Below are 55,906 nucleotides of genomic sequence, written 5' to 3' on the forward strand. Positions count from 1 at the left end.
CCGCGGCGGGCACGGTGGTCGCCGGGATCGGCTTCGGCGCCTCGGCGCTGGCCAGTTTCGGCACCCTCGCAAGGATTTCCGCCCCCGCCGAACGGGGTGAGCTGTTCGCCGTCGCGTACGTGATCTCCTACCTCGCGTTCAGCCTGCCCGCCGTCGTCGCGGGCCTGGCGGCCACCGCGTTCGGCCTGCGCCTCACCGCGCTGGTCTACGCGGCGGTGCTCGTCGCGCTGGCGGGCACGGCGCTGGTCATCCAGATGGTGAGACGGCGCGCCCACGCCTCGTAACCTGGACGGTGATCTTTTTTCGCAGTTCGTCTGGAGTGCCGATGTCCGCTGTCACCGAACGGCCGCCCGCCGGGAGGTTCCTGTCCCCGTCCCCGACCTCGTGCGCGGCACCCGTGCCCGAGCCGGAGGAGCCGGTGCGGGTGGTGCCGCTGGCGGTCGCCGCGGTGCTCGGGGTGGGGCTGAGCGCGTACGTCTGGGCGTCCTACGGCGCGCGGTTCGGCGCGCTGCTGGTGATCGGCCTGCTGCTGGGGGTGGCGTTGTTCCACTCGCGGTTCGGGTTCACCTCGGCGTGGCGGCAGCTGATCGCGGTGGGCAACGGCACCGGCCTCCGGGCGCACGCGCTGCTCCTCGGCACGGCGGCGACGCTGATCGCGTTGATCGCGGGTACCGGCACCGGGTTGTTCGGTGCCACGCCGAAGATCACCGCCGGGCCGATCGGGCTCGCGTTGTTCGCCGGGGCCGCGTTGTTCGCGGTGGGCATGCAGCTGGGCGGCGCGTGCGCGTCCGGCACCCTGTTCGCGGTGGGCGCCGGGCAGTCGACGATCCTGCTGACGCTCGGCGGGTTCATCGCCGGGTCGGTGTTCTACACGTGGGCGTACCCGGTGTTCACCGGCTGGCCGCAGGTGTCCGGCTTCCTGCTCGCCGACCACGTCGGCTGGTGGGGTTCGTGGGCCGTCACGATCGCGGTGCTGGTGGCTGTGGTCGCCGTGACGCGGGTGGTGCAGGCGCGGCGCACCCCGCCGCCGGTGGGCGTGGTGCCGACGGCGCGGGGCTTCGCGCGGGTCTTCCGCGGGTCGTGGCCGCTGCTGGCCGGTGCGGTCGTGCTCGCCGTGCTGGCCGCGGCGGTGGTGCTGGTGTCGGGCGGCACGTGGGGTGTGACGTTCGCGTTCGCCTTGTGGGGCGCGAAGCTGTTGCAGCTGTTCGGATTGCACCCGGAGACGTGGGAGTTCTGGCAGAGCGCGAGCAACGCCAAGTCGCTGGCGGGTCCGGTGTGGACGGACAAGACGAGCCTGACGGACATCGGGATCATCCTCGGCGCGGCGGTCGCGGCCGCCGCGGCGGGTGCGTGGAAGATCCGCGCGGAGATCCCGTGGCGGACGGCCGTCGCGGCGGTGCTCGGCGGGGTGCTGATGGGCATCGGCGCACGGCTGTCCGGCGGCTGCAACATCGGGGCGTACCTGGCGGGCATCTCGACGGGCAGCCTGCACGGCTGGCTGTGGGGCGTGTTCGCACTCGGCGGCACCTGGGTCGGGCTCAAGCTGCGGCCGTTGTTCGGCCTCGGCAATCCGCGTCCGTCGGACAGTGTTTGCTGAGGGACCTCAGCTCCCCGGGCGCCAGCCCAGCGCAGGGCCCAGCCGGGTCGCCATGTCGGTGAGGATCTGGACGTAGTCCTCGTGCTCGAAGGTGAACGGCAGCGCGAACGCGACCTCGTCGACCTCCCGGAACGCGGCGTGGGCGTGCAGCCGCTCGGCGAGCTCGTCCGACGTGCCCACCAGGTCCGGCGCGAACATCATCCGCGCCGGGCCCTGCGGTGTGCGGGTCCGCGGTGTCCGCCGCTCCGCGTAGGCCCGGTACTTCTCGCGCTGGTCCGCGGTCGCCGAATCCGTCGGGATCACCACCAGCCCCTGGGACACCCTGGCCCGCTCGCCGTCGGGGTGGTGCGCGCGGAACTCGCGGATGTGCGAGAGCTGGATCTCGGCGAAGTCCTCCGACTCCTCGGCCTTCACCACGCTGCTGGTCAGGAAGTTCATCCCGTGCTCGCCCGCCCACCGCGCGGACCGCAGGCTGCCGCCGCCGTACCACAGCCGCCGCCCCAGCCCCGGCGAATGCGGCTGCACGCGGTCCGAGAACACCTCGAACCCCTCGGTGCCGCTGAAGTCCGTGGCGGGCTTGCCCCGCACGAAGTCCAGGAACCGCCGCATGCGCTCGTAGCTGAAGTCCTCCACGTCCGCCGTGTCCGGGTACAGCGCGTCCTTCACGCGCTCGTAGTGCATCGGCGGCCCCACGCTCAGGCCCGGGTTGAGCCGCCCGCCGGAGAGGATGTCGACCGTCGCGAGGTCCTCCGCGAGCCGCAGCGGGTTTTCCCAGCCCAGCGGGATCACGGCGGTGCCGAGCTCGATCCGGCTCGTGCGCTGGGAAGCCGCGGCGAGCACGGCCACCGGTGACGAGATGCCGTACTGCAGGTGCCGGTGCCGCACCCAGGCGCTGTCGAACCCCAGCTGCTCGCCGAGTTCGATGACGCCGAGCGTCGACTCGTGCCCGCGCCGCGGATCGGCCTCGTCGAACAGCCCGATGGTGAGGAACCCGAGCTTGCGCAACGGTTCCGGCATGGCGTCCTCCGTTCCCGGCCATGATCTTCCTGCCGCCATCCTGCCAGGCGCGCGGCGGGACGTTCACCATGCGGACGCGGGGGGTACGCCTGGCGTGTGACCGTCTACGAAGCGAACCGGGGCATCGACGCCGAACCCGATCTCGTGCTGAACACGGCAGGGGATCCCGCCAGGACCGGGGCCTGGCTGACCGACGCGCTGGGCGCACGCGACGTCCGGACCGAGACCGAGCCGCCACGGCTGCGGTTCACGTGGCCGGGTGGCCGCGGCGAACTGCACGTCGAGGCCCGCGGCGCGGGCGCGAGCACCGCCCGGCTGCGGCTGGACGGCGGTGACCAGGCCGCGGCGGACCGGGCGCTCGACGCGCTAGCCGCGGTGGTGGACGACAACTTCACCGCGGGCTGAGGGGGTCGCAGGGCCCGGCGGCGGCCCGGGCGCGCTTGCCGCCGCCGTGGTGGACGGCATCGCCGCGGGCTGGGGGCGGGAGGCGGTCGTGTCCGCGCCGCCGGGCGGGCCGGGCGCGATTGCCGCCGTGGTCGACAACTTCGCGGTGGGCTGAGGGGGTCGCAGGGCTTGGCGGCGGGCCGGGCGCGGTTGCCGCCACCGTGGTCGACGGCATCGCCGCGGGCTGGGGGCTGGGGTCGGTCGTGTCCGCGCCGCCGGGCGGGCCGGGCGCGATTGCCGCCGTGGTGACGACTTCACCGCGGGCTGAGGGCGGGATCGCAGCGTGCCAGGCTGGGCACGCCCGCCGCCGTGGACGACGACATCACCCCGCGCTGAGCACCGGCGTCGGCCGTGTCCGCAGCGCCCACCGCGTCGCGGGCAGTGTGGCCGTGCCGGCGGCCACGAACACCCCCGCGAGGACGAACCAGCCGGGCAGGCCCCAGGTGCCGACGAGCAACGTCAGCGCCGCCGGGCTGATCATCTGCACCGCCGCCTCCGCCGTGGCCGTCATGCCCTGGTAGCGTCCCGTCGCCCCGGGCGGGGTGAGCTCGAGCGTCAGCGCCCAGCGGGCGCCGATGAACCACAGCTCCCCGGCCAGGTGCGCGCCCGCCGCGAGCAGGACGATGCCGGCCGCGGCGAACCCGCTGCCGCCCGACGTCGCCGCGAACAGCACGCACGCGACCGCGAGCGCTCCGCCCGACCACACCGCCCGCACGGCCGAACGCCGCGCGCTCGTGCAGCCCCGGCTCGCCGGGACCTGCAACAGCGCCACGCCCAGCGAGTTGACGATCACGACGACACCCGCGAGGCCCGCGGGCAGCCCGGTGTCGCGCACCAGCCACAGCGGCAGCGCCGTGGACACCAGACCCCAGCACAGCGACAGCAGACCGGTGCTCGCCGCGACGGCGAGGAACGCCGGATCACCGGACAACCGGTACGGGCGCGCCCTGCGGCCCGGGCGCACGGCGGGCACCCGCGTGAGCAGTGCGGCGTAGCCCAGCGACGTGACGGCGTTGACCGCGATCAGCACGTGGAAGGCGGCCGGGGTGTGGAGCGTGAGGCACACGGCTCCGGCCGCGGCACCGAGCGTGTAGCCGAGGTGGCTGGCGACGCGCTGCCGCGCGAGGTGCCCCATCCTCGTCTCCTCGTCGGCGAGCTGGGCGACGTACGCGGTCCGCACGCCCGCCGCAGCCCGATCGACCGTCGTCTGCACGAGGGCGGCCGAGACGAACACCGCGACGTGGGAGGCGAAGACGAACGCCGCCATCGCGAGCCCCTCGACGGCGGTCAGGCCGATCAGCAGAGCCCGGGGCCCGAAGCGGTCGGCGAGCGCGCCGACCGGGGTGGCGGCGAGCAGCCCCGCGCCACCCGCGAGCAGCAGCCCGAGCCCCACCACCGGCGCAGGCAGCCCGGCCACGGTCGTGAAGTAGACCGCCCAGGTCGTGAACCACGCGCCCTCGCCGGCGGTCGTGACGAGGATGCCCAGCGCCAGCACCCGGAACGGGCCGGGTGGCGGGATCTGCTCGCGCCAGTACCGGCGCACCGCGTCCATGTACAGACACCTATCACGTATCCGTGAAACGTGAAAGTCGGTGGTAGCCTGACCGGCGTGACTTCGCCCGGGTGGACCAGCGCCGCGCAGCCCGTGGTCGCCACGGTGACGGCGCTCGCCCGCGAGCTGTCGGACCCGATCCGGCTGACCGTGCTGCAGCTGCTCGCCCACGAGGGACCACACGGCATGACGCAGCTGGCCGACGTCCTCGGCGTCTCGCCCGCACGGCTGGGCAACCACCTCGCGAAGCTCCGGCAGGCCGGGCTCGTCACCGGTGAGCAGTCGGGCCGCCACGTCACGTACCGGCTCGCCGATCCGTCGGTGACCGCCGTGCTCGACGCGATGGCGGACTACGCCGGCGGCTCGCTGCCGCTGCCCGGCCCCGCCGAGGCGCCCGAACGGCTCTGCTACGACCACGCGGCGGGGCGCCTCGGCGTCGCGCTGCTCGACCACCTGCTGGCGCGGCGCGCGCTCCGCCGTGATCCCGGCAGCGACGCGCTCGAACTCGGCCCCGAGGCGGAGCCGGTGTTGCGCGACTACGGCGTCGACGTCGCGGCGCTCGCCGGGACCCGGCGCAAGGTGGCGACGAGCTGCCTCGACCGGACGCTGCGGCGCCCGCACCTCGGCGGCGCGCTGGGCCACGAGATCCTGTCCTGGCTGCGCGCGGAGGAGCTGGTCGACGTCGCCGGGGACGGGCGGACGCTGAAGATCAGGCGGGGCGCGGAGGACCGGCTGGGGGAGCTGGTGCCGGGACTGCTCAGCGGGGGAGGCCGGCGCGCGAGCGGTGGTCGGCGGCGCGGATGACGGCCTCGACGCGGACGCCGAGCGCGGCGCACAGCGACGCGAGCAGTTCCAGCTTCAGCGCGCGGTAACCGCTTTCGTAACCGGAGATCGACGAGGGCGCGATGAGCCCTCCCGTGCGGGAACTCAGGTCCGCCCTCGTCCACCCTCGCCGTACTCGGAGTTCGCGGAGGATGTTTCCCACGGCCGCGGCGAAAGCGACCGGCCGTGCGGAGGCGGGGTCCCTGGGTCTCATGTGGACTCGACGCCGGGCACGCTGCGCCATGACGCGGTTTCCCGGCGCGACCCCGCGGTGTGACCCCCGTCTCAACCAGACCCGTTCGCGTGTCTCTGACCGGCGGTGATCCACCCCCGGCGGAATTCCTCCGAAAAAGGTGGTCGTCCTGCGACATGCCGTGCGCGCGAAGCCTGTCTAGGAGTCAGTGGCAACCGAGCAGAGGGAGCGGAAGCGGGGATGAAGGGCATCGTCCGGGTACCGGTCACCGGAGCGGTGGCGCGGTACCGCGGCTACCGCCGGACCGTGTGCGCCTGCGGGCGCGCGCAACGGCGGCTGCGGGTGTTCGGCGCGCCGTGGTACGACGCCGACGGGGTCCTCCGGACCCGTCGTGCCGTGCGGCGCGACCTGCGGGCCCAGGCGGCGGCCTGGCACCCCGACCCGGCCTGCGACCTGTGCCGGCGCGGGATTCCCGCGCCGCGGAACGCACCAGAAGGGAACACGGGCATGGGGATCTTCCGGAAGCTGCGGGAAGCGGGCGACAAGGTCGAGCAGATCCTACGCGAGGAACTGGGCGAGCCGTTGCCGTCCGACGAGCCGGCCCGCCGCCCCGAGCGGAACCCGGCCGGCGGTCGCTAGTGGCGCCGTACCGGCTGCTCCCCCGGGGCGGGCCGGTCGACCTGTGCAACCGCGCCGCGCTGGCGGCCCTGGTGCGCACCGGTCCCGACTGGTACGCGCGGACGGTCAACTACCTGCGGCTGCCGCGGGCGCGGCTGGACGAGCTCCGGAACTCGTTGCTGGCACTGGGAATGGCGTGTGACGGGGCGGCACTGGGGTGCCCACCGCCGCGGCTGCCCGAACCGCGCCGCTTCGGGCTCGTGCCCGTGCGCGACGAGTTCGGCTTCCCCGTGTGGACCGGCCGGCGGTGCGCGGAGTTCGCGGCAGCGCAGGCAAGGGCGCTCGCGGTGGGGCTGCCGCCGGGCGTCCCCGGTATTCCGGTGCACAAGCTGACCGACGGTGGCTGGCTGGTCAGCCGTGCGGAGTGCGCCTCCGCGCTGGCCGCCTACCGCAGGGCCCGCGCCCGCGGCACGCCTCACCCGCGCTCGTTCGGCGACGACTTCGTGACGTTCCTGACCGCGTGCGCCGGGGCGAGCGGGTTCGTCGTGGGACGCGCGGTGACGGCCCGGCCCGCGCAGGCGCTGCTCGACGTGAGCTGACCGCCCGTCAGGACAGCAGGCCCGCGCGCAGCGCCTTGGCCACCGCCTCGGCCCGGGTGCGGGCGCGGAGACGCCTGCGGGCGGAGAGCATGAGCGCGCGCCCGGTGCCGACCGAGATGTGCAGGCGTGCCGCGGTCTCCTCGACGGTCAGCCCCTCGGCGGCAGCGGCCAGTACGTCCACTTCGGACTGACTCAGCCGGGCGACCGGACTGTCCACAGTGGCCGAAACGGCACGCATCATCGACCCGATCTCGGCTGTCGCGGCGAGCAGGTGCGCCGGCAGCCCGGCGAGACCCTCCAGGCTGAGCACGCCCTGGACGACCGTGGTCAGCCGCGCCCATTCGCCCGGGGTGAGCGTGTCCTGCTCGCCCAGGAGCACGAACAGCGCGGCGGTGGGCAACGTCGCGCGGGCCGCGGAGAGCGGGTCCGGAGTGGACTGGTCGACGATCACGATGGCCGACCGCGGATCCTCGAACAGCTCCCGGATCTCGCCGCGCACGGCGCCACGCCAGACCAGGCGCGGCTCGTCGGCCAGCAGCCGGTGCAGCAGTGCCTGGCGCTCGCGGTCCTCGCCGAGGTAGGCGACCTCCGGGGCGGGGCCGGTCGGAGGCGGCGCGGTGGTGCCGGGCACGTAGTCCTCGTGCACGCTCACGGTCCTGCCTCACCCTCCGTACCGGGTCCGGGGACTCGCACCGGTCCTGCGTCACTCTCCGCAATGTTGATCATAGTCTCCTCCAGCTCCACCGTCCGGGGGGACCTGGTGACGGAAGAGGGCGGAAACTCCCGCGATGATCCGGGTGCCCGTGTCGGGCCGTCGTAACCATCCTGTGCTCCTTCGTCGCGGAACGCGGAAAAGCCGCTGGCAAAACGGAGTAATGTGATCTTGCTGTTATCACGGACCTCCTGCGTGGCGGCACTATCGGGGTTCCCGAAAGCCCCGTTACGAACGTGAAGTTCTCTTCACTCTTTTGGCAGCGGTGACTACGCGCTGCGTGACCGGATCCACCATCAGTAGTACATGTTCACCCGATTGGATTGCTCGGTCTGTAGTTGCATGGGACTCCTCAGTGAGCAGTGGGAAGAGGAGGGGCGGATGAGCGAGGTGCTGGCGGAGAGAGTCGAGGAGCTGCCCGACGAGGAGTTGCTGACGGCCGCGCGAGCCGGGAACAGGGCAGCCTTCACCCAGCTTTACCAGCGGCACCACGCCGACGCGGTGCGGTACGCGCGGCGGTTCGTGCGGACGACGGCGGACGCGGAGGACGTGGCCGCGGACGCCCTGCTGCGCCTGATGCTGGCGCTCGAAGCGGGCCGGGGACCGCTCACGAACGTGCCGGCGTACCTGCGCACGACCGTCCGCCGCCTGGCGATCGACCTGGCCACCCGCAACGCGCGCAGCCTCGCGATCGGGCTGGACTGCACGCCCGCGGACGGGCGCCGCCACCTCGACGAGAAGGAGCGCGACGCGATACTGGAGCTCGCGTTCACCGGGCTGCCGCCCCGCTGGCGCGAAGTGCTCTGGCTGGTCGAGGTCGTCGGCTACCGCCCGCAGGACATCGCCGCCGAGCTGCGCATCGCCCGCCCCGCGGCGTGTTCCCTGCTGTGGCGCGCCCGCACGGCGCTGCGCAAGCGGTACGACGAGCTCAGCGCGTGCGTGCCCGCGGAGGGGTGAGTGCCGGTTCAGGGCAGGGGTTCGCGCACCAGCTCGGGGAAGCTGGACACCAGCCACTCCGCGAGCGCGGGCGGATCACCCTCCGGCCGGGGCAGGACCACGGTCTCCAGCCCGTCCAGTTCGGCGATCCCGGCGAGCAGCGCCTCCAGCTCCTGCCCACGCTCGGGGCCGGAGACGAGCACCGACAGGCTGCACGGCCCGAGGTAGCAGGCCGACTCGTATGCGCCGAGCGGGTCGATCCGGTCCGCGATCGACATCCGCAGGGACTGCCCGTCGTCGGTCCGCCAGCGCGCCACCCACACGTACGGCGCCTGCTCGAGGCTGCCCCGGTAGGTGAGGTCGGCGAGGAACGCGGTGCGGGTGCGGAACGCGGTGAGCGGATCGGCGAGCTGCGCGAGCGTGTGGTCACGGGCGACGACCCAGCGCGCGGCCTCTTCGCCCATCCGCACCAGCTGCCCGGCCGTGACCGCGGCGGGCCGGGTGAGGCACGCGGCGAGCGCCGCGACGTCGAGCGCGAACTCGTCGGGGGTGGCCGCCTGGTCGAACCGCTGGTCGGCGAGCGCCCGCAGGGCCGAGGGCAGGTCGACGCCGTCGAGGCAGGCGTGCACGACCCGGGTCGTGGCTTCGACCTCCCACGGGACTTCGTCTGGCCACTCGGGCCCGTCGGCCTTCGCGCGCCACGCCCGCAGCAGTTCGGTGGGGGAGAAGGCAGCGTCGTCCGCCAGGCCGGCGGGCTGCCGGCACTGTGCCGGGTCGTGCTGCTGGGCCACTGACCACACCTTCCCAGTGCGTCGCTCGTTCCGGCCGTACGGCGGCGCGACGGAGGATACGCAATCTACTCAACGCTGAAAGCTTCTGGGCTGCGGGCCGGGAGCGGAACCCCCGGGTGACACGAACGGGTGTGATCTGACGCACAAAGGCCATTGTGGAGTTTGGCCTGTTCGCGGCAGGGGTAGCCGGAATCGCTGTAGGCGGTCGTTGACGCTCTGTAAAAGGGAGCGGAATTTCCGTCACGCTGAGTCATGCGCTCTGTGCAAAACGGAGTAGTGTGACCGTGCCGTTATCTTCGCTCTGTGGCGTGCGCGCACTATCGGCTCGCCGTAAACGCCTGTTACCTGACCTGCGCCGATTCACTCTACGGGGCGGCAGGAGGTAGCCGGACAGGGCGCCGGGGCCTTTTGCGTCACCTCATCGTCACCCGAACGGGAGGCGCGGTTCGTAGTTGCATGAGCACCGCTGAAGCGTTTGACGAGGAGGGGCACATGAGTGAAGCGCTGGCGGAGACAGTGGACGAACTGCCGGACGAAAGCCTGCTGGCGCAGGCACGGTCCGGCAACCGCGCCGCTCTCACTCAGCTCTACCGGCGCCACCAGCACGAGGTGCTGCGGTACGCGCGCAAGGTCGTGCGGTCGGTCGCGGACGCCGAGGACGTGTCGGCCGACGCGCTGCTGCGGATGATGACGGCGCTGCGCGCGGGCAAGGGGCCGCAGACCAACGTCCCCGCGTACCTGCGCACCACGGTGCGGCGGCTCGCGATCGACCTCATGACGCGCAATTCCCGCACCGTCGCGGTTGGACTGAGCTGTTCCGGGGCGGAAGCCCGGCAGGCGCAGCAGGTGCGCGTCACCGGCGGGGAATCCGAGGCGATCCTCGAACTGGCCTTCACCGCGCTGCCCGCGCGCTGGCGTGAGGTGCTGTGGATGTCGGAGGTGCTGGGCTACCGGCCGCAGGAGATCGCCGCCACGTTCGGCATCGCCGCGCCTGCCGCGTGTTCGCTGCTGTGGCGCGCCCGCACGGCGCTCAAACGGCGCTTCGACGAACTCGGCGCCTGCGTGCCCGCCGACGCCTGAGGCGGTCCCGCGACAGGCTCGTCCGTCCATTCCGGTCTTCTCGGTTGAGGACCGGGAGGGGAACGGATGAAGACGATCGCGGTACTGGCCGCCGCGCTGGCACTGGGCACGGTTCCGGCGTACGCCGCCGAACAGCCTTCGCTCGAAGAGATCGCGGTGCAGGCGCAGACGTACCTCGAGCGGGCACAGGGCGAACTCGCGCGATCGCAGGCCGATCTGGACAACGCGTCGGCGACGGCCGCCGCCGTCGAGCGGCACGCGGCCGACAGCGCCGCCGCTTCCGCCGCCGCGGAACGGGCCGCCGCCGACGCGCACGCCGAGGCGGCCCGGTGGCGGACTAGCCTCGGGGGTTCCGGGCGGGTGGTCTTCGAGGCGCTGCCGTACGGCAAAGCCGGGCTGGCGGGCACCGCGGACTCCCTGCCGCAGCTGCTGTCCGCCGTGTCGATGCTCGACCGGCTCACCGAGGGCACCCGGCGGAGCACCGCCGCCGCGACCGAACGGGCGGAGCAGGCGAGCCGGACCGCGGAGCGCGCGCGGCAGGACGCCGGAACCGTGGCGCGGCAACGGGACCAGGCGCTCGCGCGGCGGTCGGAGGCCCAGCGCCGCCGGGACACCGCCGCGGAGCTGGTGACCGGCGGTGAGCAGTACCTGCAGGAGGTGCTGCGGCGGCTCGTGCTGTCCGTGCAGCAGGAACTCCAGCAGCAGGGCAGCGGGGCGCGACCGGACGGCACCGCCGTGCCGGGGGCGGCCGGCACCGCGGTGCGCTTCGCCTTGGCACAACTGGGAAAACCCTACGTCTGGGGTGCGGAGGGGCCGGCTGCCTACGACTGCTCGGGGCTGGTCCTCGCCGCCTACCACGCGGCAGGCCTCGCCTTGCCGCGCACGAGTGCCGAACAGTCCCAAGTGGGCACCGCGGTCCCGCGCGACCAGGTCCGCGCCGGGGACCTCGTCTTCTACTACCAGCCCGTGAGCCACGTGGCGATCGCGCTCGACGGGCAGCACGCGGTGCACGCGCCGACCGTGGGACGGCCCGTGCAGGTCGCCGCCATCGACGCGATCGGCCCCCTCACGGTGATCCGCCGGATCGGCTGACCCCGCCGCGTCATGTCCACAGTGGGCGACGGGTCTTGAGGCGTAGTGGTTTCTCCAGCGAGGGACGGAAAGACATGTCTTCGATGAGCGACATCGTGGCGGGAGTTCCCCAGCGGGCGCGGGACGGGGGGCCGCGGGTGCTGCGCGTGGCGTACCTCGGCAGGCCGGACGTGGTCGCGCGCGGGGTGGAGTCGATCGTCGCGGCGGACCCTTGGCTGCAGTGGGTCGGCCGGGAGCAGGACGAGGAACCCTTCCACCTGCTGTGCTCGGTGACGGCGCCCGACGTGGTCGTGGTGGAACAGGCCGCCGACCGCGAATGGCGCGTGCTGCGGGCGTTGCGGTACTCCGTGCCGCGGCCTGCCGTCGTGGTGCTGGCCGACCCCGCCGTGGGGCCGGCGCCCGCCGGGGTGGCCGAGGTGCTCGCGCGGCCGGTCGAGCCGGAACTGCTCGCCGCCGCCATCCACGCCGCGTGCGGGCAGGCACCCGTGCCCGCGCCCCGCCGCGCCCCGGCACCGACCCTGCTGACCGCGCCGGAACTGCAGGTGCTCTCGCTCGTCGCCGACGGGCACCGCACGGACTCCATCGCCGCGCTGCTCGGGATTTCGCCCAACACCGTCAAGAAGCGGGCGCACCGGCTGTTCGTCAAGCTCAAGGTGCGCGACCGCGCGCACGCCGTCGCCAAGGCCTACGAGTACGGCCTGCTGCCCGCGGGGCACGCCCCATGCCCCTCGTGACCGCGCGGCCCGGCACCCCACAGGATGGAGAGCCCTTGCCGCACTTCAGCGTGTTCGAACCGGTTTCGAGGGGGGAGCGACCGTGACGCTGCACGACCGGCCGCGGCGCGTGGCGGTGGTGGACCTCGACCCGATCTACCGCGCGGGACTGGCCTGGATCGTGGACAACGCGCCCGACCTGGAGTGGGCCGGGCACACCGCGACGGTCCGTGGCGCGGCCCAGCTGGTCGCGCAGGCCCGGCCCGACCTGGTGCTGCTCGACTCCAGAGTGGACCAGCAGGGCAGGCTCGCGCGGCTGCTCGGCGGGGCCGACCGGGTGCCCGCGGTGCTCGTGGTGGTGGCCGAACGGCACGACGAGCCGGAGTACATCACCGGGGCCCTCGACGCGGGCGCGCGCGGCGTCGTGCCGCGCTCCGCCGGGGCGTGGCACCTGCTCGAATGCGTCCGCGCCGCGTGCGCGGGGCGGCCGGTGCAACGGCCGCGCGTGGTGAGCACCGGCGTGCTTTCGCCGCGCGAGGCCCAGGTGCTGGACCTGCTGGCGGAGGGGCTGGGCAACGCGGCGATCGCCGACGTGCTCCGCCTGTCCGTGGAGACCATCCGGACCCACGTGCGCAGCATCCTGCGCAAGCTGCGGGCCCGGGACCGCACGCACGCCGTTGCCATCGGGTTCCGCAACGGCCTGCTCGTACCGCCCGCGGGGGAACCGGTGCTCCCGCGGCAGGAAAGAGGAGTGGTGAGCGTCGAATGAAGGCCAAGACCCGGGTGGCGGGGATCGTGGGCGCCGGGCTGGCGCTGCTGGGGGCGACCGCGCTACCGGTGAACCGGCCCGCCGGAAACCAGGTACCGCTGGCGTTGTCCGCGCCCCGTCCGGCCACTGTGGACGAACCACGGTGGCAGGACGAGGCGCTGCCTGAACTGCCCGCCCTGCCGGAACTCCCCGCCCTGCCCTCGTTGCCGTCGATCCCGCTGTCGTCGGGCGGGAGCCGGGGAAGCGCTTCCCCGGTGTCGCTGCTGGCGGGGATCCCGTCGGTGGCGCTGACCGCGTACCACCGGGCGGCCGACACACTCGCCCGCACGAACCCCGGGTGCGGGCTGAGCTGGACGGTGCTCGCCGCGATCGGCCGCGTGGAGTCGAACCACGGGCGTTACGGGGGCGCGCAGCCCGCGGCGGACGGCTCGGTGACGCCGCCGATCCGCGGGCTCGCGCTGGACGGCACGGGCGACACCGCGGCCATCGGGGACACCGACGCCGGCGCGGTCGACGGGGACGCCGCGGTGGACCGCGCGGTCGGGCCGATGCAGTTCATCCCGTCCACGTGGCGCGCGTGGGCGTCGGACGGCAACGGGGACGGCCGGGCCGACCCGGACAACCTGTTCGACGCGGCGCTCGCGGCGGGGCGGTACCTGTGCGCGGGTGGCGGGGACCTCAGCGATCCCGCGGCGCTGCGGGCGGCGGTGTTCCGGTACAACCACTCGGATTCCTATGTGGACCTGGTGCTGACCATCGCCGAGGCGTACGGGCGGGGCGCGGTGCCGGTCATCCCGGTCCCGGTGGCACCGCCGGTGGTGCCGGTGGCGGCGCCCGCACCGAAGCCGGTGCCGGTGGCACCCCCGCCGCCTCCGGTGAGCACGGCGCCGAGCCCCACCCCGGCTCCCAGCACCACGCCGAGCACCACACCGAGCACGACTGAGCCGAGTACCACCGAGCCGAGTACCACCGAGCCGAGTACCACCGAGCCGAGCACCACGACCTCGAGCCCGAGCACGTCGTCGAGCCCCAGCACGACGTCCAGCTCCAGCACGACATCCAGTTCGAGCACGACGTCGAGCACCTCGCCGACGCGCCTGTCGTCCGGATCGGGCACCAGCACGACCACGCCAGTACAGTCCCAAGTGGACGATGCGGGAAGTGGACTGCCGGAATGACCACGACGAAGCCGCGGAACACCCGGTTCCGCCTGCGGTGGCTGGGTTTTCTCCTGTTCGCCGTGGGGTTGTTCGCCGTGCTCTGGTACTGGCTGTTCCCGCTCGTGGACTCCTGGCTCTACGGCGGGGGCGCGGCGGTGCGCTAGATCACCGGAAATTCCGGGTCGTCCCGTTACGTCCGGGCGGCCGAACAGGTCTTCCCGGGTGAGGACAACGACCTGTGGCGGAAGGAAACCCAGTGACCGGAACGGAAAGCTCTCCCGAGGAGATCGCCGCACTGCCCGACGGCGGGGTCGCGGTGGTGCTCGGCACCCGGCCGGAGATCGTGAAGCTCGCCGGGATCATCCGGCACCTCGGCCCGAAGGCACGCGTCGTCCACACCGGACAGCACTACGACTCGGCGTTGTCGGACGTGTTCTTCGCCGAGCTGGGGCTGCCCGCACCGGACGTCCGGTTCTCGGTGGGTGGCGCGACGCGGGCCGGGCAGATCGCCTCGGCGCTGGGCTCGCTGGACCTGTTGTTCGCGCAGACCAAGCCCGTCGCGGTGGTCGTGCAGGGTGACACCAACGCGACCGTCGCCGGGGCGCTGGCGGGCAACGCCCGCTCGATCCCCGTGGTGCACGTGGAAGCGGGGTTGCGCAGCTTCGACCGCAACATGCCGGAGGAGCACAACCGGGTGGTCACCGACCACGTGTCCGACCTCCTGTGTGCGGCCACGGACGACAACGTGGGCAACCTCGCCAGGGAGGGGCTGGCGGGCAAGTCGGTGATCCGCACGGGCAACACGGTCGTCGAGGCCGTGCTGTCCCAGCTGCCGCACCCGGCCCGGCGGGAGCGGTTGCTGGCCGACCGGGGGCTGGAGCCCGACCGCTACGCGCTCGCGACCATCCACCGGCCCGAGAACACCGACGATCCGGCCGCGCTGGCCGCGATCCTCACCGAGCTCAACCGGATCCCGTGCCGGGTCGTGCTGCCGCTGCACCCGCGCACCGCGAGTGCCATCGAGCGGTTCGGGCTCACCGCCCACCTCGACGGGCTGGCGGTGACCGACCCGCTGGGGCCGTCGGAGTTCCTCGGCCTCGCCGCGCACGCCGCGTTGCTGATCTCCGATTCCGGTGGCGTGCAGGAGGAGTGCACGGTCCTCAAGCGACCGCTCATCGTCGTGCGGCGCTCAACTGAGCGCCCGGAGGCGATGCGGGACTTCGCGGTGCTGGTCGCGCCGGGCCCGCTGATCAGCAAGACGGCGGGCGAGTGGCTCGACGAACTGCCCGAGCTGCACACCCGCCTCGCCCGCGCCGCCTCGCCCTTCGGTGACGGCCACGCCTCCGCCCGCATCGTCGCGGAGATCGCCAGGCGGTTTGCGTGATACCCGCCGCGGCAGCCGGGAAACGCAGGGAGCAAACGATTTCCGGGCCTTCCCCGTGCCGGGGTGCCGGCGCTCTGGTTCCGCCGCGCCCGTAAGGGAACCGAGCGCGCTCCCGACGCCCCGGCCGGGCTCCCCAGGGGGCTGGAGCCGGGACCCGCCGCGGGTCCCGGCTCCGGGTACTTCCGCCGCCGCGCGGGAAGCCGTTGCCGGCACTGTGTTTTTCATCCTCTTTTTCATCCGCCGTCCTCCTTGTCGTCGTCGCGCGCGCCCGATAAACCTGATCTCGGGTCCGGCGGCAGGGGTGGGCCCGGGGGAAAGGAGCTGGACTTTGCTGGTCGCCGTACTGGGTTCCGGGCTCGTGGGCCGCACACTGGCCACGCGTTTCGCGGAACTGCGGCACAACGTGATCCTCGGCACACGGGACCCGCAGGCGGCACGGGTGCGCCGGTGGGCCACGGCCGCCGGGCCGTACGGCTCCGTCGCGGCGTACCGCGCGGCGGTCGAGGATTCCACGGTGGTGGTGAACGCGACGGCGGGGACGGTTTCGCTCGACGTGCTGCGGGAGGCGGGTGCGCCGGCGCTGGCGGGCAAGGTCCTGCTCGACGTCGCGAACGCCGTGGTGGAGCCGGGGGAGGACCCGCCGACGCTGCGCCCGGTGGGCGACGGCAGCCTCGCCGAGCAGATCCAGCGCGAGTTCCCGCTGACCCGCGTCGTGAAGACCCTCAACACGGTCAGCCCCGCGGTGATGGTGCGGCCGGACCGGCTGGGCGGCGGGCACGTCACGTTCCTCGCGGGCAACGACGGCGGCGCGAAGCGGCTGGCGACGGGCTTCCTGCGCGAGATGGGCTGGCCGCAGGACGCCATCATCGACCTCGGCGACATCACGGGCGCGCGCTCGCTGGAAATGCTGGTGCCCCTGCGGTACCGGCTGGGCCGCACCTTCGGGCACACGAACTTCAACTTCGCGATCGGCACCCGCTGAGCGCGCTCACCCGCCGAGCACGCCGAGTTCCTGCGCCCGCGTCAGCGCTTCCTGGCGGTTCGAGGCGCCCAGTTTCCGGTACGCGCTCTGCAGCTGGGTGCGCACCGTGTTCACCGACACGACGAGCCCGCGGGCGATCTGCGACACCGTGCCCCCGGCGGCGAGCGCGAGCAGCACCGCGTGCTCGCGGTTGGTCAGCTCGACGAGCTCGACGCGCTCGGGGAACACGGGGGCGGCCGCCGCCAGCCGGGCCTGTGCCCGCTCGGTGAGCGGGACCTCGACGAGCCGGGCGATGGCGGCTCTGTCCTCTTCGGACAGAGTGGCCAGCGACAGCACCTCGTCCGGGGCGCGCAGGCGCATGGCGGCCGCCGCGGCGCGGCCCGCCTCCACCTCGTCACCGGAGCGCAGTGCGGCGAGGGCCTTGACCAGCAGCAGCTGCCCGAGATCGCGCCTGGACACCGCCGGGTCGACGGTGGCCTGCGCGGCCAGCGCCCGCGCGACCTCGTACTCGCCGGCGAGCAGGCGCAACCGGGCGGCGGGCAGCGCCAGCCACGGGGCTCCCACACCGGCGTCGGTGATCACCCGCAGCGCGCGGTTCGCCTGCCCGGCGGCCAGCAGCAGGTCCGCCCGCGCCCGCGTCAGCACCTGGCGCGCGGTGCCCTGGTCGGCCAGCGCCGGCGCGTGGCTGAGCCGGATCTCGCCGAGGTGGGCCAGCGTCGCCGCCGGTTCGCCGAAGTGCAGGCCGTGTGCGGCGACCAGTGCGGTGACGAACGGCCACACCTCGATGGGCTTGGTCCCGTCCCCGGTGACCGCCAGGCACTCGGAAAGCGCTTTCTCATCGTAGCGGTCGAGCGCCTCCCAGCCGTCCGCGAGCGTCGAGCCGACCGTCAGCAGGAACGACACCCAGCCCGACGGCGGCGGGTACGAGCGCATGCGTTCCGTCCACCGGCGCGCGGTCTCGCGGTGCCCGAGGTGGCCGAACACCATGGCGAGGTTCGCCGTCGCGTTGATCGCCGCGTACGCGCTCACCGGTTCGGTGCCCGCCTGCTCCACCGCCTGCCGGTACAGCTCGGTGGCCTGCGCGAAGTCGCCCATCAGCGAGCGGGTCAGCCCGCGCTGCATCGGCAGCCAGCCCGGCCGTGGGCTGGGGCCCGCAGCCGGTGCCGGGCCGAGCCGCAGCAGCCGGTCGGTCAGCCGCTGCCCGAACTCCTCCGCCTCGGCGAACCGGCCCTCCGCACGCACGGCGATCATCGCGGCGGTGCCGACGATGGCGACCGTCGCCGGGACCTCCTCGTGTTCGAGGTCCATCGTCGCGGCCAGCCGCCTGCCCAGATCCATGTACCGGCGCAGGAAGGACCGGTGCTCCTCCGCGTCGGGGTAGACCGCGGCGTGGTAGGCCGCGATCCCGCCGATCATGAGCCGCGGCCGGGCGTGCAGCTCCTCCTCCGGCACGTCGGTGAGCACCGTGGTGAGCTGGGCGCCCAGCTCACTGTCCATGGTGAGCCAGAAGTGGTCGAACAACGACTCCAGCGCGTCCCAGTCGCCTTCCGCGGTGATGCGGCGCAGTTCCCCCGGTACGTCAGCGGGTGGCTCGTACGGGGTGGCCTCCCGTTTCCCGGGCACCGCCCTCGGCAACCCGGTCAGCTGCACCACGGTTGCTCCTTTCCTCGGCCCCCCGACAGTGCAAGATCACATCAGCAAGAGTAGGCGCCCGTAAGGGAAAGGTGCCGGGTGCTGTGACCCGTACGGACCTGTTTCCACCGATCGTGTTGGCGCACAAGGATTTGCCACTGTCAGTAGCGCATGGAACCCCCGGATGGCGGCCTCCTGGGAGTGACCGCGGTGTTCCGCCGTGACGGCCTTGCCGGGTTTCGCCGTGCCCCGCAAGGAAATCACCGCCGCGGGGTCAGCGGTGGCTCAGCACGTTGACCACCTTGCCGTTGGGGTCGCGCACGAAGAACCGCCGCACGCCCCATTCCTCGTCCCGCAGGGTGTGCACGATCTCCGCGCCGCTGTCCCGCAGGGCCGCGTACACCGCGTCGACGTCATCCACCTCGACGCTCAGGTCGGGGTGGACGGGCGCGGTCTTGTCGTGGCTCATGACGCTGACCTGCGCCGCCGGGTTGGCGGGCGAGGCCAGCGTCACGATCCAGCCGTGGTTCATGACCTCCTCGAAACCGAGGAGGCCGTAGAACTCCCGGCTCTCGCCGGCGGCCGTGGAGTGGATGTTGGGGACGACGCGGCGGACGGTCATCGGCGGGCTCCTGGTGCGGTGCGGGAACGGGTACCGCACCAGGAAACCACGTCAGCGGGTGAGCAGGTCCCGCAACGCCTTGATGACCTCGGCCGGTGCCTCCTCGGCCATGAAGTGCCCGGCGGTGACCGTGGCGTGGTGGAGGTCGGTGGCCCACGCCCGCCACAGCGCGGTCGCGTCGTAGCCCAGCGCCGCGCCCCAGTCCTGCTGCAGCACGGTCACCGGCATCCGCAGCACGGTGCCGCGCTGCCGGTCCGCCGTGTCGTGCTCCACGTCGATCGTGGCGGACGCGCGGTAGTCGGCGACGATCGAGGGCACGGCTTCGCGGGACGCCTTGAGGTACGCGGCGCGCACGTCCGCCGGGATCGCCTCGGGGCGCTGGACCCACGCGTCGAGGAAGTACCCGAAGAACTCGTCGGGCACCGCGCCGATCATCCGCTCCGGCAGGCCCGGCGGCTGCGCCATCAGGTACAGGTGGAAGCCGACCGCGGCGGTCACGCCCCGCATCACCTGCCACATGTCGAGCGTGGGCAGCACGTCGAGCGACGCGAGGTGGGTGATCACGCCGGGGTGGTCCAGTCCGGCCCTGATCGCGACGAGCGCGCCGCGGTCGTGCCCGGCGAGCGCGAACCGGTCGTGCCCGAGCGCGCGGGCGAGCGCGACGACGTCGGCGGCCATGGTGCGCTTCGAGTACGTCCCGCCGGTGTCGGCAGGCTTGTCGCTGTCGCCGTAACCCCGCAGGTCGGGGCAGATGACGGTGTGGTCGACCGCGAGGTCGGCGGCGACGTGCCGCCACATCAGGTGCGTCTGCGGGAAACCGTGCAGGAGCACGATCGGGGCGCCGGTACCGCCCACGGCCGCGTTGAGCGAGACGCCGTCGGCGACGGGCACCCGCCGGTAGTCGAAGCCGGGGATCTGCATGGGAAACCTTTCCGTGGAACTCGCTGGTGCCCCCACGTTCCCGGGGCGCGCTGAGCGTCCACTGAGCACGCGCTGAGCGCCGCGTACAGTGCCTGGCGAGGAGGGGAGGTGGCGGTGCGGTTCGGCGTGCTCGGCCCGCTGGTGGCGCAGGACGCGCGGGGCCCGGTCGAGCTGAAGGGGCCGCGGCACCGGGCCGTGCTGGCGCGCCTGCTGGTCGCACGCGGCCGGGTGGTGCCTGCCGCGCGGCTCGTCGACGACCTGTGGGAGGACCCGCCGGACGGCGCGCAGGCCGCGCTCCAGACGTTCGTCTCCGCCCTGCGCCGCGCGCTCGAACCCGACCGCGCCCCGCGCGCGCCGGCCCGGCTGCTGGTCACCGAGGGCCCGGGGTACGCACTGCGCGCCGAGCCGGACGCGGTGGATGCGTGGCGCTTCGAGGACGCCGTGTCCGCCACCGCCGACCTGCTGGCGGCGGGCCGTGCTGACGCGGCGCTCGCCCGCGTCGACGAAGCGCTCGCGTTGTGGCGTGGTCCCGCGTACGCCGAAGTGGACGGTTTTCCCTGGGCACGGGCGGAGATCGCGCGCCTCGACGAGCTGCGCCTGCTGGCCGGGGAGCGCCGGGCGGAGGCGCTGCTCGCGCTCGGCCGAGCCGCCGAGGCCGTGCCCGACCTGGAAGGCCACACCGAGGCGCACCCGTGGCGCGAGGAGGGGTGGCGGCTGTTCGCGCTGGCGTTGTACCGCGCGGGGCGGCAGGGGGACGCGCTCGCCGCGCTGCGGCGCGCGCGGAAGGTGCTCGCGGACGAGCTGGGCGTCGATCCCGGTCCCGCGTTGCGCGGGCTGGAGGCCGACGTCCTCGCGCAGGCCCCGCGCCTGACTCCCACCCGGCCGGTACCGGCGCTGGTGGGCCGGGGGGAGGAGCTGGACCGGCTGCTGGACGCGGCGGCGACGGCCGCAACCCGCGGCAGGCTCGGGCTCGTGCTGCTGAGCGGTGAGGCGGGAGCGGGCAAGACGGCACTCGCGGAGGCCGCCGCGGCGCGGTTGTCGGCCCAGGGCTGGACCACGGCGTGGGGCGGCAATCCCGAGCACGAGGGCGTGCCCGCCGGGTGGGCGTGGACGCGGATCCTGGACACCCTCGAGGGACCGGGCCCGGAGTCCGAGGCGGGCGCCGATCCGGTGACGGCCCGCTTCCGGTGGCACCGCGCCGTCGGCGCGCACCTCGCCAGGACAGCGCGTCAGGCGCCCCTGCTGCTGGTGCTCGACGACGTGCACTGGGCGGGGGAGGAGACGCTGGCGCTGCTGGCCGCCGTGGTGACCGAACCGGTTCCGGCCCCGGTGCTGGTCGTCGCCGCCTACCGCACGACGGAGGTTTCGCCGGAGCTGGCGGAGTTCCTGGGCCGTGTCGCGCGCACCGAACCCGTCCGGCTCTACCTCGGCGGCCTGCCGCAGACCGCGGTGCCCGACCTCGTGCGGGCCGCCACCGGGCTGGTCGTCGACGAGGAAACCGCCGCGGTGCTGCACCGGCGCAGTGCCGGAAATCCGTTCTTCCTCCGCGAACTCGCCCGGCTGCTCGACGCCGAGGGCACCGAAGGGCTCGCGGCGGTGCCGCCCGGCGTGCGTGACCTGGTCCGCTACCGCGCCGGGAAACTGCCCGAGGACGTCGGCCGCACGCTCCGGATGGCCGCTGTCGCGGGTACCCGGGTGGACCCCGACGTGCTCTCCGCGGCGGCCGGACAGGACGTGCTCGACGCGCTCGAAACCGCCATGGCACAAGGGTTTCTGACCGAGGAGCTCCGCTTCTCCCACGACCTCGTGCGGGACGCGCTGTACCAGGACGTCTCGCCCGTGCGCCGGGCGAGGTGGCACGCCCGTATCGGCGAGGCGATCGAGCGGCTGCGGCCGGGGGACGTCGAGGCGCTGGCACACCACTTCCTGCTCGCGGGCTCGGACCGCGCGGCCGGGTACGCGCGGGCGGCGGCGGAGCAGGCCGAAGCCCGGTTCGCCCCGCACGAGGCGGTGCGGCTGTGGCGCGCGGCGCTGGACGCACACGACCGGTCCGGCAGCGACGACGTGCGGACCCGCCTGGAGCTGGTGATGGGGCTGGTGCGCGCGTTGCCGTTCACCGGGGAACTCTGGCAGGCCGGCCGCTACCGCGAGGAGGCGGTCACGCTGGCAGAACGCCTCGGCGACCCCGTCTTCACCGCGCGCGTGATCGGCGCGTTCGACGTGCCCGCCATCTGGACCGAGCACGACGACCCGGCGCTCGCGGCCCGCCTCGCCGCCGTGGCGGAGCGGACGCTCGAAGCGTTGCCCCCGGAGGAAACCGCGGCGCGGGGCCGGTTGCTGGCGACGCTCGTGCTCGAACTGCGCAACACCGGGGGAGCGCGGGCGAACGAGGCCGCGCGCGAGGCGGAAGAGATCGCACGGCGGCTCGACGACCCGGCGTTGCTGGCCTTCGCCCTCAACGCGCGGTTCATGCGGTCCTTCGGTACCGCCGGGCTCGCCCCGGAGCGCCGCCGGATCGGGGAGGAACTGCTGGAGCTGGCGATCCGGCACGGGATGGTGACGTTCGAGGTCCTCGCGCGGCTCGTGCTCGTGCAGGCCCACGCCGCGCTCGCCGGGTTCGCCGTGGCGGACGAGCACGCAGCCGTCGCCGACCGGCTCGCGGCCGACTACCGGCTTCCGCTCGTGGCACCGTTCACGCGGTGGTACCGGGCGCTGCGCACGGCCGTCGCCGGTGAACCCGCGGAAGCGGCCTATCGAGACGCGGCCGCCGGGCTGGCCGGCACGGAAATGTCCGGTGTGGACAACGGGATCGGTGCGTTCGCCTTGCTGTGCCACCGGATTTCCCAGGGGCGCCTGCCGGAGGACGGGGAGTTCGGCGGCTACACTCCCTGGTGTCGTCCGCTGGTGCTGCTCGGCGCGGGACGCGAGGACGAGGCGCGGGCGGCGCTCGCGGCCGTGCCGCCGTCACCCCGCGACCTGCTGTACGAAGCGCGGACCTGCCTGCACGCCGTCGCGGCGGTGGAACTGGGCGGTGAGCTGTCCACTTTGTACGAAGAACTGCTCCCGGCCGCGGCGGAACTGGCCGGAGCGGGCAGCGGGATGCTGACGCTCCGGCCGGTCGCGCACTACCTCGGGGACCTCGCCACGGCGCTCGGGCGGCCGGACGAGGCCGCCGCGCACTACCGCCAGGCGGCGGCGGTCGCCGCCCGTGCGGGTGCCCCGCACTGGGCAGCGGCCGCCCGCGCGGGCTACCGCCCGCTCTCCTGACCCTTCAGCACCGCCTCGTCGAGCCCGAACACGCGGATCGCGTTGTCCTGGAAGAACTCCTTGAGCTCCTCGGGGTTCAGCGGCAGCTCGTCCTGCATCCGCACCTCCTCCGGCACGTACTCGTACGGGTAGTCCATCGCGTACATCACGCGGTCCGGGCCGACGACCTCACGGGCGTACATGATGGTGGGCGCCCACGGCATCCCGCTCGTGGTGAGCCAGATGTTGCGGCGGAAGTACTCGCTGACCTTCAGCTCCAGCGGCTTGATCGCCTCGTACCGCTTCGACGCGACCTGCCCGGCGTGCATGTAGTCCAGCCGGTAGAACCAGTACGGCAGCGCCTCGCCGAGGTGCCCGACGACGAGCTTGAGCCGCGGGAACCGGTCGAACACCCCGGAGGTGATGATCCGCAGCAGGTGGGTGGCGGTCTCGACGCCGAACCCGAAGATCGCGCCGTCGATCCCGGCCTCGTACATCGGCCGGATCATGTCGTTCGGCGGCGTGTTGGGGTGCAGGTACACCGGCACGTCGAGCGCCTCGGCCGCTTCGAGCAGCGGGCGGAAGCGGGGTTCGTCGAGGTAGTGGCCCTTGATGTGGGAGTTGCAGATCAGGCCCTTGAGCCCCAGCTTGGTCACCGCCCGCTCCAGCTCGTCCACGGCCGAGGGGATGTCCTCGAAGCCGACGGCGGCGAGGCCGGAGAACCGCGACGGGTACTTCCGCACCGCCTCGGCGATCCGCTCGTTGGCGAGGGTGGCCATCTCGCTGGCGTGCTTGTCCTCCAGCACCTGCGTGCCCGGCGACGTCAGCGCGAGCACCGCGTGGTGGATCCCCGTGGCGTCCATTTCGGACAGCCGGGTCTCGCCGAGGTCCTGCAGGCGGCTGCGGACGAAACGGGGGCGTTCGGCGTCGCTGGTCAGGTAGTGGCCCATGAGGCTGCGGAAGCCGATGTCGTCGGTGTCGGGCAGCAGCTCGCGGTACAGGTCGAACAGCTCGGCGGGGCCGTAGGCCTCTTCCGTCGCGATTCGCAGGTAACTCATCATCGTCCTTTCGCCGGAACGGAAACCACGGGAGTGTCCACAGTGGAGGACAGACGGCGGCGGAACGCGACGAGCGCGGCCGCCGTCACCGCCGCGACGGCCGTCGCCACGACCAGCGCGACGAACACCACGCCGGTGGCGCCGTCCGTCCAGTCGAGCAGCCAGCCGATCAGGTAGGGGCCGAGGATGCCGCCGACGCGGCCGACGCCGAACATCATCCCGGTGCCCGTGCTGCGCAGGTGCGCCGGATACGTCTGGGCGGACAGCGTGTCCAGCGCCGACTGCCCGCCGATGATGCCGAAGCCCGCGAACCCGGTGGCGACCAGCGGGGCCACCGGGCCGCCGCTCACCCCGACCAGCACCACGGCGAGCGTCGCGATCACCATCAGCGCGACGAGCCCCTTGGCGAGGTCGGCCCGCAGCTTGTCGCACACCACCGCGACCGCGATCCCGCCGACGATGCCGGCCAGCTGCAGGATCGCCAGGAACCAGAACGAGGCCGCGAAGGTGTTGCCGCGGTGCTCCATCACCGACGGCAGCCAGCCGGACAGGCCGTAGATGCAGAACAGGATCATGAACGCGCACACCCACAACGCGATGCTCGTCGGCCGGAACCGCCGTCCCACCACGGTGCCGAGCATCTCCCGCGCCGACGCGCGTTCGCGGGGCTGGAGGAACTCCGCGCCCTGGTAGTTCCGGTCCGGCCGGATCTTCGCCAGCGTCCGCGCGACGTCGGCGTGCCGCCCGCGCAGCACCTGGAACTGCACGGACTCCGGCAGCAGCGGGCGCAGCAGCACGGCGAGCAGCAGCGGCGCCGCGCCGATCCAGTACAGCGCGTGCCAGCCCGCCTTCGGCGTGACGTAGATCCCGACGAGCGAGGCGAGCACGCCGCCGAGGCAGTACCCGGCCAGCGCCGCGGCGACGACCCGGTTCGCCGAGCGGGCCGGGGCGAACTCGTTGATGTAGGCGGTACCCAGCGGCATGATCACGCCGAGGAACAGCCCGGTGCAGAAGCGCAGCAGCACGAACGAGGCGAACCCGTTCGCCGCCACGGCGGTCAGCAGGCTGAACAGGCCGGCCCCGGCCAGTGCGGTGAGCAGCACCGGCCGCCGCCCGGCGCGGTCGGCGACCGGGCCGTGCACGAGCGCGCCGACCAGGAACCCGATGAGCCCGGAGGAGACCAGGAAGCCGGTTTCGCTGTGGCTCAGGTGCCACGGGCCCGCGGTGTAGTGGATGACGTACGACGGGTTGAGCGTGTCGTAGCCGTCGAACAACAGGGCGAGCAGGACGGCGACGACGAGCACGAGGTGGAAACGGCCGAACCGGGCGCTGCGCAGCTCCCCGGTGGCGTCGATCGGCTGTGTGGGGGACAAGGGGCACTCCTGCCTCTCGGACACGGCGATGTGACCTGCTCCCGAGCCAAACATGAGATTCGACCCAGCGGAAGATTTTCGATCTAGAATTCCGCTATGGCGAAAACGACGCTGGGCTCGGTGGACAACGCGCTGCAGCTGGTCCGGCTGCTCGCCCAGCACCGCGCGTTGCGGCTGTCGGAGGTGGCGGACCTGCTGGCCGTGGCCCCGTCGACGGCGCACCGGCTGCTGAACTCCTTGCGCGCCCAGGGTTTCGCGGTGCAGGAGACCCGCAACGGGCCGTACCGGCCGGGCCCCGTGCTGCGCGAGATCGGGCTCGCCGCGGTGCACCGGCTGGACGTGCGGCAGGTGGCCAGGCCCGTGCTGGAGCAGCTGTGGACGCAGACGGGGGAGACGGTCAGCCTTGGCGTGCTCGAAGGGCGCGAGATCCGGTTCGTGGACGGGATCGAAAGCACGCGCACGGTCCGGGTCGGCAACCGGACCGGGGTGTGCATCCCGGCGCACTGCACGGCGGCGGGCAAGGCGATCATGGCGGTGCTGCCGGAGGCCGAGTTCGAGCGCCGGTTCGCCGGGCGGGGCCTGGAACGGCGGACGGAGGCGTCGATCCAGAGCTGGCCGGACCTGACCAGGGAACTCGCCGCGATCCGGAAGGCGGGGTTCGCGTTGAACGTCGAGGAGGGCGAGTCCGGCGTGTGCGCGGTGGGCGCCGCGGTGCGGGACGCGACGGGCGTGCCGGTGGCGTCGGTGAACGTCGTGCTGCCGTCGAGCCGCATGCCGACGAAGCGGGTCGGGCGGGCGCTGGCGGGCAAGGTCGTGGCGGCGGCGGGTGCGGTGTCGGCCGCGTTGCGGTCCGGGGGGTGAGCTGGTCCCGGAGCCGGCGGGCGCGCATGCTGGTGGTGTGGAACGTGCCCGGGAAACGGAGCAGACCGAGATCGACGAGGAGGTCGCCGCCTCCGAGGCGACGCTGGACGCCGGCCACCGCGAGCAGCGGGTCGGCGAACGGGAGCGCGCGGTCTCGGCGAGGGAACACCGCGTGGACAAGCGGGAGCGCCGGGCCGGTGCGCGGGAGCGCGAGGCGGACCGGCGGGAACTCAAAGCCGCCGAACGGGAGCGGGCCGTCGACCGGCGGGACGACGAGGCCGACCAGCGCGACCGCGAGGTCGAGGAACGCGAGCGGGACGCCGACCAGCGGGAGATCCGGGCGCAGCAGGCGGACTGGCCCCCGCCGGACTGAGCACCCTGTGGCGGGGCGCACTCAACCTTTCGCGCACCTGACCCGTCTGATCCGGGTATGGGGCACCGCACGGCACGGGGGGACGAGGAGTTCGCCGAGTTCGTCCTGGCGAGCTCGGCCCGGCTCACCCATGCCGCCTACCTGCTGACCAGCGACCGGCACCACGCCGAGGACGCCGTCCAGACCGTGCTCGCGCGGACGTACGCGGCCTGGAAGCGGGTCCGCCACAAGGACGCCTACGGCTACGCGCGGCGGGTCCTCGTCAACCACCTCATCGACAACTGGCGGCGCCCCATCCGCGAGCTGCCCACCGACGACGTGCCCGAGGTCCGGGCCCCGGACCGGCCCGAGAGCCTGGCGCTGGACCGCCGGTGGCTCGCGGAGCTGCTGGACGGGCTCACCGGCCGGGAGCGGGCGGTGATCGTGCTGCGGCACTACTTCGACCTGCCGGAAGCCGACGTCGCCGCCGAGCTGGGCGTGTCGCTGGGCACGGTGAAGAGCACGAACTCGCGGGCGCTGGCCAAGCTGCGGGTGGCCGCTGGAGACGAGGCACGGGAAAGCTGCGGAGGGGTGCCGCGATGACCGGGATCGACGACCTGCGTGCCGCGCTGCGCGAGCAGCCCGAGGACGCCTACGCCCCGCCCGACCTGCCGCGGATCCTCGCCGAGGGCCGCCGGCTGCGCCGCCGTCGGCAGCTGCTGCAGTGCGGTGCGGTGGTCGCCGTGGTGGCGGTGGTCGCGCTGGTGCTGGGGCTCACCGCGCAGTTGCGGGGCGGGAGCCCGCAGGCGCCGGTGGCGGCCCAGCCGACCGCCGCCGAACGCGAAGAGCGGCCACCGCTCGGCCGGGTCGTGGGCACCGGGCTCAGTGATTCCGTGGGCGAGGTGGTGCTGTACATGGTGGCGATCGACGTGCCCGAGCTGCCGGAGGTCCACTTCGGACTGATGGCGGGTCATCGCACCCCCGGGGGCGTGCTCACCGCGGACCTGCTGGCGAACGAAACCGCGGGAGCCGCGCTTAAGCCCGGGTTCCGCGTGCTCGACGGTGGCAGCGAGCAGGAACCGCGGCTGCCGGTGTTCGGCTACTACGTCGGCCCGGCCAGCAGGATCACCACCACCGTGGGGGCGCGCACCGTGCAGGCGCGGCAGGCGCTGTGGAGCCAGGACCCCAGCGTCGTGATCTTCTGGTTCCCGCCCGCCGACGTGCCGTCCGACACCGTGCTGACACCGCCGCGGGCCTACGACGCGACGGGGGCGCAGCTGCCCCGCTGAGGTGGCGGCAGCACTCAGCGCACGGGATCGGCCACCGCCACCAGCCCGCGGATCTCGCAGCCGCCGATCTCGTCCCGGTAGGTCACGCGTGGCTCGCCTTCGAGGCGGAACCCGTCGAGCGCGAACAACCGCGTGAGCAGGACGTCGGTCTCCAGCATCGCGATGTGCGCGCCGGGGCAGCGGTGCGGACCGTCCCCGAAGGACAGTCCGGCGGGGTTCGGGACCGTGCGCTCCGGGCACAGGGTGAGTGGCTCGTCACCGACCGCGGCCGGGTCGGCGTTCGCCTCGTCGACGAGCACCTCCACCCGGCTGCCCGCCGGTACGGTGACCTCGCCCAGCACCAGTGGTGCCGTGGTGCGCCGGGCGAGGCGCGCGATCATCGGCTCCAGGCGCAGGATCTCGTGCAGGATCGCCAGGCGTTCGGGCTCGGCGGCGGCCCGGTACCGGGCGTGGAGCGCGGGATCCCCGGTGAGGTGCCAGGCCGCCACGCAGACGAACTCCCGCGTGGTGACCATGCCCGCGGCGGCGAAGGTCAGGCACTCGCCGAGGACCTCCGCGGCGATGCAGCCCTGGCCGAGCAGGTGGGTGATGAGGTCGTCACGCGGTTCGCGGCGGCGGGCGCGGATGGCCGGCCGCACGTCGGCGAGGTAGATGCGCAGCCAGTTGACGTTCTGCCGGACCAGCCAGTACAGCCCGTGCGGGCTCGTCAGGCCGGGCTTGCCGAACTTCTCCGGGAAGAACCGTTCCAGCCGCCGCCGGATGCCCGGTCTGCTCTCGGTGAGGCCGAGCACCGCGCTGACCACGTCGATCACGACCGCGAAGCTCAGGTCGGACAGCTCGACGCGGCCGGTGGCCCGCAGTTTCGCCAGCTCCCGCTCGACCACCGCGACCACCATCCCGCGGTAGTGCTCGTCGACGCGGCGGGGCGTGAAGAACCTCGCGGTCTGCCGCCGGTCCTCGCGGTGCTCGGGCCCGTCGCGGTAGAGCACGGGGCGCCGGATGCGCTGGGGCAGCTTGCTGGTGGTCTCCACGCCGAGCCCCGCCTGCACCGTTTCGGTGCTGCGCAACAGCTGCCGCGCCGCCTCGTACCCCCGGACCTGCCACGTCCCGTCGCCGAGGCCGGTGACCGGGCAGCCCGTGGCGGGGCCGCCGCGGTCGAGTTTGCGTGAGCTCATCGGCCCAGGTTGGGCGATCCCAGCCGGGACCGGGAACCGCCGAACGGGTCACCCCCGGGTGCTTTCCCTGACCTCCAGGGAGAACGGCGTCTGCACGTGCTGCGGCGGGGTGTCCGTCTCACCGGTGATGCGGCGGCACACGAGGTCGATCGCGGCCTCGGCCAGCGCGGCCTTGTCCGGCGCGATCGTCGTCAGCGCGGGCAGGCTGAAAGCGCTCTCTTCGTTGTTGTCGAAGCCCACGATCGCCACGTCGTGCGGCACCCGCAGGCCGCGCTCGGCGACCGCCCGCAGCGCGCCGATGGCGAGCAGGTCGTTGAAGCAGAACACCCCGTCCGGCGGCTCGGGCAGGTCCAGCAGCGCCTTCATCGCGGCGGCGCCGTGGGCGCGGTGGTACTTCTCGGCCGGGGCCACCAGTTCCTCCACATAGGACAGACCAGCCTCGGAAAGCGCTTCCCGGTAGCCCGCCATGCGTTGTTCGCTCGTGCCGCGCGCCGGGTTCTGCCCGATGGCGGCGATCCGCCGCCTGCCCAGCTCCGCCAGGTGCCGCACCGCGGTGCGCGCCGCCAGCACGTTGTCGATCGCCACGCGGTCGATGGGCACGTCCACCGCGTGCTCACCCAGCATCACGAGGGGGATGCCGCCGGCCGCGTCGTGGAAATCCCCTGCCTGCAACGCTTCCGGGTGCACGAGCGCACCGTCCACGAGGTGCGGCCCCAGGGAGACCAGGGTTTCCCGTTCGCGCTCGCGCGTCCCTTGTGTCTGTTCGATGAGGACACTCCAGCCCCGCTTCTGCGCGGCCTTGAGCACCAGTCCCGCCAGCTCGCCGAAGTACGGGATGTTCAGCTCCGGCACCATCAGCGCGAGGAAGCCGGTCCGCCCGCGCCGCAGGTTGCGGGCGCCGAGGTTGGGCCGGTACCCGGTCGCGGCGAGCGCCTCCTCGACCCGCCGGCGGTTCTCCGGCTTCACGAAGGCGTAGCCGTTGACGACGTTCGACACGGTCTTCACCGAGACCCCGGCCAGCCGGGCGACGTCCTTGAGTGTCACGGCCACAGGCGGGGTCCCTTCGCGTCGGCGACAACCGGACAGTAGTCGTTCGGCCGGTTTACAACGTTGTTCCAACGATGTAAAACTAGCGCAGGCTCCCATGGTGATCCAAGTCACCAAACGGAGCGGGCCCCGACGACGCAGCCCGAGGAGTACCCGTGCCCCTGTCCTCCCGTCCCCGACTGGTCCTGGTCACCGCGGCCGCCGCCGCGCTCACCCTGGCCGCCTGCACCAGCCGCGAAGAGACCGCCGCCCCCCAGGCCGCAGGCAGCGGCCCCGCCGCCTCGGCCGCCTCGGCGGCGCCGGCCAGCGGCGGCTGCACGCTCGCGCAGACCGGCTACCCCAAGGTCGACCCGAAGACGGCGGTGATCGGCTTTTCGCAGTCCGAGAAGGAGGCCAACCCGTTCCGGACCGCCGAGACGCAGTCGATCCGCGACGAGGCCGCCAAGCTCGGCATCCCGGGCGACCACCTGCTCACGACCAACGCGCAGAGCGACCTGAACAAGCAGATCAGCGACATCAAATCGCTGCTGGACCGGGGTGCGCAGCTGCTCATCGTCGCGCCGCTGAACTCCGACGGCCTGCAGCCCGCCCTCGACGCGGCGAAGGCGAAGAAGGTCCCGGTCGTGACCATCGATCGCAAGGTGACCTCGCAGCCCTGCACCGACTACCTGACGTTCATCGGCTCCGACTTCGTGCAGCAGGGCAAGCGCGCCGCGCAGGAGATGGCGCGGGTCACCGGCGGCAGCGGCAAGGTCGCGATCCTGCTCGGCTCGTCCGGCAACAACGTCACCACCGACCGCACCCAGGGCTTCAAGGACGAGCTGGCCAAGACGCCGGGCCTGTCCGTCGTGGCCGAGCAGACCGGCGACTTCGACCGCTCGAAGGGCCAGTCGGTGATGGAGCAGCTGATCCAGAGCCACCCGGACCTGACCGCCGTGTACGCGGAGAACGACGAGATGGGCATCGGCGCGGTCAACGCGCTGCGCACCGCGGGCAAGAACCCGGGCAAGGACGTCAAGGTCGTCTCCGTCGACGGCACGCGCAACGCCGTGCAGCTCATCGCCGACGGCAGCTACAACGCCGTCATCGAGTCCAACCCGCGGTTCGGGCCGCTGGCGTTCCAGACGCTGCAGCAGTTCGCCGACGGTCAGCCGATCCCGTCGAGCATCGTGATCAGCGACGACTCCTACGACGAGACGAACGCGGCCCAGAAGGTCGGGAACTCCTACTGATGACCGCCGTGACCGATCCCGGCACCTCGCGGACGACGGCACCGGTGCTCGAGGTGACCGGGGTCAGCAAGCGCTTCCCCGGCACCCTCGCGCTCGACGACGTCAGCTTCGCGCTGCGCCCCGGCGAGGTGCACGCGCTGGTGGGCGAGAACGGTGCCGGCAAGTCGACGCTGATCAAGGTGCTCACCGGCGTGTACCAGCCGGACTCGGGCGAGGTCCGCCACCTCGGCCACACCGTGGCGTTCCGGCGTCCAGCCGAGGCCCAGCAGGCGGGGATCTCCACGATCTACCAGGAGGTCAACCTCGTCCCGCTGATGAGCATCGCGGGCAACGTGTTCCTCGGCCGGGAGCCGCGCACCCGCGCCGGGCTGGTGGACTGGCGGCGGATGAACGCCGAGGCCCGGGCGCTGCTCGCGGACTACGGCATCACCGACGACGTCCGCCGCCCCCTGCACACCCTGGGCGTGGGCGCGCAGCAGATGGTCGCGCTGGCGCGCGCGGTGTCCACCGACGCAAAGGTCGTCATCATGGACGAGCCGACGTCGTCGCTGGAGCCGCGCGAGGTCGAGAAGCTGTTCGAGGTGCTGGCCCGGCTGCACGCGCAGGGCATCGCGATCCTCTACGTCAGTCACCGAATGGACGAGCTGTACCGGGTGTGCGACCGTGTCACGGTGCTGCGTGACGGGAGGGTGGTCCACAGTGGACCGCTGGCGGAGCTGCCCCGACTGGAACTGGTGTCGCTCATGCTCGGCCGGGAGATCGGCAAGATCCGCGAAGAGGGCGTCACGGCCTTCGGCGAGGAGCACGAGGTCGAGCGGGAACCGGTGCTGCGTGCGGAGAAGCTGCGGGGCGTCCGCAAGCTGCGGGACGTCTCGCTGACCATCCGTCCGGGTGAAGTCCTCGGGCTCGCCGGGCTGCTCGGCTCGGGCCGCAGCGAGACGGCGCGGGCTCTCGTCGGCGCGTTCCCCCTCGACGGCGGCACCGTGGTGGTGGCAGGCAAACCGTTGAAGCGGGGCAGGGTCCCGGCGGCGATGCGGGCCGGGGTCGCGCTGCTCGCCGAGGACCGCAAAACCGACGGCATCATCCCGAACCTGTCGGTGCGCGAGAACATCGCGCTCGCCGCGCTGCCGCGCCTGTCCCCGTTCGGTCTCGTCTCGAAGTCCAAACAGGACCGGATCGTGCGGGTGTTCATGGAACGGTTGCGCATCAAGGCGTCCAGCCCGGACCAGAAGGTCGCCGAGCTGTCCGGCGGCAACCAGCAGAAGGTGCTGCTCGCCCGGTGGCTGGCGACCGGGCCGCGCGTCCTGCTGCTGGACGAGCCGACGCGCGGTATCGACGTCGGGGCCAAGGCCGAGGTGCAGGCGCTGATCGACGAGCTCGCGCGGGAGGGGCTGGGCGTGCTGCTGATCTCGTCCGAGCTGGAGGAGCTCGTCGACGGGGCCGACCGGGTGCTGGTGCTCTCCGACGGCGCCGTGGCGGAGGAGCTGACGGGGCAGGACATCACGGAGGAGAAGGTGCTCGCCGCGATCGCCAGGGGAGGTCACGATGACTAGCGCCACGCTCGCCGCTCCCACGCGGGCGCGCACGGCCGCCTGGCTGCAGAACTACGGCGTGTACGTCGCGGTCGTCGCGCTCGTGGTGTTCAACGTCGTGTTCACGGAGAACTTCGTGTCCGCGGCCAACTTCCGCACCCAGCTCGTGCAGGCGGCGCCCGTGTGCATCGTCGCGCTGGGCATGGCGCTGGTGATCGGGACCGAGGGGATCGACCTGTCGGTCGGCTCGGTCATGTCGATCGCGGCCGCGTTGATCCCGCTCTACCTCGGGGCGGGCCCGCTCGTGGCCGTGCTGGTCGCGGTCGTGGCGGGGATCGTGTCGGGGCTGTTCAGCGGGGTGCTCGTGGCGTACCTGGGCATCCAGCCGATCATCGCGACACTCGCGCTGCTGGTCGGCGGCCGCGGGCTGGCGCTCGTGGTCGCGCACGGCCAGCTGGTGCAGCTGCACAACCGGGACTTCCTGGCGCTGGGCACGGGTGACGTGCTCGGCATCCCGGTGATGGTGCTGGTCGCCGCCGTCGTCGCGGTGCTCGCCGGGCTGCTCGTGCAGCGCACGACGTTCGGCAGGCAGCTCGTCGCGGTCGGCGGGAACCGGGCGGCGAGCACGCTCGCCGGGCTGCCGGTGCGGCGGGTGCTCGTCGGGGTTTACGTCATCTCGGGTGCGCTCGCGGCGCTCGCCGGGGTGCTGTCCACCGCGCGGCTGGGCGCGAGCGACCCCAACGACCTGGGGTTGCTGATGGAGCTGTCCGCGATCACCGCGGTCGTCGTCGGCGGGACCCCGCTGACCGGCGGGCGGGTGCGGGTGCTGGGCACCGTGTTCGGGGCGCTGCTGATGCAGCTCGTGCACGCCACGCTGATCAAGCACAACCTGCCGGATTCGACCGCGCAGATGGTGCAGGCGGCGATCATCGTCGTCGCGGTCTACGTCGCGCGAGAGCGGAGCAGCCGATGATCGCCTTGTCCCCGCGCAACGCCGCGTTCGCGGGAGTGCTGCAGCGCCAGGGCGCCGCGGTGGTGCTCGTGCTCGGTGTCGTGATCTCGTGGTTCGCGTTCCCGCGCTTCGGGTCGGCGGACAACCTGCGGGACCTGGCGCTGCAGAGCTCGTTCCTCGCGGTGATCGCGCTCGGCATGACGTTCGTGATCATCTCCGGTGGCATCGACCTGTCGGTGGGTTCGGTGTACGCGCTCGGCGGGGTGCTGGCGGCGTACGGCAGCCGGTACGGGCTGGTGGTGGCGATCCTGCTGCCGCTCGTGGTGTGCTCGCTGATCGGGTTCGTCAACGGCGTGCTCATCGCCCGCACGGGGATGGCGCCGTTCATCGTCACGCTGGCGTCCCTGTTGTTCGCGCGAGGGTTGTTGCTGGCCATCACGAACGAAGGCGCGACGACGTACAAAGTGGACGCCGGGTCGCCGTTCCTCGCGCTGGGGCAGGGCGAGATCCTCGGCGTGGGGACGCCGGTGTGGATCGCGCTGGTGCTGTTCGCGCTCGGCGGGGTCCTGTTGCGGCGCACGAGGTTCGGCCAGGCGGTGTTCGCACTCGGCGGGGCCGAGCAGTCGGCGGTCCTCATGGGACTGCCGGTGGCGCGCACGAAGATCACGCTGTACACGCTCAGCGGGGGACTGGCCGGGGTGGCGGGCCTGCTCACGGCCGCGTACCTGCAGTCCGGCGTCACGGTGCTGGGCGTGGGCACCGAACTCGACGCGATCTCGGTCGTCGTCATCGGCGGCACACTGCTCACCGGCGGCGCGGGCACGATCGTCGGCACGCTCGTCGGCGTGCTGCTGCGCACGCTGATCCAGAACGTGATCAACCAGGTCGGCACGCTCGATTCGAACTACCAGACCATGGTGAGCGGCGCGTTCCTGCTCGTCGTGGTCGTCATCCAGCGGCTCCTCGCCCGGCGCCGCTCCTGAGGTCTCCTGCACGTCAATTGGAGGAGGTAACCCCGTATGTCCCGTCCCCGCTGGGCGGCGCTGGCGGCCGCTGTGGCCGCCGCCGTTCTCGGCCTCGCGGTTCCCGCCGCGAACGCCGCGCCCACCCCGCAATGGCAAAGACTCACGCCCCCGCTGTCGACACCCTGGACGAACCAGGTCTCGCCGACGAACGCGCTGCCCGAGTACCCGCGTCCACAGCTGACGCGGGACCGCTGGCAGAACCTCAACGGCGTCTGGGAGTTCGCCAAGGCCAACCCCGGCGAAGCCCCGCCGGTCGGCCGGAGCCTGGCGGAACGCATCCTCGTCCCGTACCCCGTCGAGTCCGCGCTGTCCGGCATCATGCGGCACGAGACGCAGATGTGGTACCGCCGCAGCTTCCAGGTGCCGCGTGACTGGCAGGTCGGCCGCGGCCAGCGCCTGCTGCTGCACTTCCAGGCCGTGGACTACGACGCGACCATCATCGTCAACGGCCGCACCGTCGCCCGGCACACCGGCGGCTACGACGCGTTCACCGTGGACGTCACCGACGCTCTCACCACGAACCGCGACCAGGAGCTCGTCGTCGGCGTCACCGACCCCAACGACCAGGGCGGCCAGCCACTGGGCAAGCAGCGCACCCCCGGTGACGGCATCTTCTACACGCCGACCTCCGGGATCTGGCAGACCGTGTGGATGGAGCCGGTCGCCCCGGCGCACATCGACCGCCTCGACGTCACGCCCGACGTCGCGTCCAGCTCGGTCACCGTCAACGCGATCGTCGGCGGGCCGGTGCGGCAGCGCGTGGAAGCCACCGCCTACGACCACGGGCGGGTCGTCGGGCACGTGAGCGGCGACGCGAACAAGCCCCTCAAGCTGACCCTCCGCAACCCGCACCTGTGGTCGCCCGACGACCCGTTCCTCTACGACCTCAAGGTGCGCGTGACCGGCGGCGACGAGGTCGGCTCGTACTTCGGCATGCGCTCGATCAGCGTCGGCAAGACCCCCGACGGCAAGCAGCGGATGCTGCTCAACGGCAAGTTCGTCATGCAGATCGGCCCGCTGGACCAGGGTTTCTGGCCCGACGGCATCTACACCGCGCCCACCGACGCCGCGCTGAAGTTCGACCTGGAGCAGGAGAAGGCGCTCGGCTTCAACATGGTGCGCAAGCACATCAAGGTCGAGCCCGACCGCTGGTACTACTACGCCGACAAGCTCGGCTTGCTGGTGTGGCAGGACATGCCGGCGATGAAGGACGACATCGAGCCGACCCCGGCGTCGCGCGCGAACTTCGAGTCCGAGCTGCACCGCATGATCGACCAGCACCGCAGCTTCCCGTCGATCGTCACCTGGGTGCCGTTCAACGAGGGCTGGGGCGACTACGACGTGGGCCGCATCGCCGACGAGGTCAAGGCGTGGGACCCGACGCGGCTCGTCGACGCCGAATCCGGCGTCAACTGCTGCCGGTCCGAACCGGACAGCGGCCGCGGTGACCTCTACGACGACCACACCTACACCGGGCCGGGCACCCCGATGCAGACCGGCAGCCGCGCGGCGGTGGACGGCGAGTACGGCGGGCTCGGGCTCAAGGTCGCCGGGCACGAGTTCGACCCGGCGGGCAGCTTCGCCTACGAGATGGAACCGGACAGCGCGACCCTGACGCGCCGTTACGGCGAGTTGCAGCAGCGCCTGCTCCTCGTCGCCCAGCGGTGTGGCGTGTCGGCCGGTGTGTACACGCAGACAACGGACGTCGAGAAGGAGGTCAACGGGTTCTTCACCTACGACCGGCAGGTGCGCAAGATGGACTTCGCAGCCGTGCGGGCGGCGAACCTCGCCGTCATCAAGGGCGCGACGGGACAGCCTGCAGCCGGGCCGCAGATCCCGGCGGGCACACCGGGGATCGACGGCATCGCCGCCTACCCGTTCGACGAGAACACCGGCACGGTCGCGCACGACATCGTCGGTGGCCACGACGCGACGCTCGTCGGCGGGGCTTCGTGGACGGCGGGCAAGAGCGGATCCGCCTTGGCCACCAACGGTTCCGGCCAGTACGCCGACACCGGTGCCGCGTTGCTGAACACCGAAGGCAGCTACAGCGTGGCGGCGTGGGTGAAGTTCAACGCGGTCGGCGACGGCTTCCAGACCGTGGTGAGCCAGGACGGCGGCAGCAACAGCGCCTTCTACCTGCAGTACTCGGGCGCCGACCACAAGCTGGCGTTCAGCTTCGTCGGCACGCGGGCGCTGGCCCCCGTCACGCCGGAGCCGAACCGCTGGTACCACCTGGTGGGCGTGCGGGACGCGGCTTCGGGCACGCTCAAGCTCTACGTCGACGGCCAGCAGGCGGCGACGAAGAGCGTGTGCCTCGGTGACGCCTCCACGGGCCACACGGTGATCGGGCGCGGGCAGTACGGCGGCAACCCGGTCGACTACCTCAACGGGGCGGTGGACCAGGTGCACGTGTACGACCGCGCGCTGTCCGACGCGGACGTGGCCGCGTTGTACGGCAGCGGCAAGTAGTTCCCTCCCGACGGTGGCCGTGCCCCAGGCGCGGCCACCGTCGCATTTCACCTGATCGGGGCGGGAGCGGAGGGTGCTCGCGCGGGTATTCCTCCTCGGAGGAGGAGGGAGTTCCCGATGAGCACGGACAGCTACGTGGCGTTCCTGGTGGTCGGCATCCTGATGGCGGTGATCGACGGCCAGATCATCTACCGCAGCGGCAGCGGCTACCTGGACCAGGAGGGCAACGACCCCGAGGCGGCGTCGGCGATGACGGTGCTGATCACCGCGTTGTTCCACCTCGCGGTGCTCGGCGCGCTCGCGCTGATCTCGACGATCCACTTCCCCGGCGGGGACGCGCTGCCGGGCATCATGGGCAGGCTCGGCGTCTACCTGCTGACGCTCGCGGTCGCGCACGCGATCACGCTCGGCGTGCTCGCCCGGCGGCGCGAGGAGCGGGTCGTCGAGGACTGGAACACGCGCACGGCCATGGTCAACGGCACGGGTGTGGTGCCGGACCCGCGGGCGCGGGAGTCGGAGGTGGACGCCGAACTCCGCGAACCGACGACGACCCCGGTGCCGGGGCAGGAGGGCCGCCTGCCGAAGGTCAGCCCGAACCTGGAGCACCGCGGCCCGTACTCGACGGGGCAGTAGAAAACGGTGCGGCACCGCGGGAAGCGGTGCCGCACCGGGCCGTCACACGACGACCGGGAAACCGTTGAACCAGCCGCCGATGCAGGTCAGGTGCGCGCCCTCATCACTGGAGATCAGCGTCCCGCCCCCTCCGACGCACATGTCCACCGACACCGACGTCGGGTCGGCCGAAGCCGTCCCCGTCAGGCCCAGCAGGGTTCCGGCGGCCAGGGCGAAAGCGGCCACCGCTGTCGTGATCCTTCGCATTGCCTTACCTCCCTTGCTTTTCCGGTACCCCTGCGGGATACCCGGCTTTAGCCGCAAGGGAAAACCAGCGCAAGTCGAGTCCACCGCACCGGATGACCCCCACTGGAGCACCAGATCTCGCCTCAGTCCGCGCCGTCCAGCTGCCACCCGTCGGGCAGGCCCGTCACCTTCGCCGTTTCACGGTCGGCCTCCACGTGCACGGTCACGCCGCCCAGGCGCAGGTCGGTGAGGCTCAGGCGACCCCATTGCGCGGGCAGGTGCGGCCGCACCGTCAGCTTCCGTTGGGGCACATGCGGTTCCAGGCCCAGGAACGAGCGCACGAGCAACAGCGGGGCCGCGCTGGCCCACGCCTGCGGCGAGCACGACGTCGGGTACGGGATGGGCGGGCTGAACTCCGTCCGGGAGAAGCCGCAGAACAGTTCCGGCAACCGCCCGCCGAACGACGCCGCCGCGTCGAGCAGCCCGGTCGCGAGGCGCTGGGCGAGGTCGACCGCGCCCGGCAGGTGCGCGTAGCGGAGCAGCCCGGCGACGGCGATCGCGGTGTCGTGCGGCCACACGGACCCGTTGTGGTAGCTCATCGGGTTGTAGGCACCCATCGCCGACGACAGCGTGCGCAACCCGAACCCACTGTCCATTTCGGACCCGGAAAGCCGCTCGACCAGCACCGCCGCTTGCTCGTCGGTCGCGATGCCGGACCACAGGCAGTGCGCGCTGTTGCTGGTCAGCGAGTCCACCGGCTGCTTGCGCCCGTCGAGCGCGACGGCGTACCAGCCCTTGTCGGGCAACCAGAACATCTCCGCGAACCGCGCCCGCAGGGTCTCGGCCCGCTCGCGGCACCGCCCGGCCGTCGCCGGGTCGTTGAACGCCTCCGCGAGTTCCGCGCGCGCGAGCCACGCCGCGTAGGCGTAGCCCTGCACCTCGCACAGCGCGATCGGCGTCGTCGCCAGACGGCCGGCCGCGTCGTTGATCCCGTCGAAGCTGTCCTTCCAGCCCTGGTTGAGCAGGCCGCGGTCGGTGGCGCGCCGGTACTCCACGAACCCGTCGCCGTCGCGGTCGCCGTACCGTTCCAGCCACGTCAGGGCCGCGTCCGCCGCGGGCAGCAGCGCGCGCACGCCGGTTTCGTCAGCGCCCCAGCGCCAGCACTCCGCGAGCAGCATCACGAACAACGGCGTCGCGTCGACGGTGCCGTAGTAATGACTGCCGCCGAGCACCTGGTCGCTGTCCGGGCCCAGCCGCAGCTCGTGCAGGATCCGCCCCGGCTCCTCCTCGGTGAGCGGGTCGACGCGACGGCCCTGCAGCTCCGCGAGCGTCTCCAGGGTGCCCAGCGCGAGGCCGACGTCGAGCGGCAGCGCCATCCACGCGGTCAGCAGGCTGTCACGGCCGAACAACGTCATGAACCACGGCGCGCCCGCCGCGACGAACGGGCGGCCGTCCTGCGCGCTGTCGTGGATCTGCAGCGCGCCGAGGTCGCTTTCGGTGCGGTGCAGCACTTGGGTGAGCACCGGGTGCTCGGCGGTGACAGCGGTGCTCACGTCCCGCCAGGCGCGGATCTTGCGCGCGGGCCCGCTGCTCTCCACCTCCTCGCCGCGGTCGAACTGCGGCCGGACGCGGCGGTTGCCGACGGTCGGCTGCACGACGATCTCGGTGGACCACTCGCCGCGCGCGGGCACGATGACGCGCCAGTTCAGCACCCCGGGGGCGGCGAGCGGATCGGCGGTCGCGCTCACCGACAGCCCCCGCGAGCCGTCGTCGCGGTCCCGCAGCAGCAGTTCCGAACCGGCGACCGTGGCGTCCGCGCCGCCGTGCGCCGGGCGGCCCTCCTTGACCGCGAACAGGTCGGAGAAGTCCGCGTCGACGTGCAGGGTCAGCGTCGCCACGGTGTTCTCGCGGCCCAGGTTCCGCAGCGTGATCGTCTCGCGCAGGCCATCGCCGACGAGCCGCTCGCGCACCAGCAGCAGGGTGCTGTCCGCCTGTCCCGGTTTGGGGTTGCGGCGCAGCACGAACTGCGCCGCGAACGCCTCGGGCGACTGCACCGAAAGCGGGTGCGGCGTCTGCCCGTCCAGGCGCAGCTCCCAGCGCGAGAGCAGCCGGGCGTCGCGGAAGAACAGCCCGTGTGACGTCCCGGGGCGGATGTCCCCGCTGGTGTCGGACAGGCAGAACGTGCTGCCCTCGACCAGGGTGACGGTCCCGCCCGCGGCGATCACCGGCACGGGCTCGCCGGAGTTGAAGGCCTCGGGGGTCATGCCCGGTCTCCGGAGGCCTGCAGGGCGCCGTCGTCCTCCAGCCGGTCGTAGGCGCGGTCGAGCGCCGAGTCGAGCCCGGCGTAGTCGCGGCGGAGCGTGCTGACCTCGATGGCCCGCCGGTAGGCGCGCTCGTAGCCCGCGCCGAGCCCGGCCACGTCGAAGTGCGCGGCGACGTGGGCGCGGCAGGCGGCCGGGTCGAGGTGCCGGACGTCCTCAAGCGCCTGCACCAGCTCGGCGGGGTCGTCGCGGATCAGCCCGGTCACCCCGTCGACGACGACCTCGGGCACGGCACCCGAGCGCAGCGCCACGACCGGGGTGCCGCAGGCCATCGCCTCGATCATCACCATGCCGAACGGCTCCTCCCACTGGATCGGGAACAGCAGGCAGCGCGCGTTCGCCAGCAGCTCGCGCTTGGCGGTGGCGTCGGCGACGCCGAACACGTGGTCGGAGTCCGTGAGCCGCGGCTCGACCTCGCGCTCGAAGTACTCCTTCTCGATCGGCTCGGCGCACTTGCCCGCCAGCACGAGGCGCAACCCGGCGGCGTGTGCGGCCTCCAGCGCCAGGTGCGGGGCCTTGTCCGGGTGGAACCGGCCGAGGAACAGCGCGTAGTCGTCCTTTTCGGACCGGAACGGCCAGTCCGCGAGACGTAGTGCATTGTGGACGGTCGCGGTCCAGTTGAGGCCGGGTGCCAGCTCGCGCTGGCGGTCGCTGATCGCGACGAGGTGCACGTCGTCGCCCAGCTCGCGGTAGTAACGCTCCATGTCGGGGCCGACGGGCCCGTGCACGGTGACGACGGTGGGCACGCCGTACGCGGGGGCGTTGAGCGGCCCGGCGAGCGTGTGGTCGTGCACGACGTCCAGCCCCTCGGTCTCGGCCAGCCGCCGGACGGCCCGGCGCGCGGCGGCCGCGTGCATGACCTCCGGGTAGGGCTCGCCCAGCAGCTCGGGCACCGTGCGGTCCCACACCGGCACGAAGCGGGCGGAGGTCCCGGGCCGCCCGGCCCCGATGAGGGTGACCGAGTGCCCGCGGGCGACGAGGGCGTCGGCGAGGTCGGCCACCACCGCCTCGACCCCGCCGTACGCCCGGGGCGGAACGTCGAAGTAGGGCGGGACGACCATGGCCACGCGCAGCGGGCCGGTGCCGTCAGCCGCCGGGCGCACGGCGGTGTGCGGAACAGATCGGGCTTTCCACGCAGGGCGGTGCGTGCTGCTCAAGCTGCCTCCTCGAACCCTCTTCAGTTAGCACTCTCCTCTTAAGAGTGCTAACTCAGGACCGACAGGGACGGCAAGCGCCTGATGGGGGAGATCTGCGTCACAGCGCGCCGGGCAGCGAGGGTGGTGGGGCACGGGATGCGCGGGCCGGACACCTCCAGCACCAGGTCCGCACCCACGTGCCAGAAGTCCGGCTGCCTCCGCGCCAGGAGCCGCGCGGAGGCCCGGCCACCGGTTTGCGCCCTCACCCCCGGATTTCGTTCAGGTAGTTGTAGATCGTGTAGCGGGTGACCTTCAGTTCGGCCGCGAGGAAGTCCACCGCGTCCTTGATCAGGAAGAACCCGGCTTCGTCGAGTTCGCGGACCACCGCCGCCTTGTGCCGCTTCTTCATCAGCTCCACCGGGATGCCCGTGCTGCCCACCGCCCGGTCCACCAGGAACCGTTGCAGGCTGTCCACGTCGGGCGGGAACGTCTCCTGCCGCGTGGTGCTCCCGGCGGCCGTCGCGGGCAGTTCGCTGTTCACGCACAGGCAGCCGATCGCGACGCCCTCCGCGTCCCGCAGGAAGATCGTCGACGACCGGATCGGCCTGCCGTCGGGACCGTGCGTCTCGTAGTTGGTCAGGTCCTGCGTCGTGCCGCGGCGGACCAGGCCCAGCAGCAGATCCGTCATCGGACCGCCCGGCGTGCGGCCCGTCAGCGTGCCCGCCACCGCGACGATCGAGTTCGGCAGCTTGCTCAGGTCGTGCAGCACGACCTCGTTGCCCGGCCCCAGCATCGCCGCCAGCCCCGGCACCGCGGGCACCAGCGCGGTCAGCACCGACTCCGCCTCCGCCGTGGTTTCCACCGCGACGGTCGTGCTCGTCCGCGGCCGGCCCGCCAGCGCCGAGCGCAGCAGTTCGGCCGCGGCGGGCGGGGTCGACGCGTGCGGCGACAACCGGACGTGCTCGACGCGGACCGTCGCCGCGATGCCCTCCGCCGCCAGCACCGCGCCCACCTGCTCGGCGGGCCGCTCCGGCAGGGCGAACGCGAGGATCCCCGCCCGGCGGCCGGTGGCGGACACGATGTCCGCGCCCAGCGACCGCAGCGTCTCCTCCAGTTCCCCGACGCGCTCGGCGATCCGCCCTTCGATCGCCGCGACCCCGGTCTCCTCGACCAGTTCCAGCGCGGCCGCGAAGGCACCCGACGTTACCGGGCTCAGGTTGCTGATCGACCAGTTCGCCGCCGTGTCCGCGGGCGGGTGCACCTCGTTGTCGAACAGCCCGGCGTCGTGCGCCCCCGTCCAGCCGGACAGCGTCGGCTGGAGCCGGTCGAGCGCGCGGTCCGACAACACGGCGAACCCCGTTCCCCAGCCCGCGCGCAGCCACTTCTGGCCACCCACCACGAGCACGTCGGCGGCCTCCCACGGCGCGTCGATCACGCCGAAGCCCTGGATGCCGTCCACGACGAGCAGCCGGTCGCCGACCACCTCGCGCAGCGCGGCCAGGTCCGCGCGGTAACCCGTGCGGAAGTCCACCGCGCTCACGGAGACGAGCGTGGTTTCGCCGGTCAGCTCGGCGGCGACCGCGTCCGGCGTGACGTAGCTGTCCGGCGGCGTCATCCGCCGCACGCGCAGGCGTCCGGCCTGCTCGGCCCGCACCCACGGGTAGGTGTTGGCGGGGAACTCCGCCGCCGACACCAGCACCTCGCCGGACGCGGCGAACGCCGCCTGGAACAGGCCCTGGCTGGTGTTGGGCACGAGCACGACGTGGTCGGTGTCGGTGCCGCACAACCGCGCCACGGCGGCCTTCGCGCGCACCTCCTGGCGCATCAGCTCGTCCACAGTGGACGGACCGGCCTTCGCGGCCTGTTCGGTCAGGCGGGCGGTGGTGTCCAGCACGGCGTGCGACGGCGGGCCGAACCGGGCGAAGTCCAGGTAGCCGGCGGGCTCGTCGAACTGCAGCAGGTACCGCGGTGAGATCCGGCCCATCAGAGGATGCGCGCCAGGAACTGGCGGGTCCGCTCGTGCTTCGGGTCGACCAGCACCTCGCCGGGCGGCCCCGTTTCCACGACGGCCCCGTCGGCCATGAACACGACCTCGTCGGCCACCTCGCGGGCGAAGCCCATCTCGTGCGTCACGACCACCATTGTCATCCCCTCCGCCGCCAGCGCGGTCATCACCTCCAGCACCTCGCCGACCAGCTCGGGGTCCAGCGCCGAGGTCGGCTCGTCGAACAGCATCAGCTTCGGTTTCATCGCCAGCGAGCGCGCGATCGCCACCCGCTGCTGCTGGCCACCCGACAACTGCTCCGGGTAGGCGTCGGCGCGGTGCGCGAGGCCGACCCGGTCCAGCAGCTCCAGCGCGGTCTTCCTGGCCTCGGCCTGGCTCACGCCCCGCACCCGCACCGGGCCCTCGATGACGTTTTCGAGCACGCTGCGGTGCGCGAACAGGTTGAACCGCTGGAACACCATGCCGATGTCCCGGCGCTGCCGGGCCACCTCGCGTTCCCGCAGCTCGTGCAGTTTCCCCTTGTGCAGGCGGAACCCGATGGGCTCGCCGTCGACCCACACCTGGCCGCCGTCGATCGTCTCCAGGTGGTTGATGCAGCGCAGGAACGTGCTCTTGCCCGCTCCGGACGGGCCGAGCAGGCACACGACCTGTCCTTTGCGGACGGACAGGTCGATGCCGCGGAGCACCTCGGTGCCGCCGAAGTGCTTGCGCACGCCCACGGCGCGCAGCAGTGGCTCGCTCATGTCAGGCCCTCCGCAACGGCATCGCCCGCAGCGCGCGGCCCACGCGCGACCACGGCCCGGACGCGGCACCCGCCCGGTCGGCGGCGCCGAAGGCGCGTTCGAGGTAGTGCTGACCGATGCTCGCCACGGTGACGACGACCATGTACCAGATCGCCGCGGCCAGCAGCGTCTCCATCACGAGCAGGTTGTTCGAGGAGATGTTGTTGGCCGCGTGGATCAGTTCCGTCACGCCGATCACCGACGCCATCGACGTGCCCTTGAGCATGTTGATGAAGTCGTTGCCGGTGGGCGGGATGATCACGCGCATCGCCTGCGGCAGCACCACGCGGCGCAGCGTCATCGCGGGCGACATGCCGATCGACTTCGCTGCCTCCGTCTGTCCTTTGTCGACGCTGTTCAGCCCGGCCCGCACGATCTCGGCCATGTAAGCGCTTTCGTTGAGCGCCAGGCCGAGCAGGGCGGCGACGAACGCGCTGATCACGACGTTGGTCGGCTCGTGCACGAGGTAGCCGCCGAAGGGCAGCGGGATCGAGATGAACTCGAACACCAGCGCCAGGTTGAACCACAGCAGGATCTGCAGCAGCACCGGCAGCCCGCGGAACAGCCACACGTAGACGGCGGCGACGACGCGCGCGACCGGGTTGGCCGAGCGGCGCATCAGCGCGACCACGATGCCGATGACGATCGCGACGGCCTGCGAGATCACCGCGAGCAGCACGGTGTTGAGCAGGCCGACCGCCATCACGCGGTACCACAGGAAGTCCGGGACGGTGTCGTACTGGATCTTCGCCTGCGCCAGCAGGACGCCGAGGCCGGCCAGCAGCGCCAGGATGACCACGGCGCTGACCCAGCGGCCCCAGTGCCGCAGCCGGACGATCGGCAGCTCGGCCTTGGGCGGGGACTGGACGTCAGCTGCCGGCATTGACCGTCACCTTCGTCAGCGCGCCCTGCTTGATGCCCCAGGCGTCGAGGATCTTCGTGTACGTGCCGTCCTGGAGCAGCGCGGTCAGGGCGTTCGCGACGGCGTCGCGCAGCTGCGGGTTGTTCTTGTTGACGCCGATGCCGTAGGGGCCGCCGTTGATCGGCTCACCGGGGACGACCTCGAAGAACTGGCCGTTGCCCGCGTTCTTCGAGACGTAGGCGGCGGTGGGCAGGTCGTTGAGGATCGCGTTGACGCGGCCGGTGCGCAGCTGATTCTGGTTCTGCGAGTCGCTGTCGGTGGCCGTCACCGTCACCGCCGGCTTGCCCGCCTGCGTGCACTTCGTGCTCTGCTCGGCGGCGAAGGTCTGGTGGCTGGTGCCCTGCACGACGGCCACCGTCTTGCCGCACAGCGAGTCCGCGCCGGTGATGCCGTCCGGGTTGCCCTTGCGCACCATGATCGTGATGCCGGAGGTGAAGTAGTCGACGAAGTCGATCTGCTGCTCGCGGGCCTTGGTGTCGTTCATCCCGGCCATCGTCAGGTCGAGGCGGCCGGAGGCGAGGCTGGTGATCAGCGAGCCGAACGGCATGTCGCTGTAGTGCACGGTCAGGCCCAGCTTGGCGGCGATGGCCTTGGCGATGTCCACCTCGAAGCCGACCGGCGTCTTGCCGTCGGAGGCGTAGAAGTTGTTCGGCGCGGACTGCAGGTTGGACCCGACGTTGAGCGAGCCCGCCTGCGTGAGCTGCGGCGGGAGGGCCGCCGCGAGCTGGGCGTCCTTGGTGACCGACTGGACGATCGCGGCGGTGTCCGGGACCCCGCTGGAGGTGCCGCTGTCCGTGCTGCCGCCGCCGGCGCCGTCGGGACCACCGCCGCAGGCGGCCGTGGTCAGCAGGCAACCGGCGATGAGTGCGCCCCAGCGCACGAGACGAGACCTGGCCGACATCGCTTACTCCTCGCTGAAAAGGGGGGCACCGGTGCACGGCGCCACACGGTTGAGGGAGGACGTTACAACGCGCTGTTGAAGAGGTCAACGAGGAGTTGAAGTTTCGCTGCCCGGCTGCCGCGCCCCAGGGGTGCCTCCACCCCGGTGGCCACGGGGTCCGAAAACGCTCGAATTCCCGCACGGTATTCCTGTGAGGAATTGCGGTATTTCCGAAACGGCATTGGGATCGTCCGCATTCCGGCTGTTAACCTGAGATCGCCGCCCCGGTGGGCGGTAACCGGGCACCGGAGCCCGGATCTGCCGAATCGAGGTTCCATGAGCACTGACGCGAATACCGCGTCCGATTTCGCTGCGCGCGGCCGTTTCCACGCACTTCTCGATGAACACGCCCGAAACCGCCCGGACCGTTCCCAGCGGATCCTCCTCCGCGGGGGATCCGTGTTGTCGATGGACAGCGCGGTGGGCGACTTCGCCACGGGTGACGTCCTGATCGCCGGTGACCGGATCGCGGAGGTCGGCGCCTCGATCTCCGCGCCGGACGCCGTGGTCGTCGACGCGAGCGGCCACATCGTCCTGCCGGGCTTCTGCGATCCGCACATCCACTGCTGGGAAGGGGCGCTCGGCCGGATCATCCCGGAGAACATCCCGCAGTCCACTGAGGACGCCATTGGCGGGGCACCCGAATCCGGCCGCAGCTACATGTACGCGGCCCATCGCCTGTTCGCGCCCGCCTTCCGGCCGGAGGACGTCCACGCGGGCACCCTGAGCAGCCTGCTGGCCGCGCTCAACGGCGGCATCACCACCGTCGTGGACAACATGCACAACGCCCGCTCGCCCGAGCACTCGGACGCGGCGGTCGAGGCGCTGTTCGAGTCGGGGGTGCGGGGTGTGCACGCGATGGGCCGCCCGCGCGCCGGAGACTGGGCGGGGACCTTCCCGGCGGACGCCCGGCGCCTGCGGGACAAGTATTTTCCCGGCGACGACCAGTTGTGCACGATGCGTCTGTACGCGCCGGGATTCGACGACCTCACCGAACTCCTCCCCGTTCGCGAGGAGCTCGATTTGTGGTTTTCCTTCGACAGCGGAATCGAAAAGCAGGACCTCGCCGCGCTGTACGGAAACGGGTCGTTCGACGGGCGGGAAGCGATCAACCACGGCAACTTCCTGTCGCCGGAACAACGGCGGATCGTCGTGGACCACGGCGCCCACGTCAACGTCTGCCCCCGGATCGAATCGCAGTTCCGCTACGGCCGGATCCCCTACCGCGAGTGGGTCGAGCAGGGGCTGCGGCCCGGCCTGAGCAACGACAACCCGATGACCTACGCGATCGACATGTTCGCCGAGATGCGGGCGCTCCACCAGCTGCAGCGGGTCGACCAGCACCGCTCCGGAACACCGGCGGCGTCGCTGCGGGAGATCCTGCTCTCCGCGACGCAGCAGGGCGCGAACAACTGCGGTGTCGGCGACCTGGCCGGCTCGCTGACGCCGGGCAAGAAGGCCGACATCATCCTGATCGACACCGTCCGGCCCCACCTGTTCCCCCGGAACAACGTCCTCGCCTCGGTGGTCCAGGGCGCCGGGGTGGACTCCGTGGACGCCGTCCTGGTCGACGGCCGCTTCGTGAAGTGGGAGGGGCGGCTGCTCGGCGTCGACCTGGAGCGGGCCCTGCGCCGCATACAGGAGTCACACGACCACCTGACCGCCGCCGTCGGCTGGCCCTACGCCTCCATCGATTTCGAGGACTAAGGATGGTCTTGCCATGACGCAGGCACCTTCGCCCGAAGCGGTCCGGCGGGCCAGGCGGAACGTCCGCCTCGGCTCGCTGGGCGCGGCACTCGAGTACTACGACTTCGTCGCCTACCTCTACGTCGCCACCCTGATCGGCCGGGCGTTCTTCCCGGCGGACCTGTCGCCGACGATGAGGCTCGTCCAGACCCTCGCCATCTACTCGACCGGGCTGCTGGTCCGGCCGGTGGCCGGCATCCTCATCGCGCGGGTGGCCGACCGGGTGGGCCGGAAACGGCTGTTCATCTTCACCGTCGCGGTGATGTCGGTGTCCACCCTGCTGATCGGCGTCCTGCCCACGTACGACCAGGTGGGCTGGCCTGCCCCGGTGCTGCTCCTGCTGCTGAGGCTCGCCCAGGGCTGTGCGGTCGGCGGCGAGGTCCCGGCCGCCGCGGTCTTCGTCAGCGAACACGCCCCGCCAGGGGGAGTGGCGCGGGCGGGCGCGTTCCAGCAGATGACGGCGTACAGCGGTTTCCTGCTCGGCGCGGGGGCCGGGTTCCTCTCCGGGCTGGTGGTGACGCACCTGGCCCCGGGCACCCCGTCGCTCGGCTGGCGCCTCCCCTTCCTCCTCGGCGGTCTCCTCGGGTTCGTGTCGCTCTACCTGCGCCGCCGGCTCGACGAGACGCCCGAGTTCGTCCGCGAGCGAGCGCAGGGCACGCCACGCCCGGCGGCGCCGATCCGGGCGGTGCTCCGGAACCACCGCCCGGCCGTGTTGTTCGCCGTCCTCGTCGCGATCGCGCTGACGCTGGTGAACGTCACGTACTTCAACTACTGGCCGACCTACCTGCAGAGCGCACTCGGCTACTCAGCGACGGCGGCGCTGGCGGCCAGCCTGCTGACGATCGCGGGCGCGATGGCGGCGATGCCGCTGTGGGGCCGCTTCGCGGACCGGTACGGGTGGCGCCGGATGCTGCTGTGGGCCGGCCTGTCGGCCGCGGCGACCACCGCGGTGCTGCTGGTCGTCCTGCCCGGGCTGCCGGCCGGATCCGCACTGGCGGTGTGGCTCCAGCTGCCCGCGGCGATGACGGCGGCCGGGCTGCCGGCCGCCGTGCCGAGCCTCGTCTCGGCGATCTTCCCGACCGAGGTGCGGCAGACGGGCTACTCGGTGCCCTACAACATCGTCATCGCGCTCCTCGGCGGCTTCCTGAACCTGATCCTGGTGTGGCTGGTGGCGACCGTCGGCACCGGCGCCCCGATGTACGTCGTGCTCGCCGCGTGCGCGCTGACCGTCGCCGCCGCCCTCGTCGTCGGAGGGCTCCGCACCTACCTCGGCCGGGGTGCCCGGCCCGAACGGAAACTGGAGGAGGACAACCTTGAAATGGGTCAGCTATGACGCCGGCGACGGGGTCCGTACAGGGGTGATCGACGGGGAGTCCGTGCGCGGGCTCGCGGCCGGGACCACCCTGGAGGCGCTGCTGGAAAGCGGGAACCTCGCCGAAGCCGGGGAAGACGCCCGCCGCGCGCCCGCGGAGGTCCGCGGCCTGGCGGAGGTCACCCTGCTCGCCCCGTTGCGCCGCCCGCAGTCGGTGCGGGACGGCGTGGGCTTCCTCGAGCACCTCCGCAACTGCTACCGCGTGCTCGGCAGGGACGGCGCGCTGGACCCGGCGTGGTCGCACAGCCCGGCGTTCTACTTCGCCAACCGGGACGCGATCGTCGGCCCGTACGAGGACGTCCCGGTCGCTCCGGGATCGGCGATGTTCGACCTGGAGCTGGAGGTCGGGGCGGTGCTCGGCCGCGGTGGCCGGGACCTGCACCCGGACCGGGCGGAGGAGCACATCGCCGGCTACACGCTCTTCAACGACTGGACCGCCAGGGACCACCAGCTCGTGGACCTGGCGCAGGGCATCGGCCAGGCGAAGGGGAAGGACTGCGCGATCACGCTCGGGCCCGCACTGGTCACGGTCGACGAACTGGAGCCGTACCGCCGGGACGGGAGGCTCGCCATCACGCTGTCGGCGACCGTCAACGGCGAGGAGCTGACCCGCGGCAGCCTCGACCAAATGGACTGGACCTTTGGTGAGCTCCTCGCGTACGCGTCACGCGGGACCGATCTCCTGCCCGGTGCGGTGATCGGGTCCGGCACCGTGCCACGCGGCTGCCTGCTCGAACACGTCGACACCCCGGCACTGGCGGACTTCACCGGCTGGCTGCGGCCGGGTGACGTGGTGAGCCTGTGTGGCGAGGGGCTGGGGGAGACCCGGCAGACCGTGACGGAGGGGACGGGTGTCCTCCCGCTGCGCCCGGCCGGGGTGGTCCGATGACGTTCCGCTTCCGCCGGGTCGTGACCGGCCACTCCGCCGACGGGAAGGCCGTGCTCCGTTCGGACGAGGTGGTCACCTCGGAGCCGCGTCTGCCCGGCTACGAGGCACGGGTGTTCTGGTGCACGGGCCGGTTCCCCGCGAGCAACGACGAAGAGGGCTTCGACGACGGTGCCCCCGGCCCGAAGGGCTCCCGGGTGCTGTTCCGGATGGCGGAGTTCGCGCCGGGGGAACCGCAGCGGCCGAACATGCACCGCACCGAGACGCAGGACGTCGCGGTGGTGCTGTCCGGGCAGCTCGACATGGTCCTCGACAGCGGTGAGGTGGTCGAACGGCTCGAAGCCGGCGACGTGCTGGTCCAGCGGGGCACCTCGCACTCCTGGGTCCCGCGCGGCGAGGAGCCGGTCCGGGTCCTGTTCGTGCTGATGGACGCGCTGCCGGTGCGGATCGGCGACACCGTCCTGCGCGAGGACCTGTCGGTGTTCGGCGGGCAGCTGTCACCCATGCCGCCGGACTGACCGGTCACGTGGTCAGCCTGGGCGGCGGAACTCGGCGAGCCGGCTCCGGACCAGCTCCACGACGGACCGGACGGCGGGCGAGAGCCGCCGTCCCGCCCGGGTCGCGGCGACGAGTTCCCGTTCCAGGACAGGGGAAAACCCCACCGCAGACAGGGCACCGCTTTCGAGGTCCGCGCGGAGGAACGTGTACGGCAGCACCGAGCAGTATTCGCCGCGCAGCACGAGATCCCGCACCAGGTGGAGGGAGTCGATCCCGGATCCGCCCTGCCGCGCGAGGGACGCGAACTCCGGCCTGCCGGCCAGGAGTTCGCGGAATCCGGGTGTCAGCGCGAGCCGTCGCGACCGCACCGCGTCCGGGGTCGCGTGTTCGCCGATGCCGGCGAGCAGCATCTCGTCCGATCCGACGTCCACGAGCGACAACTGCCGGGTCGCGTACGAGGACAGCGTGAAGACGCCGAGGTCGAGCCGGTCTTCCGCCAGCCAGTCCGCGAGGAACATGGGCAGCGCCTCGACGATTTCCAGCTTGGTGTGCGGGAACCCGGCGGCGAACCGCTGTTCCAGGTGCCCGGCCAGCGCGGGCACCAGGGAGGGGGAGAGGCCGAGCCGGACCGTCCCGGCGGGCGCCGCGGCCGCTTCCCGGACAGCGGGGCCGATGTCGTCGACGTAGCCGAGGAGCGTGGCGGCCAGCTCGTCGAGACGGCTGCCCGCGGGAGTCGGCCGGACGCCCTCGGGCAGCCGCACGAGCAGGTCCACCCCGAGCTCGCGTTCGAGTGCCTTGATCTGCTTGCTCAGCGCGGGCTGCCCGATGTGCAGCTTTCGTGCGGCCCGGCTGAAGCTGCCCTCCCGCACGATGACCGTGAAGTACTGGATCTGCCGGAGTTCCATCCCGCCACCTCCGGTTCGCACTCTGGTGCCCCGGCCCACTGTCGCATTCGGACAACGAGGGTGTCCAGAGCGCGGAGTGAGCCGGGCGCAGGGTGCGGCGGAGGCGCTGGGCCGGGTCGCTTGAGGCGCGGGACGGGCTGCGGGCGATCCTCAATGAGCTGGTGGGCCTGGCGCCGCCGCGGTCGCCCCACCCGGCGGGTCGTCTCCGGCGGCATCCCTCGTCTGCCAGGGGCGCTGAGTGGACCACCCTCCATCGAGGGCGGTCCACTCCGCGCCTGGTGCCGGGTTCAGCCGAGGATCTCGGGCCTCACCCACTCCTGGCCGAGGACGTGGTGGGCCAGGAAGGCCAGCACCGTGCTGTACCAGACCTTGACGTGGTTCGGCGTCAGGATCCAGTGGTTCTCGTCCGGGAAGTACAGGAACTTGTGCGGGGTGGAGCCGTCGGGTGCCGTCGAGCGGGACACCAGGTCCCACCACAGGCGCAGCCCCTCGCCGATCGGGACGCGGTAGTCCTTGTCCCCGTGGATGACGAGCATCGGCGTGCTGATGCGGTCCGCGAGCGCGTGGGGCGAGTTCCGAGCCGCCGACTCCGGGCTCATCTCCCGCGCTATGTAGTACGCGCCGTCCGTCGTCGGGCCGAACTGGTCCATCGCCCACACCGAAGCGTGCGTCACGATCGCCTTGAACCGGTCGGTGTGGCCGGCCACCCAGTTCGCCATGTACCCGCCGTACGAACCACCCATCGCGGCCGTGCGGGACTCGTCGATGTCGGCACGCTCGACGGTCGCGTCCGTGATCGTCATCAGGTCCGTGTACGGCGCGCCGCCCCAGTCACCCCAGCCGCGCTGGACGAAGTCGAGGCCGTACCCCACGGAAATCGCCGGGTCGGGCAACAGGACCGCGTAGCCCCGCGCGACCGCGAGCCACGGGTTCCACCGCCACTGCCAGGCGTTCCACGACCCGATCGGACCACCGTGGATCCAGAGCAGCAGCGGCGCGGGCTGCTCCGCCGACGCCCCTTCCGGCAGCGCGAGCCAGGCCCGCAGCGGCGCCCCGTCCGCCGCCGTCGCCGTGACCTCCTCGACGTGCCCCGGCAGCGCCACCTCGGGCACCGGCCCCGGCAGCGGCTCGACGACACCGCCGTCGAGCGCGATCCGGTACGGCGCGGGTGGACTGTCCACAAAGGACCGCAGCGCGTACACCCACTGCCCGTCGGGGGAGATCTGCACGTCGGTGAACGCGCCGCGGTCCGTCAGCCGCGTCACCTCGCCGGACGTCGCGTCCACGCGCCACAGCGGTGCGTTGCCCTGGTCGTCCGCGCCGACGACGAGCGCGCTGCCGTCCGGCAGCCACCGCGCCCCGCCCGGCCAGCGGTCCCACGACGCCGTCAGCGCCCGGGGCTGCCCGCCGTCCACGGGCAGCAACGCCAGCCAGCTGTCGCCGATCTTGGTCGCCTGGGACCGCTCGGTCACGACCACCGCGAGCTGCGAGCCGTCCGGCGAGAACCGGGGCGTGCTGTACTCCAGTTCGGGGTCGTCGGCCAGCACCCGCCGCTCCCCGCTCGCCACATCGATGGCCACGAGCGTTTCCCGCTGCGACCCACCGGGCTCGGCGACCTGCCAGATCGTGGCCACCGTGCGGCCGTCGGGCGAGATGTCCCAGCTGACCTCGAAATCGAGCGCGCGGCCGACGTGCCCCGTGATGTCCCGCAGCTCCTCGCCGGGCTGCCCGGCCAGCAGCCGGGGCCGCGCCGGGCCGAGGTCGTGGTCCCAGTACCGGACCGGGTACTCCTCGTGGAGGATCGCGGAAACCTTGCCCTCCTTGCGTTCCGCGCGCAGCTTCCGGTCCTGCTCGGCGTCCGCCGCCGAGGGCAGCATGGCCGTACCCGCCAGGACCGTGCCCGCCTCACGGGCGACGGCCACGCCCTGCACACCACCGGGCGGCGAGGCGATGCGCTCCGGCTCGCCGCCACCCGCGGGCAGCCGCCACAGCGACGGCGGAGTGTCCTCCTCCTCGGCGTCGGGCAGCGGGCGCGACGACACGAACAGCAGGTCGCCCTCCGGGGTGAACACCGCGCCGGACTCGCCCTCCTTGCTGCGCGTCAGCCGCCGGGCGGGGCGCTCGCCGGCGGGATCGACCTCCCACAGTGCGGAGACGTACCTGGTCTTCTTGGCGTCGAGCGTGGACACGCCCACCACCAGGCGCCGCCCGTCGGGCGAGAGGGCGAGCCCGGCGGCGCGGGGGAGCGCGACGTAGCCATCGAGGTCGGCGAAGGGGTCGTCGGAAGTCACCCAGCCTTCCTACCACCTACCCCCGACACTCCGTGACCTGTTTTCGGTGGATAACTGTGTCGGAAAGCCTGCTTGGCGGTGCGGGTGGCGGAACCTGAGGCCCGCCCGCCGGCCCGACCACCACCCCCGGCGGAGGCGCTGCGCGCCGCGGTGTTCTCGGCTCCGGGATCGCCTCCTCATGACCCCCCGCCCGCCAGCCCGACCACCACCCCTCACGGACGCTCCGCGGCTGTGCCTCCCACCACGGAGGCGCTGTCCTCGCGAGGAAGCCCCTCAGAACCCGCGGCGGTGCCAGTTGCTTTGGTGGGAAAAACCGCCTTTTTCGCCGGAAGCTAAGGCAACGGGGCCGCTGCCCCGAGGCCCCGCTCCGCGGCGGCGGCGCGGACCGCTTCGATCACCAGCTGCAGTGAGGGCCGGTTCGCGCTGGACGTGCGGTGGGCGATCGACACCGTGCGCATCACCGGTTCGGTCAGCGCGACGATGTCCACCCCCGCCGGGCGCAGCGACAACCCCAGGTCCGACACCAGCGTCACGCCCAGCCCCGCGCCCACCATCGCCAGCGCCGTCGCCTGCTCGCCGACCTCGTGCTCGATGCGGGGCTCGAACCCGTGCCGCTGGCACGCGAGCCGCACCGCCCGGCCGAAGTGCGAGCGCGGGCCGGCCAGTACCCACGGGTGCTCGGCCAGCTCGATCATCCGCACGCTGCCCGCGGGCACCCAGCCCTCCGGCACCGCCGCGTGCATCCGCTCGACCGCGATCACGACCTTCGTCAGCGCCGGGTCCCACGGCATCGGGTAGTCGCAGTACTCGATGACGAACGAGAAGTCCAGGCTCCCGTCCCGCACCGCGGCCGCCGTGTCCTCGGGTGCCAGTTCCCTCGTCCGCACTTCGATCCCGGGGTGCTCCGCGGCCAGCGCGGACAGCGCGTACGGCAGGAGCCCCGACGCGACCGACGCCCACACACCCGCCGTCAGCCGCGCTGTGACACCCTCCTGCGCTTCCCTGAGCGCCATCGTCGCCCGTTCGACGGACTTCAGGATCTCCTCGGCGTGGTCGGTGAGCAGCATCCCCAGCTCCGTCAGCTGCACGCGCCTGCCGAGCCGTTCGATGAGCTTGGCGCCCACGTCCCGCTCCAGCTGGGCGAGCTGCTGCGAGACGGCCGAAGCCGTGTAGTGCAGGGCGGCCGCGGCCGCGGTGACCGTGCCGCGGCGGCGCAGCTCCCGGAGCAACCGTAACCGGTGCAGCGAAAGCTCCATGCGTCCCAGCGTAAAAGCCACTGTGCCCTTGTGCAGGAAGCGTGAACGGAACCGTGCACGATCCCTAACTGGACGCCGGTCCGGCCCCGCCCGCACCCTGGCTGATGTTGCTGTCGGTGAGTGGGGAGGTCGGATGACCACGATGCAGGACCCGGTGCGGGGCAGGGACGCCGCGGGGGAAGCCGAGCCGCTGCTGCGGCTGACGTGGACGGACCCGGTCACCGGCGCACACGGGTACCTCGTGGTGCACACCCTGGTTTCCGGCCTCGCCACGGGCGGCACGCGGATGCGCGCGGGCTGCACGCTGCGCGAGGTCGAGGACCTGGCCCGCGGCATGGCCGCGAAGACGGCCGCGTTCGACCTGCCGGTGGGCGGGGCGAAGGGCGGGATCGACTTCGACCCGAAGGACCCGCGTGCGACGGAAGTGCTGACCCGGTTCTGCGCCGCGATGCGGCCCTGGCTCGACGACCACTGGGTCACCGCGGAGGACCTGGGCGTGCCGCAGCACCTCATCGACGACGTGTTCGCCCGGCTCGGCCTGCAGCAGTCCTACCACGCGGCGATCAGCCGCTCGGCCGATCCGGAACGCACGCTGCGCCGGGTCCGGGCCGGTCTGGGCACGCCCGTGCCCGGCGGTCTGCTGGGCGACGTGATCGGCGGGTACGGCGTGGCGCAGGCGTGTTTCGGGGCCGCGAGCGCGTGGGGCTGGGCGCCGGAGACGACGACGGTGGCGATCCA

53 protein-coding genes (2 of these 53 cut by a window edge) are annotated in these 55,906 nt (G+C 72.5%); 31 read left to right on the top strand and 22 right to left on the bottom strand.

Features of this window, described 5'->3' with window-relative positions; translation table 11 throughout:
- A protein-coding gene (locus ABFX51_RS15050) for an MFS transporter (RefSeq protein ID WP_346054049.1) crosses the window boundary here: on the top strand, positions 1-284 show its 3' end. Its footprint begins 952 nt before the window's first position; 284 of the gene's 1,236 nt are visible here — the last part of the coding sequence; the start codon falls outside the window, past its left edge; the stop codon is at positions 282-284.
- Positions 285-325: 41 nt separating this feature from the next.
- Positions 326-1,597, top strand: a complete 1,272-nt coding sequence (locus ABFX51_RS15055) for a YeeE/YedE family protein (RefSeq protein ID WP_346054050.1) — start codon at positions 326-328, stop codon at positions 1,595-1,597.
- A gap of 6 nt (positions 1,598-1,603) precedes the next feature.
- Here ABFX51_RS15055 and ABFX51_RS15060 read toward each other — a convergent pair whose 3' ends face one another.
- Complete coding sequence (locus tag ABFX51_RS15060; protein WP_091505323.1) at positions 1,604-2,614, bottom strand: LLM class flavin-dependent oxidoreductase; 1,011 nt, start codon at positions 2,612-2,614, stop codon at positions 1,604-1,606.
- A 96-nt stretch (positions 2,615-2,710) separates the two neighbouring features.
- Between ABFX51_RS15060 and ABFX51_RS15065 the strand changes: the two genes are divergently transcribed.
- Positions 2,711-3,019, top strand: coding sequence for a hypothetical protein (locus tag ABFX51_RS15065; protein ID WP_091505322.1), 309 nt, complete (start codon positions 2,711-2,713; stop codon positions 3,017-3,019).
- A 361-nt stretch (positions 3,020-3,380) separates the two neighbouring features.
- On the opposite strand, the gene ABFX51_RS15070 is transcribed toward ABFX51_RS15065, so the two are convergent.
- Positions 3,381-4,610: an MFS transporter gene (locus ABFX51_RS15070; protein WP_346054051.1), complete on the bottom strand. Its 1,230-nt coding sequence runs from the start codon at positions 4,608-4,610 to the stop codon at positions 3,381-3,383.
- A 57-nt stretch (positions 4,611-4,667) separates the two neighbouring features.
- Here ABFX51_RS15070 and ABFX51_RS15075 point away from each other — a divergent pair, with 57 nt between their 5' ends.
- The gene (locus tag ABFX51_RS15075) at positions 4,668-5,414 is read left to right on the top strand and encodes an ArsR/SmtB family transcription factor (RefSeq protein ID WP_346054052.1); all 747 of its coding nucleotides are present in this window, start codon (positions 4,668-4,670) and stop codon (positions 5,412-5,414) included.
- Here the strand turns inward: ABFX51_RS15075 and ABFX51_RS15080 are convergent.
- The gene (locus ABFX51_RS15080; RefSeq protein WP_346054053.1) at positions 5,368-5,646 is read right to left on the bottom strand and encodes a helix-turn-helix domain-containing protein; all 279 of its coding nucleotides are present in this window, start codon (positions 5,644-5,646) and stop codon (positions 5,368-5,370) included. The genes ABFX51_RS15075 and ABFX51_RS15080 overlap by 47 nt on opposite strands.
- Before the next feature lie 219 nt (positions 5,647-5,865).
- Here ABFX51_RS15080 and ABFX51_RS15085 point away from each other — a divergent pair, with 219 nt between their 5' ends.
- Positions 5,866-6,264 carry a hypothetical protein gene (locus ABFX51_RS15085; protein ID WP_346054054.1) on the top strand — a complete coding sequence of 133 codons (399 nt, stop codon included), beginning with the start codon at positions 5,866-5,868 and terminating at the stop codon, positions 6,262-6,264.
- Positions 6,264-6,842 (top strand): hypothetical protein, encoded by a 579-nt coding sequence (locus ABFX51_RS15090; protein ID WP_346054055.1) that lies wholly within the window; start codon positions 6,264-6,266, stop codon positions 6,840-6,842. The genes ABFX51_RS15085 and ABFX51_RS15090 overlap by 1 nt, the downstream gene beginning before the upstream one ends.
- Before the next feature lie 7 nt (positions 6,843-6,849).
- On the opposite strand, the gene ABFX51_RS15095 is transcribed toward ABFX51_RS15090, so the two are convergent.
- On the bottom strand, positions 6,850-7,494 hold the full coding sequence (locus tag ABFX51_RS15095; RefSeq protein WP_346054056.1) for a LuxR C-terminal-related transcriptional regulator: 645 nt from the start codon (positions 7,492-7,494) through the stop codon (positions 6,850-6,852).
- A gap of 441 nt (positions 7,495-7,935) precedes the next feature.
- Between ABFX51_RS15095 and ABFX51_RS15100 the strand changes: the two genes are divergently transcribed.
- On the top strand, positions 7,936-8,511 hold the full coding sequence (locus ABFX51_RS15100; protein WP_346054057.1) for an RNA polymerase sigma factor: 576 nt from the start codon (positions 7,936-7,938) through the stop codon (positions 8,509-8,511).
- Positions 8,512-8,519: 8 nt separating this feature from the next.
- Here ABFX51_RS15100 and ABFX51_RS15105 read toward each other — a convergent pair whose 3' ends face one another.
- Positions 8,520-9,281, bottom strand: coding sequence for a hypothetical protein (locus ABFX51_RS15105; protein WP_091505315.1), 762 nt, complete (start codon positions 9,279-9,281; stop codon positions 8,520-8,522).
- A gap of 492 nt (positions 9,282-9,773) precedes the next feature.
- Here ABFX51_RS15105 and ABFX51_RS15110 point away from each other — a divergent pair, with 492 nt between their 5' ends.
- The 8 genes from ABFX51_RS15110 to ABFX51_RS15145 all read left to right on the top strand — a co-directional run bounded on the left by ABFX51_RS15110 (position 9,774) and on the right by ABFX51_RS15145 (position 16,461).
- On the top strand, positions 9,774-10,361 hold the full coding sequence (locus ABFX51_RS15110) for an RNA polymerase sigma factor (protein WP_177228609.1): 588 nt from the start codon (positions 9,774-9,776) through the stop codon (positions 10,359-10,361).
- 66 nt (positions 10,362-10,427) lie between these two features.
- Positions 10,428-11,453, top strand: a complete 1,026-nt coding sequence (locus ABFX51_RS15115) for a C40 family peptidase (RefSeq protein WP_346054058.1) — start codon at positions 10,428-10,430, stop codon at positions 11,451-11,453.
- 83 nt (positions 11,454-11,536) lie between these two features.
- Positions 11,537-12,187, top strand: coding sequence for a helix-turn-helix transcriptional regulator (locus ABFX51_RS15120; protein WP_346054059.1), 651 nt, complete (start codon positions 11,537-11,539; stop codon positions 12,185-12,187).
- 82 nt (positions 12,188-12,269) lie between these two features.
- The gene (locus ABFX51_RS15125) at positions 12,270-12,935 is read left to right on the top strand and encodes a response regulator transcription factor (RefSeq protein WP_346054060.1); all 666 of its coding nucleotides are present in this window, start codon (positions 12,270-12,272) and stop codon (positions 12,933-12,935) included.
- On the top strand, positions 12,932-14,113 hold the full coding sequence (locus tag ABFX51_RS15130) for a lytic transglycosylase domain-containing protein (protein ID WP_346054061.1): 1,182 nt from the start codon (positions 12,932-12,934) through the stop codon (positions 14,111-14,113). The genes ABFX51_RS15125 and ABFX51_RS15130 overlap by 4 nt, the downstream gene beginning before the upstream one ends.
- On the top strand, positions 14,110-14,259 hold the full coding sequence (locus ABFX51_RS15135; protein WP_346054062.1) for a hypothetical protein: 150 nt from the start codon (positions 14,110-14,112) through the stop codon (positions 14,257-14,259). The genes ABFX51_RS15130 and ABFX51_RS15135 overlap by 4 nt, the downstream gene beginning before the upstream one ends.
- Positions 14,260-14,351: 92 nt before the next feature.
- Entirely contained in the window at positions 14,352-15,479 is a 1,128-nt protein-coding gene (wecB, locus tag ABFX51_RS15140) for a non-hydrolyzing UDP-N-acetylglucosamine 2-epimerase (protein WP_346054063.1), read from the top strand.
- Positions 15,480-15,807: 328 nt separating this feature from the next.
- On the top strand, positions 15,808-16,461 hold the full coding sequence (locus ABFX51_RS15145; protein WP_346054064.1) for an NADPH-dependent F420 reductase: 654 nt from the start codon (positions 15,808-15,810) through the stop codon (positions 16,459-16,461).
- Positions 16,462-16,467: 6 nt separating this feature from the next.
- Here the strand turns inward: ABFX51_RS15145 and ABFX51_RS15150 are convergent, their stop codons facing one another.
- The 3 genes from ABFX51_RS15150 to ABFX51_RS15160 form a co-directional block, all read right to left on the bottom strand.
- Entirely contained in the window at positions 16,468-18,114 is a 1,647-nt protein-coding gene (locus ABFX51_RS15150; protein WP_346054065.1) for a helix-turn-helix transcriptional regulator, read from the bottom strand.
- A gap of 253 nt (positions 18,115-18,367) precedes the next feature.
- Entirely contained in the window at positions 18,368-18,715 is a 348-nt protein-coding gene (locus ABFX51_RS15155; protein ID WP_346054066.1) for a VOC family protein, read from the bottom strand.
- 51 nt (positions 18,716-18,766) lie between these two features.
- On the bottom strand, positions 18,767-19,636 hold the full coding sequence (locus tag ABFX51_RS15160; RefSeq protein WP_346054067.1) for an alpha/beta fold hydrolase: 870 nt from the start codon (positions 19,634-19,636) through the stop codon (positions 18,767-18,769).
- 114 nt (positions 19,637-19,750) lie between these two features.
- On the opposite strand from ABFX51_RS15160, the gene ABFX51_RS15165 reads away from it, so the two are divergent.
- Positions 19,751-22,903, top strand: coding sequence for an ATP-binding protein (locus tag ABFX51_RS15165; RefSeq protein WP_346054094.1), 3,153 nt, complete (start codon positions 19,751-19,753; stop codon positions 22,901-22,903).
- Here ABFX51_RS15165 and ABFX51_RS15170 read toward each other — a convergent pair.
- Both ABFX51_RS15170 and ABFX51_RS15175 read right to left on the bottom strand, forming a co-directional pair.
- Positions 22,885-23,940 (bottom strand): amidohydrolase family protein, encoded by a 1,056-nt coding sequence (locus tag ABFX51_RS15170; protein ID WP_346054068.1) that lies wholly within the window; start codon positions 23,938-23,940, stop codon positions 22,885-22,887. The genes ABFX51_RS15165 and ABFX51_RS15170 overlap by 19 nt on opposite strands.
- Positions 23,940-25,313, bottom strand: coding sequence for an MFS transporter (locus ABFX51_RS15175; protein WP_346054069.1), 1,374 nt, complete (start codon positions 25,311-25,313; stop codon positions 23,940-23,942). The genes ABFX51_RS15170 and ABFX51_RS15175 overlap by 1 nt, the downstream gene beginning before the upstream one ends.
- Positions 25,314-25,409: 96 nt before the next feature.
- On the opposite strand from ABFX51_RS15175, the gene ABFX51_RS15180 reads away from it, so the two are divergent.
- Genes ABFX51_RS15180 through ABFX51_RS15195 form a run of 4 tightly spaced genes read left to right on the top strand, consistent with a single transcriptional unit; the run spans position 25,410 to position 27,815 of the window.
- Positions 25,410-26,174: an IclR family transcriptional regulator gene (locus ABFX51_RS15180; RefSeq protein WP_091505304.1), complete on the top strand. Its 765-nt coding sequence runs from the start codon at positions 25,410-25,412 to the stop codon at positions 26,172-26,174.
- Positions 26,175-26,211: 37 nt separating this feature from the next.
- Complete coding sequence (locus ABFX51_RS15185) at positions 26,212-26,547, top strand: hypothetical protein (protein ID WP_346054070.1); 336 nt, start codon at positions 26,212-26,214, stop codon at positions 26,545-26,547.
- Between the two features lie 57 nt (positions 26,548-26,604).
- Positions 26,605-27,129, top strand: coding sequence for a SigE family RNA polymerase sigma factor (locus ABFX51_RS15190; RefSeq protein ID WP_091505302.1), 525 nt, complete (start codon positions 26,605-26,607; stop codon positions 27,127-27,129).
- Positions 27,126-27,815 carry a hypothetical protein gene (locus ABFX51_RS15195; RefSeq protein WP_346054071.1) on the top strand — a complete coding sequence of 230 codons (690 nt, stop codon included), beginning with the start codon at positions 27,126-27,128 and terminating at the stop codon, positions 27,813-27,815. Before ABFX51_RS15190 ends, ABFX51_RS15195 begins: the two co-directional genes overlap by 4 nt.
- Positions 27,816-27,829: 14 nt before the next feature.
- Here the strand turns inward: ABFX51_RS15195 and ABFX51_RS15200 are convergent, their stop codons facing one another.
- The gene (locus ABFX51_RS15200) at positions 27,830-28,990 is read right to left on the bottom strand and encodes a cytochrome P450 (protein WP_346054072.1); all 1,161 of its coding nucleotides are present in this window, start codon (positions 28,988-28,990) and stop codon (positions 27,830-27,832) included.
- A gap of 48 nt (positions 28,991-29,038) precedes the next feature.
- The gene (locus ABFX51_RS15205; protein WP_091505299.1) at positions 29,039-30,040 is read right to left on the bottom strand and encodes a LacI family DNA-binding transcriptional regulator; all 1,002 of its coding nucleotides are present in this window, start codon (positions 30,038-30,040) and stop codon (positions 29,039-29,041) included.
- A 152-nt stretch (positions 30,041-30,192) separates the two neighbouring features.
- Here ABFX51_RS15205 and ABFX51_RS15210 point away from each other — a divergent pair, with 152 nt between their 5' ends.
- From ABFX51_RS15210 to ABFX51_RS15235, 6 genes are all read left to right on the top strand, one after another.
- Positions 30,193-31,269, top strand: a complete 1,077-nt coding sequence (locus tag ABFX51_RS15210; RefSeq protein WP_091505298.1) for an ABC transporter substrate-binding protein — start codon at positions 30,193-30,195, stop codon at positions 31,267-31,269.
- Positions 31,269-32,822 carry a sugar ABC transporter ATP-binding protein gene (locus ABFX51_RS15215; RefSeq protein ID WP_346054073.1) on the top strand — a complete coding sequence of 518 codons (1,554 nt, stop codon included), beginning with the start codon at positions 31,269-31,271 and terminating at the stop codon, positions 32,820-32,822. The genes ABFX51_RS15210 and ABFX51_RS15215 overlap by 1 nt, the downstream gene beginning before the upstream one ends.
- A complete protein-coding gene (locus ABFX51_RS15220; protein ID WP_346054074.1) occupies positions 32,815-33,774 on the top strand; it encodes an ABC transporter permease in 960 nt (319 codons plus the stop codon). The genes ABFX51_RS15215 and ABFX51_RS15220 overlap by 8 nt, the downstream gene beginning before the upstream one ends.
- Positions 33,771-34,736, top strand: coding sequence for an ABC transporter permease (locus ABFX51_RS15225; RefSeq protein WP_346054075.1), 966 nt, complete (start codon positions 33,771-33,773; stop codon positions 34,734-34,736). Before ABFX51_RS15220 ends, ABFX51_RS15225 begins: the two co-directional genes overlap by 4 nt.
- Positions 34,737-34,772: 36 nt before the next feature.
- Positions 34,773-37,250, top strand: a complete 2,478-nt coding sequence (locus tag ABFX51_RS15230; protein ID WP_346054076.1) for a LamG-like jellyroll fold domain-containing protein — start codon at positions 34,773-34,775, stop codon at positions 37,248-37,250.
- Positions 37,251-37,367: 117 nt separating this feature from the next.
- On the top strand, positions 37,368-37,883 hold the full coding sequence (locus tag ABFX51_RS15235; RefSeq protein WP_091505293.1) for a hypothetical protein: 516 nt from the start codon (positions 37,368-37,370) through the stop codon (positions 37,881-37,883).
- Positions 37,884-37,925: 42 nt separating this feature from the next.
- On the opposite strand, the gene ABFX51_RS15240 is transcribed toward ABFX51_RS15235, so the two are convergent.
- The 7 genes from ABFX51_RS15240 to ABFX51_RS15270 all read right to left on the bottom strand — a co-directional run bounded on the left by ABFX51_RS15240 (position 37,926) and on the right by ABFX51_RS15270 (position 46,175).
- Complete coding sequence (locus ABFX51_RS15240; RefSeq protein ID WP_143249824.1) at positions 37,926-38,129, bottom strand: hypothetical protein; 204 nt, start codon at positions 38,127-38,129, stop codon at positions 37,926-37,928.
- Positions 38,130-38,251: 122 nt separating this feature from the next.
- Complete coding sequence (locus ABFX51_RS15245) at positions 38,252-40,372, bottom strand: amylo-alpha-1,6-glucosidase (RefSeq protein ID WP_346054077.1); 2,121 nt, start codon at positions 40,370-40,372, stop codon at positions 38,252-38,254.
- Entirely contained in the window at positions 40,369-41,490 is a 1,122-nt protein-coding gene (locus tag ABFX51_RS15250; protein ID WP_428832474.1) for a glycosyltransferase family 4 protein, read from the bottom strand. The genes ABFX51_RS15245 and ABFX51_RS15250 overlap by 4 nt, the downstream gene beginning before the upstream one ends.
- A 337-nt stretch (positions 41,491-41,827) precedes the next feature.
- Entirely contained in the window at positions 41,828-43,549 is a 1,722-nt protein-coding gene (locus ABFX51_RS15255) for an aminotransferase class V-fold PLP-dependent enzyme (RefSeq protein ID WP_091505290.1), read from the bottom strand.
- Entirely contained in the window at positions 43,549-44,313 is a 765-nt protein-coding gene (locus ABFX51_RS15260; RefSeq protein WP_091505289.1) for an amino acid ABC transporter ATP-binding protein, read from the bottom strand. Before ABFX51_RS15260 ends, ABFX51_RS15255 begins: the two co-directional genes overlap by 1 nt.
- A 1-nt stretch (position 44,314) precedes the next feature.
- On the bottom strand, positions 44,315-45,235 hold the full coding sequence (locus tag ABFX51_RS15265) for an amino acid ABC transporter permease (protein WP_091505288.1): 921 nt from the start codon (positions 45,233-45,235) through the stop codon (positions 44,315-44,317).
- Entirely contained in the window at positions 45,222-46,175 is a 954-nt protein-coding gene (locus tag ABFX51_RS15270; protein ID WP_091505287.1) for an ABC transporter substrate-binding protein, read from the bottom strand. Before ABFX51_RS15270 ends, ABFX51_RS15265 begins: the two co-directional genes overlap by 14 nt.
- A 447-nt stretch (positions 46,176-46,622) precedes the next feature.
- Here ABFX51_RS15270 and ABFX51_RS15275 point away from each other — a divergent pair, with 447 nt between their 5' ends.
- From ABFX51_RS15275 to ABFX51_RS15290, 4 genes are read left to right on the top strand one after another with little or no spacing between them, the layout of a single operon-like run.
- Positions 46,623-47,921, top strand: a complete 1,299-nt coding sequence (locus tag ABFX51_RS15275) for an amidohydrolase family protein (protein ID WP_177228606.1) — start codon at positions 46,623-46,625, stop codon at positions 47,919-47,921.
- Between the two features lie 13 nt (positions 47,922-47,934).
- Positions 47,935-49,293 carry an MFS transporter gene (locus ABFX51_RS15280; RefSeq protein ID WP_091505285.1) on the top strand — a complete coding sequence of 453 codons (1,359 nt, stop codon included), beginning with the start codon at positions 47,935-47,937 and terminating at the stop codon, positions 49,291-49,293.
- Complete coding sequence (locus ABFX51_RS15285; RefSeq protein WP_091505284.1) at positions 49,274-50,221, top strand: fumarylacetoacetate hydrolase family protein; 948 nt, start codon at positions 49,274-49,276, stop codon at positions 50,219-50,221. The genes ABFX51_RS15280 and ABFX51_RS15285 overlap by 20 nt, the downstream gene beginning before the upstream one ends.
- The gene (locus ABFX51_RS15290) at positions 50,218-50,736 is read left to right on the top strand and encodes a cupin domain-containing protein (protein WP_091505283.1); all 519 of its coding nucleotides are present in this window, start codon (positions 50,218-50,220) and stop codon (positions 50,734-50,736) included. The genes ABFX51_RS15285 and ABFX51_RS15290 overlap by 4 nt, the downstream gene beginning before the upstream one ends.
- Positions 50,737-50,748: 12 nt before the next feature.
- Here ABFX51_RS15290 and ABFX51_RS15295 read toward each other — a convergent pair whose 3' ends face one another.
- The 3 genes from ABFX51_RS15295 to ABFX51_RS15305 form a co-directional block, all read right to left on the bottom strand.
- Positions 50,749-51,621, bottom strand: a complete 873-nt coding sequence (locus tag ABFX51_RS15295) for a LysR family transcriptional regulator (RefSeq protein ID WP_346054079.1) — start codon at positions 51,619-51,621, stop codon at positions 50,749-50,751.
- Positions 51,622-51,908: 287 nt separating this feature from the next.
- On the bottom strand, positions 51,909-53,912 hold the full coding sequence (locus ABFX51_RS15300) for a S9 family peptidase (protein WP_346054080.1): 2,004 nt from the start codon (positions 53,910-53,912) through the stop codon (positions 51,909-51,911).
- 332 nt (positions 53,913-54,244) lie between these two features.
- Positions 54,245-55,168: a LysR family transcriptional regulator gene (locus ABFX51_RS15305; RefSeq protein ID WP_346054081.1), complete on the bottom strand. Its 924-nt coding sequence runs from the start codon at positions 55,166-55,168 to the stop codon at positions 54,245-54,247.
- A 133-nt stretch (positions 55,169-55,301) separates the two neighbouring features.
- Between ABFX51_RS15305 and ABFX51_RS15310 the strand changes: the two genes are divergently transcribed.
- Positions 55,302-55,906, top strand: the 5' portion of a protein-coding gene (locus ABFX51_RS15310; protein ID WP_346054082.1) for a Glu/Leu/Phe/Val dehydrogenase dimerization domain-containing protein. The gene runs 589 nt beyond the window's last position; only the first 605 of its 1,194 coding nucleotides appear in the window; the start codon lies at positions 55,302-55,304; the stop codon falls past the right edge of the window.

It is taken from the genome of Amycolatopsis dongchuanensis (genome assembly GCF_039542405.1).
In the GTDB taxonomy this organism is placed as follows: domain Bacteria; phylum Actinomycetota; class Actinomycetes; order Mycobacteriales; family Pseudonocardiaceae; genus Amycolatopsis_E; species Amycolatopsis_E sacchari.

Coding starts and splice junctions, on each gene's coding strand:
- ABFX51_RS15055 (WP_346054050.1), top strand. CDS start 326: ATGTCCGCTGTCACCGAACGGCCGCCCGCCGGGAGGTTCCTGTCCCCG.
- ABFX51_RS15060 (WP_091505323.1), bottom strand. CDS start 2,614: ATGCCGGAACCGTTGCGCAAGCTCGGGTTCCTCACCATCGGGCTGTTC.
- ABFX51_RS15070 (WP_346054051.1), bottom strand. CDS start 4,610: ATGGACGCGGTGCGCCGGTACTGGCGCGAGCAGATCCCGCCACCCGGC.
- ABFX51_RS15080 (WP_346054053.1), bottom strand. CDS start 5,646: ATGAGACCCAGGGACCCCGCCTCCGCACGGCCGGTCGCTTTCGCCGCG.
- ABFX51_RS15085 (WP_346054054.1), top strand. CDS start 5,866: ATGAAGGGCATCGTCCGGGTACCGGTCACCGGAGCGGTGGCGCGGTAC.
- ABFX51_RS15100 (WP_346054057.1), top strand. CDS start 7,936: ATGAGCGAGGTGCTGGCGGAGAGAGTCGAGGAGCTGCCCGACGAGGAG.
- ABFX51_RS15110 (WP_177228609.1), top strand. CDS start 9,774: ATGAGTGAAGCGCTGGCGGAGACAGTGGACGAACTGCCGGACGAAAGC.
- ABFX51_RS15115 (WP_346054058.1), top strand. CDS start 10,428: ATGAAGACGATCGCGGTACTGGCCGCCGCGCTGGCACTGGGCACGGTT.
- ABFX51_RS15120 (WP_346054059.1), top strand. CDS start 11,537: ATGAGCGACATCGTGGCGGGAGTTCCCCAGCGGGCGCGGGACGGGGGG.
- ABFX51_RS15130 (WP_346054061.1), top strand. CDS start 12,932: ATGAAGGCCAAGACCCGGGTGGCGGGGATCGTGGGCGCCGGGCTGGCG.
- ABFX51_RS15135 (WP_346054062.1), top strand. CDS start 14,110: ATGACCACGACGAAGCCGCGGAACACCCGGTTCCGCCTGCGGTGGCTG.
- ABFX51_RS15155 (WP_346054066.1), bottom strand. CDS start 18,715: ATGACCGTCCGCCGCGTCGTCCCCAACATCCACTCCACGGCCGCCGGC.
- ABFX51_RS15160 (WP_346054067.1), bottom strand. CDS start 19,636: ATGCAGATCCCCGGCTTCGACTACCGGCGGGTGCCCGTCGCCGACGGC.
- ABFX51_RS15170 (WP_346054068.1), bottom strand. CDS start 23,940: ATGAGTTACCTGCGAATCGCGACGGAAGAGGCCTACGGCCCCGCCGAG.
- ABFX51_RS15180 (WP_091505304.1), top strand. CDS start 25,410: ATGGCGAAAACGACGCTGGGCTCGGTGGACAACGCGCTGCAGCTGGTC.
- ABFX51_RS15190 (WP_091505302.1), top strand. CDS start 26,605: ATGGGGCACCGCACGGCACGGGGGGACGAGGAGTTCGCCGAGTTCGTC.
- ABFX51_RS15195 (WP_346054071.1), top strand. CDS start 27,126: ATGACCGGGATCGACGACCTGCGTGCCGCGCTGCGCGAGCAGCCCGAG.
- ABFX51_RS15200 (WP_346054072.1), bottom strand. CDS start 28,990: ATGAGCTCACGCAAACTCGACCGCGGCGGCCCCGCCACGGGCTGCCCG.
- ABFX51_RS15215 (WP_346054073.1), top strand. CDS start 31,269: ATGACCGCCGTGACCGATCCCGGCACCTCGCGGACGACGGCACCGGTG.
- ABFX51_RS15220 (WP_346054074.1), top strand. CDS start 32,815: ATGACTAGCGCCACGCTCGCCGCTCCCACGCGGGCGCGCACGGCCGCC.
- ABFX51_RS15225 (WP_346054075.1), top strand. CDS start 33,771: ATGATCGCCTTGTCCCCGCGCAACGCCGCGTTCGCGGGAGTGCTGCAG.
- ABFX51_RS15230 (WP_346054076.1), top strand. CDS start 34,773: ATGTCCCGTCCCCGCTGGGCGGCGCTGGCGGCCGCTGTGGCCGCCGCC.
- ABFX51_RS15235 (WP_091505293.1), top strand. CDS start 37,368: ATGAGCACGGACAGCTACGTGGCGTTCCTGGTGGTCGGCATCCTGATG.
- ABFX51_RS15240 (WP_143249824.1), bottom strand. CDS start 38,129: ATGCGAAGGATCACGACAGCGGTGGCCGCTTTCGCCCTGGCCGCCGGA.
- ABFX51_RS15245 (WP_346054077.1), bottom strand. CDS start 40,372: ATGACCCCCGAGGCCTTCAACTCCGGCGAGCCCGTGCCGGTGATCGCC.
- ABFX51_RS15250 (WP_428832474.1), bottom strand. CDS start 41,490: ATGGTCGTCCCGCCCTACTTCGACGTTCCGCCCCGGGCGTACGGCGGG.
- ABFX51_RS15255 (WP_091505290.1), bottom strand. CDS start 43,549: ATGGGCCGGATCTCACCGCGGTACCTGCTGCAGTTCGACGAGCCCGCC.
- ABFX51_RS15260 (WP_091505289.1), bottom strand. CDS start 44,313: ATGAGCGAGCCACTGCTGCGCGCCGTGGGCGTGCGCAAGCACTTCGGC.
- ABFX51_RS15265 (WP_091505288.1), bottom strand. CDS start 45,235: ATGCCGGCAGCTGACGTCCAGTCCCCGCCCAAGGCCGAGCTGCCGATC.
- ABFX51_RS15270 (WP_091505287.1), bottom strand. CDS start 46,175: ATGTCGGCCAGGTCTCGTCTCGTGCGCTGGGGCGCACTCATCGCCGGT.
- ABFX51_RS15275 (WP_177228606.1), top strand. CDS start 46,623: ATGGACAGCGCGGTGGGCGACTTCGCCACGGGTGACGTCCTGATCGCC.
- ABFX51_RS15280 (WP_091505285.1), top strand. CDS start 47,935: ATGACGCAGGCACCTTCGCCCGAAGCGGTCCGGCGGGCCAGGCGGAAC.
- ABFX51_RS15290 (WP_091505283.1), top strand. CDS start 50,218: ATGACGTTCCGCTTCCGCCGGGTCGTGACCGGCCACTCCGCCGACGGG.
- ABFX51_RS15295 (WP_346054079.1), bottom strand. CDS start 51,621: ATGGAACTCCGGCAGATCCAGTACTTCACGGTCATCGTGCGGGAGGGC.
- ABFX51_RS15305 (WP_346054081.1), bottom strand. CDS start 55,168: ATGGAGCTTTCGCTGCACCGGTTACGGTTGCTCCGGGAGCTGCGCCGC.